At 57.8% G+C, this 56,522-nt stretch carries 53 protein-coding genes and 1 tRNA gene (2 of these 54 only partly in view); 28 read left to right on the top strand and 26 right to left on the bottom strand.

Going from position 1 to position 56,522, the window contains the following annotated elements:
* From ACR0LI_RS11875 to ACR0LI_RS11865, 3 genes are all read left to right on the top strand, one after another.
* Positions 1 to 1,144, top strand: partial view of an AMP nucleosidase gene (locus tag ACR0LI_RS11875; RefSeq protein ID WP_171635253.1) — the 3' portion only. The gene continues 320 nt to the left of window position 1, outside the view; the window shows 1,144 of its 1,464 coding nt (coding positions 321–1,464); its start codon lies beyond the left edge, outside the window; it ends in the stop codon at positions 1,142 to 1,144.
* 130 nt (positions 1,145 to 1,274) lie between these two features.
* Complete coding sequence (locus tag ACR0LI_RS11870; protein WP_117871130.1) at positions 1,275 to 1,562, top strand: HU family DNA-binding protein; 288 nt, start codon at positions 1,275 to 1,277, stop codon at positions 1,560 to 1,562.
* 479 nt (positions 1,563 to 2,041) lie between these two features.
* A complete protein-coding gene (locus tag ACR0LI_RS11865) occupies positions 2,042 to 2,401 on the top strand; it encodes a CHAP domain-containing protein (RefSeq protein WP_348539561.1) in 360 nt (119 codons plus the stop codon).
* Positions 2,402 to 2,602: 201 nt separating this feature from the next.
* Here ACR0LI_RS11865 and ACR0LI_RS11860 read toward each other — a convergent pair whose 3' ends face one another.
* Positions 2,603 to 3,799 (bottom strand): BCCT family transporter, encoded by a 1,197-nt coding sequence (locus ACR0LI_RS11860; protein ID WP_171635777.1) that lies wholly within the window; start codon positions 3,797 to 3,799, stop codon positions 2,603 to 2,605.
* Positions 3,800 to 3,981: 182 nt separating this feature from the next.
* Here ACR0LI_RS11860 and ACR0LI_RS11855 point away from each other — a divergent pair, with 182 nt between their 5' ends.
* A complete protein-coding gene (locus ACR0LI_RS11855; RefSeq protein WP_171635254.1) occupies positions 3,982 to 4,869 on the top strand; it encodes a DMT family transporter in 888 nt (295 codons plus the stop codon).
* Here ACR0LI_RS11855 and ACR0LI_RS11850 read toward each other — a convergent pair.
* The gene (locus tag ACR0LI_RS11850) at positions 4,845 to 5,366 is read right to left on the bottom strand and encodes a glutathione peroxidase (protein ID WP_480718560.1); all 522 of its coding nucleotides are present in this window, start codon (positions 5,364 to 5,366) and stop codon (positions 4,845 to 4,847) included. The two genes, ACR0LI_RS11855 and ACR0LI_RS11850, sit on opposite strands and share 25 nt — an antisense overlap.
* A 145-nt stretch (positions 5,367 to 5,511) precedes the next feature.
* Here ACR0LI_RS11850 and msrB point away from each other — a divergent pair, with 145 nt between their 5' ends.
* Both msrB and msrA read left to right on the top strand, forming a co-directional pair.
* Positions 5,512 to 5,958 (top strand): peptide-methionine (R)-S-oxide reductase MsrB, encoded by a 447-nt coding sequence (gene msrB, locus ACR0LI_RS11845; RefSeq protein WP_480718559.1) that lies wholly within the window; start codon positions 5,512 to 5,514, stop codon positions 5,956 to 5,958.
* On the top strand, positions 5,958 to 6,470 hold the full coding sequence (msrA, locus tag ACR0LI_RS11840) for a peptide-methionine (S)-S-oxide reductase MsrA (RefSeq protein ID WP_171635256.1): 513 nt from the start codon (positions 5,958 to 5,960) through the stop codon (positions 6,468 to 6,470). Before msrB ends, msrA begins: the two co-directional genes overlap by 1 nt.
* Positions 6,471 to 6,509: 39 nt before the next feature.
* On the opposite strand, the gene ACR0LI_RS11835 is transcribed toward msrA, so the two are convergent.
* The 8 genes from ACR0LI_RS11835 to ACR0LI_RS11800 all read right to left on the bottom strand — a co-directional run bounded on the left by ACR0LI_RS11835 (position 6,510) and on the right by ACR0LI_RS11800 (position 18,716).
* Positions 6,510 to 8,513: a hydantoinase/oxoprolinase family protein gene (locus ACR0LI_RS11835; protein ID WP_171635257.1), complete on the bottom strand. Its 2,004-nt coding sequence runs from the start codon at positions 8,511 to 8,513 to the stop codon at positions 6,510 to 6,512.
* A gap of 72 nt (positions 8,514 to 8,585) precedes the next feature.
* A complete protein-coding gene (gene queG, locus ACR0LI_RS11830; RefSeq protein ID WP_171635259.1) occupies positions 8,586 to 9,623 on the bottom strand; it encodes a tRNA epoxyqueuosine(34) reductase QueG in 1,038 nt (345 codons plus the stop codon).
* 75 nt (positions 9,624 to 9,698) lie between these two features.
* Complete coding sequence (gene fzlA, locus ACR0LI_RS11825; protein ID WP_171635778.1) at positions 9,699 to 10,364, bottom strand: FtsZ-binding protein FzlA; 666 nt, start codon at positions 10,362 to 10,364, stop codon at positions 9,699 to 9,701.
* A 58-nt stretch (positions 10,365 to 10,422) separates the two neighbouring features.
* Entirely contained in the window at positions 10,423 to 11,157 is a 735-nt protein-coding gene (gene mtgA / locus ACR0LI_RS11820) for a monofunctional biosynthetic peptidoglycan transglycosylase (protein ID WP_480718558.1), read from the bottom strand.
* Positions 11,158 to 11,196: 39 nt separating this feature from the next.
* Positions 11,197 to 12,111, bottom strand: a complete 915-nt coding sequence (locus tag ACR0LI_RS11815; protein WP_171723967.1) for a Hint domain-containing protein — start codon at positions 12,109 to 12,111, stop codon at positions 11,197 to 11,199.
* A gap of 180 nt (positions 12,112 to 12,291) precedes the next feature.
* Positions 12,292 to 16,824, bottom strand: a complete 4,533-nt coding sequence (gene gltB, locus ACR0LI_RS11810) for a glutamate synthase large subunit (protein WP_480718557.1) — start codon at positions 16,822 to 16,824, stop codon at positions 12,292 to 12,294.
* Positions 16,821 to 17,258, bottom strand: coding sequence for a GFA family protein (locus tag ACR0LI_RS11805; protein ID WP_152459664.1), 438 nt, complete (start codon positions 17,256 to 17,258; stop codon positions 16,821 to 16,823). The genes gltB and ACR0LI_RS11805 overlap by 4 nt, the downstream gene beginning before the upstream one ends.
* Before the next feature lie 24 nt (positions 17,259 to 17,282).
* Positions 17,283 to 18,716 (bottom strand): NAD(P)-dependent oxidoreductase, encoded by a 1,434-nt coding sequence (locus ACR0LI_RS11800; protein ID WP_210093104.1) that lies wholly within the window; start codon positions 18,714 to 18,716, stop codon positions 17,283 to 17,285.
* A gap of 230 nt (positions 18,717 to 18,946) precedes the next feature.
* Between ACR0LI_RS11800 and ACR0LI_RS11795 the strand changes: the two genes are divergently transcribed.
* Positions 18,947 to 19,750, top strand: coding sequence for an undecaprenyl-diphosphate phosphatase (locus ACR0LI_RS11795; protein WP_171723970.1), 804 nt, complete (start codon positions 18,947 to 18,949; stop codon positions 19,748 to 19,750).
* Here the strand turns inward: ACR0LI_RS11795 and ACR0LI_RS11790 are convergent, their stop codons facing one another.
* The gene (locus tag ACR0LI_RS11790) at positions 19,751 to 20,734 is read right to left on the bottom strand and encodes a complex I NDUFA9 subunit family protein (protein ID WP_480718556.1); all 984 of its coding nucleotides are present in this window, start codon (positions 20,732 to 20,734) and stop codon (positions 19,751 to 19,753) included. It lies immediately after the preceding gene.
* Between the two features lie 201 nt (positions 20,735 to 20,935).
* Here ACR0LI_RS11790 and ACR0LI_RS11785 point away from each other — a divergent pair.
* A tRNA-Leu gene (locus ACR0LI_RS11785) sits at positions 20,936 to 21,022 on the top strand.
* A gap of 498 nt (positions 21,023 to 21,520) precedes the next feature.
* Here the strand turns inward: ACR0LI_RS11785 and ACR0LI_RS11780 are convergent.
* Both ACR0LI_RS11780 and ACR0LI_RS11775 read right to left on the bottom strand, forming a co-directional pair.
* Positions 21,521 to 22,423, bottom strand: coding sequence for a class I SAM-dependent methyltransferase (locus tag ACR0LI_RS11780; protein ID WP_480718555.1), 903 nt, complete (start codon positions 22,421 to 22,423; stop codon positions 21,521 to 21,523).
* A 562-nt stretch (positions 22,424 to 22,985) separates the two neighbouring features.
* On the bottom strand, positions 22,986 to 23,960 hold the full coding sequence (locus ACR0LI_RS11775; protein ID WP_480718554.1) for a viperin family antiviral radical SAM protein: 975 nt from the start codon (positions 23,958 to 23,960) through the stop codon (positions 22,986 to 22,988).
* Here ACR0LI_RS11775 and ACR0LI_RS11770 point away from each other — a divergent pair.
* Positions 23,854 to 26,064 carry a hypothetical protein gene (locus ACR0LI_RS11770; RefSeq protein ID WP_480718553.1) on the top strand — a complete coding sequence of 737 codons (2,211 nt, stop codon included), beginning with the start codon at positions 23,854 to 23,856 and terminating at the stop codon, positions 26,062 to 26,064. The two genes, ACR0LI_RS11775 and ACR0LI_RS11770, sit on opposite strands and share 107 nt — an antisense overlap.
* A 201-nt stretch (positions 26,065 to 26,265) precedes the next feature.
* Here ACR0LI_RS11770 and ACR0LI_RS11765 read toward each other — a convergent pair whose 3' ends face one another.
* The 3 genes from ACR0LI_RS11765 to ACR0LI_RS11755 are packed head-to-tail and all read right to left on the bottom strand — an operon-like array spanning position 26,266 to position 29,800.
* Positions 26,266 to 27,759 (bottom strand): heme biosynthesis HemY N-terminal domain-containing protein, encoded by a 1,494-nt coding sequence (locus ACR0LI_RS11765; protein ID WP_480491628.1) that lies wholly within the window; start codon positions 27,757 to 27,759, stop codon positions 26,266 to 26,268.
* A gap of 10 nt (positions 27,760 to 27,769) precedes the next feature.
* Positions 27,770 to 29,020 carry a COG4223 family protein gene (locus ACR0LI_RS11760; RefSeq protein WP_480718552.1) on the bottom strand — a complete coding sequence of 417 codons (1,251 nt, stop codon included), beginning with the start codon at positions 29,018 to 29,020 and terminating at the stop codon, positions 27,770 to 27,772.
* A gap of 54 nt (positions 29,021 to 29,074) precedes the next feature.
* On the bottom strand, positions 29,075 to 29,800 hold the full coding sequence (locus ACR0LI_RS11755) for a uroporphyrinogen-III synthase (protein WP_480491632.1): 726 nt from the start codon (positions 29,798 to 29,800) through the stop codon (positions 29,075 to 29,077).
* A gap of 86 nt (positions 29,801 to 29,886) precedes the next feature.
* Here ACR0LI_RS11755 and tsaD point away from each other — a divergent pair, with 86 nt between their 5' ends.
* The 5 genes from tsaD (at position 29,887) to ACR0LI_RS11730 (ending at position 34,111) form a co-directional block, all read left to right on the top strand.
* Positions 29,887 to 30,984 carry a tRNA (adenosine(37)-N6)-threonylcarbamoyltransferase complex transferase subunit TsaD gene (gene tsaD / locus ACR0LI_RS11750; RefSeq protein ID WP_210093109.1) on the top strand — a complete coding sequence of 366 codons (1,098 nt, stop codon included), beginning with the start codon at positions 29,887 to 29,889 and terminating at the stop codon, positions 30,982 to 30,984.
* Complete coding sequence (locus tag ACR0LI_RS11745; RefSeq protein ID WP_480620647.1) at positions 30,981 to 31,943, top strand: NAD(P)H-dependent glycerol-3-phosphate dehydrogenase; 963 nt, start codon at positions 30,981 to 30,983, stop codon at positions 31,941 to 31,943. Before tsaD ends, ACR0LI_RS11745 begins: the two co-directional genes overlap by 4 nt.
* A gap of 1 nt (position 31,944) precedes the next feature.
* The gene (locus tag ACR0LI_RS11740; RefSeq protein WP_171116638.1) at positions 31,945 to 32,214 is read left to right on the top strand and encodes a YciI family protein; all 270 of its coding nucleotides are present in this window, start codon (positions 31,945 to 31,947) and stop codon (positions 32,212 to 32,214) included.
* Positions 32,214 to 32,636, top strand: a complete 423-nt coding sequence (locus ACR0LI_RS11735) for an EVE domain-containing protein (protein WP_171723979.1) — start codon at positions 32,214 to 32,216, stop codon at positions 32,634 to 32,636. Before ACR0LI_RS11740 ends, ACR0LI_RS11735 begins: the two co-directional genes overlap by 1 nt.
* 161 nt (positions 32,637 to 32,797) lie before the next feature.
* A complete protein-coding gene (locus ACR0LI_RS11730; protein ID WP_480620646.1) occupies positions 32,798 to 34,111 on the top strand; it encodes a hypothetical protein in 1,314 nt (437 codons plus the stop codon).
* Between the two features lie 217 nt (positions 34,112 to 34,328).
* Here the strand turns inward: ACR0LI_RS11730 and ACR0LI_RS11725 are convergent, their stop codons facing one another.
* The 4 genes from ACR0LI_RS11725 to ACR0LI_RS11710 all read right to left on the bottom strand — a co-directional run bounded on the left by ACR0LI_RS11725 (position 34,329) and on the right by ACR0LI_RS11710 (position 37,380).
* Positions 34,329 to 34,670 (bottom strand): DUF2853 family protein, encoded by a 342-nt coding sequence (locus ACR0LI_RS11725; RefSeq protein ID WP_171171577.1) that lies wholly within the window; start codon positions 34,668 to 34,670, stop codon positions 34,329 to 34,331.
* Between the two features lie 140 nt (positions 34,671 to 34,810).
* Positions 34,811 to 35,560, bottom strand: coding sequence for an extensin-like domain-containing protein (locus ACR0LI_RS11720; RefSeq protein ID WP_480486214.1), 750 nt, complete (start codon positions 35,558 to 35,560; stop codon positions 34,811 to 34,813).
* Between the two features lie 13 nt (positions 35,561 to 35,573).
* Entirely contained in the window at positions 35,574 to 36,962 is a 1,389-nt protein-coding gene (ahcY, locus tag ACR0LI_RS11715) for an adenosylhomocysteinase (RefSeq protein WP_171116646.1), read from the bottom strand.
* A 103-nt stretch (positions 36,963 to 37,065) separates the two neighbouring features.
* A complete protein-coding gene (locus ACR0LI_RS11710; RefSeq protein ID WP_171635301.1) occupies positions 37,066 to 37,380 on the bottom strand; it encodes a hypothetical protein in 315 nt (104 codons plus the stop codon).
* 206 nt (positions 37,381 to 37,586) lie between these two features.
* Between ACR0LI_RS11710 and ACR0LI_RS11705 the strand changes: the two genes are divergently transcribed.
* Both ACR0LI_RS11705 and ACR0LI_RS11700 read left to right on the top strand, forming a co-directional pair.
* Positions 37,587 to 38,180 carry an HD domain-containing protein gene (locus ACR0LI_RS11705; protein ID WP_171206515.1) on the top strand — a complete coding sequence of 198 codons (594 nt, stop codon included), beginning with the start codon at positions 37,587 to 37,589 and terminating at the stop codon, positions 38,178 to 38,180.
* A gap of 48 nt (positions 38,181 to 38,228) precedes the next feature.
* The gene (locus ACR0LI_RS11700) at positions 38,229 to 38,945 is read left to right on the top strand and encodes an SGNH/GDSL hydrolase family protein (protein ID WP_480718551.1); all 717 of its coding nucleotides are present in this window, start codon (positions 38,229 to 38,231) and stop codon (positions 38,943 to 38,945) included.
* Positions 38,946 to 39,023: 78 nt separating this feature from the next.
* Here the strand turns inward: ACR0LI_RS11700 and ACR0LI_RS11695 are convergent, their stop codons facing one another.
* From ACR0LI_RS11695 to ACR0LI_RS11685, 3 genes are all read right to left on the bottom strand, one after another.
* Positions 39,024 to 39,395: a VOC family protein gene (locus ACR0LI_RS11695; RefSeq protein ID WP_171635307.1), complete on the bottom strand. Its 372-nt coding sequence runs from the start codon at positions 39,393 to 39,395 to the stop codon at positions 39,024 to 39,026.
* Between the two features lie 101 nt (positions 39,396 to 39,496).
* Entirely contained in the window at positions 39,497 to 40,051 is a 555-nt protein-coding gene (locus tag ACR0LI_RS11690; RefSeq protein WP_480718550.1) for an ActR/PrrA/RegA family redox response regulator transcription factor, read from the bottom strand.
* Between the two features lie 80 nt (positions 40,052 to 40,131).
* Positions 40,132 to 40,758, bottom strand: a complete 627-nt coding sequence (locus ACR0LI_RS11685; protein ID WP_480718549.1) for an SCO family protein — start codon at positions 40,756 to 40,758, stop codon at positions 40,132 to 40,134.
* A 90-nt stretch (positions 40,759 to 40,848) separates the two neighbouring features.
* Here ACR0LI_RS11685 and regB point away from each other — a divergent pair, with 90 nt between their 5' ends.
* From regB to ACR0LI_RS11635, 10 genes are all read left to right on the top strand, one after another.
* Entirely contained in the window at positions 40,849 to 42,246 is a 1,398-nt protein-coding gene (regB, locus tag ACR0LI_RS11680; protein ID WP_171635312.1) for a sensor histidine kinase RegB, read from the top strand.
* Between the two features lie 66 nt (positions 42,247 to 42,312).
* Positions 42,313 to 43,821 carry a PAS-domain containing protein gene (locus ACR0LI_RS11675; RefSeq protein WP_209834398.1) on the top strand — a complete coding sequence of 503 codons (1,509 nt, stop codon included), beginning with the start codon at positions 42,313 to 42,315 and terminating at the stop codon, positions 43,819 to 43,821.
* 41 nt (positions 43,822 to 43,862) lie between these two features.
* Positions 43,863 to 44,336 carry a tRNA (adenosine(37)-N6)-threonylcarbamoyltransferase complex ATPase subunit type 1 TsaE gene (tsaE, locus tag ACR0LI_RS11670; protein ID WP_480718548.1) on the top strand — a complete coding sequence of 158 codons (474 nt, stop codon included), beginning with the start codon at positions 43,863 to 43,865 and terminating at the stop codon, positions 44,334 to 44,336.
* Entirely contained in the window at positions 44,333 to 45,337 is a 1,005-nt protein-coding gene (locus ACR0LI_RS11665) for an aminoglycoside phosphotransferase family protein (RefSeq protein WP_480620637.1), read from the top strand. Before tsaE ends, ACR0LI_RS11665 begins: the two co-directional genes overlap by 4 nt.
* Complete coding sequence (locus ACR0LI_RS11660; protein ID WP_480718547.1) at positions 45,334 to 46,020, top strand: nucleotidyltransferase family protein; 687 nt, start codon at positions 45,334 to 45,336, stop codon at positions 46,018 to 46,020. The genes ACR0LI_RS11665 and ACR0LI_RS11660 overlap by 4 nt, the downstream gene beginning before the upstream one ends.
* Entirely contained in the window at positions 46,013 to 48,937 is a 2,925-nt protein-coding gene (gene addB, locus ACR0LI_RS11655; RefSeq protein WP_480718546.1) for a double-strand break repair protein AddB, read from the top strand. Before ACR0LI_RS11660 ends, addB begins: the two co-directional genes overlap by 8 nt.
* A complete protein-coding gene (addA, locus tag ACR0LI_RS11650) occupies positions 48,934 to 52,290 on the top strand; it encodes a double-strand break repair helicase AddA (RefSeq protein ID WP_480718545.1) in 3,357 nt (1,118 codons plus the stop codon). Before addB ends, addA begins: the two co-directional genes overlap by 4 nt.
* A gap of 9 nt (positions 52,291 to 52,299) precedes the next feature.
* Positions 52,300 to 52,671 (top strand): thioredoxin, encoded by a 372-nt coding sequence (trxA, locus tag ACR0LI_RS11645; RefSeq protein WP_348539528.1) that lies wholly within the window; start codon positions 52,300 to 52,302, stop codon positions 52,669 to 52,671.
* 74 nt (positions 52,672 to 52,745) lie between these two features.
* Complete coding sequence (locus tag ACR0LI_RS11640; RefSeq protein ID WP_210093119.1) at positions 52,746 to 53,096, top strand: Lin0512 family protein; 351 nt, start codon at positions 52,746 to 52,748, stop codon at positions 53,094 to 53,096.
* A complete protein-coding gene (locus ACR0LI_RS11635; protein ID WP_210093120.1) occupies positions 53,093 to 53,455 on the top strand; it encodes a Lin0512 family protein in 363 nt (120 codons plus the stop codon). The genes ACR0LI_RS11640 and ACR0LI_RS11635 overlap by 4 nt, the downstream gene beginning before the upstream one ends.
* A gap of 61 nt (positions 53,456 to 53,516) precedes the next feature.
* Here ACR0LI_RS11635 and ACR0LI_RS11630 read toward each other — a convergent pair whose 3' ends face one another.
* The gene (locus tag ACR0LI_RS11630; RefSeq protein WP_171635335.1) at positions 53,517 to 53,711 is read right to left on the bottom strand and encodes a DUF1127 domain-containing protein; all 195 of its coding nucleotides are present in this window, start codon (positions 53,709 to 53,711) and stop codon (positions 53,517 to 53,519) included.
* 197 nt (positions 53,712 to 53,908) lie between these two features.
* Here ACR0LI_RS11630 and hslV point away from each other — a divergent pair, with 197 nt between their 5' ends.
* The gene (hslV, locus tag ACR0LI_RS11625) at positions 53,909 to 54,466 is read left to right on the top strand and encodes an ATP-dependent protease subunit HslV (protein WP_171635337.1); all 558 of its coding nucleotides are present in this window, start codon (positions 53,909 to 53,911) and stop codon (positions 54,464 to 54,466) included.
* On the opposite strand, the gene ACR0LI_RS11620 is transcribed toward hslV, so the two are convergent.
* A complete protein-coding gene (locus ACR0LI_RS11620; RefSeq protein WP_171635340.1) occupies positions 54,458 to 55,699 on the bottom strand; it encodes an MFS transporter in 1,242 nt (413 codons plus the stop codon). The genes hslV and ACR0LI_RS11620 overlap by 9 nt on opposite strands.
* 106 nt (positions 55,700 to 55,805) lie before the next feature.
* Positions 55,806 to 56,207, bottom strand: a complete 402-nt coding sequence (locus ACR0LI_RS11615; protein ID WP_209834389.1) for a DM13 domain-containing protein — start codon at positions 56,205 to 56,207, stop codon at positions 55,806 to 55,808.
* A gap of 199 nt (positions 56,208 to 56,406) precedes the next feature.
* On the opposite strand from ACR0LI_RS11615, the gene hslU reads away from it, so the two are divergent.
* A protein-coding gene (gene hslU, locus ACR0LI_RS11610) for an ATP-dependent protease ATPase subunit HslU (protein ID WP_171723995.1) crosses the window boundary here: on the top strand, positions 56,407 to 56,522 show its start. It continues 1,192 nt past the right edge of the window; 116 of the gene's 1,308 nt are visible here — the first part of the coding sequence; the start codon lies at positions 56,407 to 56,409; its stop codon lies off the right edge, out of view.

Here is a 56,522-nt window from a genome sequence, read left to right as displayed (position 1 = left end):
CAAGAACCATGGTCAGCCTGTGACAATTGCGGCGTCGGACACACCGATTCCGGTGCATTTTGCCGTGGCAAACAATCCCGATCTGGTCGTGCCTCATCAGGGCGCAGCCGACTTCACCCTGCGCGATGTGTTTGATGTTCCGGACCTGACAACCACCAATGATGACATCGTCAATGGCGTGCATGTCCATGAGGATGCTGTTGGGCCCTTGTCCCTTTTCACCGCCCAGCGCGTGGATTATTCGCTTGCCAGATTGGCGCACTACACCGCCACCGATGCAGGTCACTTTCAGAATCACGTGTTGTTTACGAACTACCAGTTCTATGTCTCGGAATTCGAAAACTACGCTCGAGAACAATTGGCGGACCCTGCCAGCGGCTATACCAGCTTTGTTTCAACCGGCAATGCCGAAATCACGGACCCCAAAGCACCTATCGAACAACCGTTGAAACTGCCGCAAATGCCGACCTATCACCTGAAGCGCAAAGATGGTTCGGGGATTACTTTGGTGAACATCGGTGTTGGCCCATCCAATGCAAAAACCGCCACCGACCATATCGCCGTTCTGCGCCCGCACGCGTGGCTGATGGTTGGCCATTGCGCCGGGTTGCGCAATACGCAGGCATTGGGCGATTTCGTTCTGGCCCACGCCTATCTGCGCGAGGACAAGGTTCTGGATGACGATCTGCCCGTCTGGGTGCCGATCCCGCCTCTGGCAGAAGTTCAGGTGGCGCTGGAACACGCCGTGGCCGAGGTGACGGAACTGGAAGGGTATGAGCTTAAACGGATCATGCGGACGGGCACTGTGGCCTCGGTCGACAACCGAAACTGGGAATTGCGTGATCAGTCCGGCCCGGTCCAGCGACTCAGCCAATCCCGGGCAATCGCGCTGGATATGGAAAGTGCCACCATTGCCGCGAACGGCTATCGGTTCCGCGTTCCGTATGGCACTTTACTGTGCGTGTCGGACAAACCCCTGCACGGAGAATTGAAGCTGCCGGGCATGGCGTCTTCGTTCTATACCACTCAGGTCAGCCGACATCTGGCCATCGGCATCAAAGCGATGGAGCATCTGCGCGGCATGCCGTTGGAGCGTTTGCACAGCCGGAAACTGCGCTCCTTCGACGAAACGGCCTTCCTCTGACGCAAAAAAGCAACGTTTTCCCCATATTTTTAGGGGTTTCAGCGCTACTATTCGTTGTGTTTGGCCACAATATCCCGTTACAGTTACGCGGTGAGGCCCTATAGATCGGGCACGTTAAGGAGACCAAGAAATGGCAAAGCCTATGACAAAGACTCAGCTGGTTGCTGCTCTCGCTGAGGAAATGGGAACCGACAAGAAATCCGCAAACTCTGCGCTGGAGGCCATCACCGGCCTGATTACCCGCGAAGTTTCGGCCGGTGGCGCAGTGACCCTGCCCGGCGTCGGCAAAATCTACTGCCGCGAGCGGCCCGAGCGTCAGGTCCGCAACCCGGCCACTGGTGAAACCTTCACCAAGGAAGCCGACAAGGTTGTGAAAATGACCATCGCCAAGGCACTGAAAGACAGCGTAAACGGCTGATTTCAACTTTTTAGCCAACGATAAAGGGCCGCCTTTGGGGGGCTCTTTTTTCTATCGTCTTGAATATTCTGTGCCTGCGGGTTTTGAACCCGTTTCGCACAACATATTTCGGCCCGGTATTCGCCACCAAGGTGAGAATGCGCCTTCAAGGGCAGCCATTGACCTGAACCTGGGTCAGAGAACTGGCAAAATCTTGCCATGGTGTTTGCGGGCCTCTTTTCAAGACTTGTCTGATCACCTTACAACTTCGTCAGTCTTCGAACCGGCAATGAAATATCTTGCAAAACTGCGTCTGTAAAAAGAAAACAACTTGGCCGTGCTTGTCCGGCAGCGCCCGTTCCGCGATTGCGGTGGGTCTTATCACTCTTGTCTCTGCCTGCGCGCAAAACACCACCAATGCGAATCTCGACCCTGAACGCCAGTTGATGGCGCTGCAAGAGGTCTCGAAAAAGCGGGCCAGAGGTCAAAGAGTATGGTGCGTGCCCTACGCCCGAGACCTCAGCGGTATTGAAATTCGCGGCAATGCGAAAGACTGGTGGGGACGGGCGCAGCAAGTGTTTGAGCGCGGCAAGGAACCGGTTGTTGGTGCGGTTATGTCGTTTCGGGCGACCCGAGGAATGCCCCTGGGCCATGTGGCTGTCGTATCCGATATCGTCACCGACCGGGAAGTCATCGTGAATCATGCCAACTGGCACCGAAACAAGGTGTCGTTGAAGATGGGCGTCAGGGACGTCTCCAAAAACAATGACTGGACGTTGGTTCGGGTTGAAAGCCAACCGGGCCACTACGGCAATCCCTACCCGGTAAACGGGTTCATCTATCCGGCGGTTGACGAATAGCCTTGCCCAACTTCATTTCACGGGCGAGTTGATCGCAGCGCGGGCAACATTCCTTTTGATCGTACCGTAAAGGCAGCCGCCGCCCGGGTTGGGATGTCGCGCGGTTGAAAAGCCCGCAGATTGTCCAAAGCTGCGATATTGTCGGTAAAAATAGAAACGGGCACTAGAGGTGCCCGTTTCTGTTCCGTGTCTCTGGTCCGGTCAGTGGACCGTTTCAACCTTGTGGAAGTCCAGATCACGATCTTCTGGCATCGAGTCGATGCTCAATACCTCTTGGCGTTTGGTGATCAGGATATAGACGACGCAAGCCAGATACAGTCCAACCACGACTGCTCCGATCCACTGGATTTGCAGCCATTGGCTTTGGAACAACAGGGTCAGGACAAACAGCAGTGCGACGTTGCCCGCCACGTAGATCGCCTTTCCGAACCGCTCGACGGTCAGGTTCAGGTTGTCTGTGTACAGACGGATCAGCGAGTCCAATGAGTTGATCACGAACGTCACACCCACGATCACCATCGCAATGTTGGTGATGCCAGCGGTACTGATGTCGTTCAGGTGGTAATAGTAAAGAACGGTGAACCAGATCCCCAGCGGGATCGACGGGAAGATCAACAGCGCCGCCAGCAACTGCCACGTGGTCAGGCCACCCACAAAGCGCGACGTAAACTGTCCGATCATGATCGACCATGCAAACCACCAGAACAGGTAGAACGCGTGATAGTCGGTCAATGGCAGGACGAACTTGTGCAGGTTGGCGAAATAGGCGCCGATATTTCTGCCGGTTTCCACAAACCCGGTCACGCCCATACCTGCGGCTGCCCACATGCCCAGAATCAGGGCAAGGAACAAAAAGGTCGAACCGACGGACAGGATGCGAACGTATTTCAGATCGGTCGAGGAATAGGCCGCCGCCAGAATGACGACAAACACGATGATGTAGAAGGTGGTAACGACGGATTCACCATCGCCGACCTCGGGCAGATAGCCGGGCAGGTAGATCAGGAACAGGCTGGCGGTGAAGGCACAGGTGCCAATGATCACCACGTTGTTGATCAGCTTGACCAGCGGGATCTCAAAGAACTTCACGCGGGGTTCGATCACGCAGAAGTAGAAGGCCGTCAGGAAATAGAAGGCCCAGATCAGAAAACCCCAGAATCCGAACTCGATCGCCAGCGGGTTGGCAAAGGCATAGGCCGGGTCATCGGCGTATCCTCCGAATTCGGTCAGTGGAAACATGATCAGGCCGACATCTAGGCCGGATGTGAACAGAATCGCGATGAACGTGAACAGATGAACCGGTGTCACGCCGACACAGCGCAGGTTCCACCATTTCACGACGAAGAAAGCGACCAGCCCCAATGCCAGCAGGACGCCGAACGATAGAATGTACTCCAGAAGCACCGACAAACCTCCCTTGATATGTCAGGTCCTGCCGCCGATATCTTTAATTGGCTGGTCAATCAATATAAACATGCGCAAGACTTTTCTTGCATCACGCATGTGTCTTTTTTGACGCGCACCGCTTGCGACCGATCCCAAAATCAGAAACAGTCCGCGCAAAGTGACAGGGGGTCTCCATGGATCTGCGCGCCATAACCATGGGGCTGACATTTGCCCTGATCTGGTCATCTGCCTTTACCTCGGCGCGTATTATCGTGGCGGATGCGTCCCCTCTGTTTTCGCTGGCCTTGAGGTTTCTGATCTCTGGTGTTCTGGGGGTCATGATTGCCCGCGCGATGGGGCAAAGCTGGCACCTGACCCGAAACCAGTGGCGCGCAACGATATTGTTCGGGATCTGCCAAAATGCCCTGTATTTGGGTCTAAATTTTTATGCGATGCAAACGGTCGAGGCTTCGGTCGCGGCCATAATCGCATCCACCATGCCCTTGTTGGTGGCGCTGGCGGGGTGGTTGATTTTCGGCGAAAAGCTGCGGCCACTGGGTGTTTTGGGTCTGTTCGCCGGTTTCGCCGGAGTCGCCCTTATCATGAGCAGCCGGATCAGCGCGGGCGTTGATATGTTCGGCGTCGCGCTTTGCGGTGTGGGTGCTCTTGCCTTGACCTTCGCAACGTTGGCCGTTCGCGGTGCAACATCCGGCGGGAATTTCATGATGGTCGTTGGCCTGCAGATGCTGGTTGGTTCTGCCGCGCTGTTTGCGGCTGCTCCGGTCTTTGAAACCATTTACATCCACCCGACGTTGCCACTGGCGCTGGCCTTTACCTACACAACCCTTTTCCCCGGTTTGCTGGCGACATTGATCTGGTTCCTGCTGTTGGACCGGATCGGAGCCGTACGAGCCGCCACCTTCCACTTTTTGAACCCCGTGTTCGGGGTCACCATCGCGGCGATCCTGCTGGGCGAGAAACTCGGCGCCATGGATGCGGTTGGCGTCACCGTTACAACCCTTGGCATTCTTGCGGTTCAGCTTTCACGCCAACCCGTTCAAGGCAGCAAAGCCTCGACCTGAGACAGCAGTTTGCGGGAATCGGGTTTGACATTTGACCCGAAGGTCGCTGCGACCTCACCCTCAGAATTGATCAGGATCTTGTTGAAGTTCCACTTGGGCGTGAACCCGGTCTGCGCGGCAACGGCCTTGTAGAACGGGTGAGCGTCAGCCCCTTTGACCGGAGTGATATCCGTCATCGGCAGGGTCAGCCCATAGTTCATCTCGCAGAACTGTTTCACCTCTTCCGCGGACCCAAGTTCCTGATTGAACGAATCCGACGGAACCGCAAGAACGACCAGCCCTTTGCCGGAATAGTCCTCATGCACCTTTTGCAGAGCCTTGTATTGCCCGGTAAACCCACACTGGGACGCGGTGTTGACCACCAGGATAGGTTGGCCGCGCCACTCTTCGATGGCCAATGTGCCTCCGTCGATCGAGTCGAACTCACCGGTCAGCGGCGCCGCCTGAATGGCGCGGCCCAGCAAGATCAGGGCAGTCAAAAGCAGCAATCTCATCATGTCTTGTCCTCCCTTTTATTCAGATACGCGTGACTTTGTTGTTCAGATCACTTGCACGACTGCGAGAGCGGTTTGAAATATCGCTTTGCTTTCCACCCCGCAGCCCCCAGATAATGGCGCAAACACTATTTCAGCCGGAGGATCCATGACTCGCTATACCAAAGACCCCACGGCCATTGCTGCGCTTTCGCCCGAAGAGTTTCACGTCACCCAGCGCAGCGGTACGGAACGTCCGGGCACCGGGAAATACCTGAACAACAAGGAACCCGGCATTTATGTGGATATCGTATCGGGTGAACCGCTGTTTGCCTCGACCCACAAATACGAATCCGGATGTGGCTGGCCCAGTTTCACCAAGCCGATCGTGCACGAACATGTCGAAGAGTTCCGCGATACCACGCATGGCATGATCCGGACCGAGGTTCGTTCGAAACACGGCGACAGCCATCTGGGGCATGTCTTCCCGGACGGTCCGCGTGAACATGGCGGTTTGCGGTACTGCATCAACTCTGCCTCGCTTCGGTTCATTCATCGGGATGAGATGGCAACCGAAGGTTATGGCGAATACCTGATTCATGTGGAGGATATCTGATGACCGAGCAACGCGCTGTACTGGCCGGGGGCTGCTTCTGGGGGATGCAGGACCTGATCCGCAAACTGCCGGGCGTGTCGCGTACGCGTGTCGGCTATACCGGCGGTGACGTACCCAACGCAACCTATCGCAATCACGGCACCCACGCGGAAGGGATCGAGATCTGGTTCGATCCGTCTCGGATCAGCTATCGCGACCTGCTGGAATTCTTCTTTCAGATCCATGACCCGACCACGGTCAACCGTCAGGGCAACGATATCGGCATGAGCTATCGATCCGCGATCTACTACGTGGATGACACCCAGAAACAGGTGGCCTTGGACACCATCGCCGACGTAAATGCCAGCGGCTTGTGGCCCGGAAAAGTCGTGACCGAGGTCGAACCTGTCGGAGACTTCTGGGAAGCCGAGCCAGAGCATCAGGATTATCTGGAGCGGATTCCGAACGGCTATACCTGCCACTTCCCGCGTCAGGATTGGGTCCTGCCCAAACGCTCAAGCGCAGCAGAATAAAGCACCACCTGCCCGGCCCCTCTGAAGCTTTCAGGGGGGCTAGCCTGCGGCCACCCTCGGGCGCCCGCTTGCCTCGACCGTGATCAGGGCCTCGACAAAAACGTCCTTTGCCTCGACTCGCGCGGTTTTGATGTCACGATCCACGATCACGCGAATGTCTTCTGCGCCGGCTTCTCGTACTGCGCCCTCTGCTTCGGACATCAAAACCTTTTCCAACAGGGCCAAGGCGTCCTCTGACGCGGCGAAGTCCTTCGGGCCATCCTCCAGATGCACACGATATCGCCCTTCCGCCGGGGATGTGACCGTGCCCGAGCGACGCAGGGTCAGCCGCCCCACGACAGCACCAATCGCATTGGCCACGCCCGCATGTTCCGGCAAGATCATTCGGCAGTGCAGCCGTTCACCCACCGCAGGGTAATAGCTGGGGGCCGACGCCCCAAGGCCAACCACATCCACATTCAAAGCAGCGCTCAGCGACAGCAACCCACGGTGTTGTGCCAACCCGCGCTGTGTCAGCACATGACACGCCAAGTCTTGCGAAGGCAGACCAAAACCAACCTGCTCTTCGTCAAAAGCAGCCTCTAACAAGGTCAAACTGGTCTGTTCCGTCAATTGATCCACGATCATCTGTGCCAACGCTTCGGGAGAGTTTGCCAACATATCCCCTGACCCGACCCGTTTGCGTGCCATCAGTTCCAATGCCTTGCGCGCCGCATCGACATCCCAGGCACGAACCCGCCCCAACACGTGGCTGGCATCAGATGGCGTAACCCCAGACACCTGGATGATTCCGCGATCGACCAGGCGCATCAGCGCCCCGTTCTCCATCCGCGACCGCAGCAAGGCGCTCAGGGGCAGAACGCGATCTCCCAGCCTCTCCAGCAGGCTTTCTTCCCGCGCACCGACTCCTTCGGCATGGATTCCGGGCACGCGGCGGGCAAAACGCGTATCATGCTCGCCCACAGTCGTGGCCCGCAATTGTTCATCCAATACTGAATGCACAACGTCGGGCGCTTCTGACGCGATCAGCGAAACGGGCAACACGCGACGCGGGCCCAGGAACACACCGCCCCGCAACCCTTCGGCCACAACATGCACTTGGCTGTCACCGCCCAGACCGTGGGTTCGCATCGCCACGGCTTCGACCATGGTGCGAAACCCACCCACCTGCGCCCCGGCCGGATCGATCGCGGGCTTTCCGTCCCGGATAAGCGCCACATCAGTGGTCGTTCCCCCGATGTCCGAGACCAGCGCATTGTCCGCTCCGGTAAGCCATCGCGCCCCGACGATAGAAGCCGCAGGCCCGCTCAGAATAGTCTCGATCGGCCGTTCCCGGGCCTGTTCCGCGCTCATCAGGGCGCCATCGCCGCGCACCACCATCATCGGCGCCGAAATTCCCAGCGCATGCAGTTGATCCTGTGCACGCCCGATCAATCGGTCGATCATCCCGATCAGCCGCGCATTCAGCACAGCCGTCACCGCGCGTTTCGGACCATTGAGCTTGGCGGACAAGTGATGCGAACAGGTCACCGGCGCCCCGGTCCTTTCCGAGATTATGCGCGCCGCTTCCAACTCATGCACCGGGTTGCGGGTGGCGAACTGAGCAGCAACCGCGAATCCGGAAATTCCCTTATGCGAATCCAAAAAGGCCTCAAGCGCTGCGACATCCAAAGCGGCAGCTTGCCCACCGGAATGGGTATGCCCACCGGCAATCACCAGGGCCGGATCGCCCTTCAGCGCCTCTTTCAGCCCGTGTTTTTCAAGATCACTGTCCTTGAACCCGATATAGATCAACGCGACACGGCCACCCTGCCCCTCGACCAGAGCATTCGTGGCCAGCGTCGTCGACAATGACGCCATCGAGATCTGATCCGGTGTGACCTGCGCCTCTGCCAACACAGACGAGATCGCCTTGCCCACACCAATCGCCAGATCCGCCCGGGTGGTCAGCGACTTGGCCGAGGCGATGACCTCTTTCTCATCCCTGATCAACACCGCGTCGGTATAGGTCCCGCCCGTATCTACCCCCAAAGACAACGTCATCGGGTCCTCCTGTCTGTTCGCTGTGGATGGGTTTAGCGGTTATGCACGACACGTCCAGCCTGTTTGCGGCAATTATGACAGTTGTTCCACCGCCCAGCGCGCCGCCTCTGCCACGGTCTCATCCGGGTCCTCCAACAGACGCTGAGCCACTGTTTTCAGTTTTGGCTGTCCCGAGTTTCCAATGGCATACAGAACATTGCGCACGAACCGGTCCCGGCCGATACGTTTGATCGGCGAGCCCGAAAACTTTGCGCGAAAAGCGGCATCGTCCAGCGCCGCCAGTTCTTCCAAGCCGGGCGCTTTCAGATCGTCACGGGCGGCATAGCGCATATCGCTCGCTGCGACGGCAAACTTGTTCCATGGACAGGCCGCCAGACAATCGTCGCAGCCATAGATCCGATTGCCCAACTTACCGCGCAGCTCATGGTCCACCGGGCCCTTATGTTCAATGGTCAGATATGAAATGCACCGCCGTGCATCCAGTTGATACGGGGCCGGAAACGCATCGGTCGGGCAGCTGTCCAGACAGGCGCGGCACGACCCGCAATGATCGATCTCTGAATTGTCTGTCGGCAGGTCCAGAGTAGTGAAAACAGACCCTATAAAGGCCCAATTTCCCCATTCGCGGCTTACAAGATTGGTGTGCTTGCCCTGCCACCCCAATCCGGCGGCATATCCCAGCGCCTTCTCGGGAACTGGCGCGGTATCGACAAATACTTTCACCTCGCCTCCGGCTTCGGCAATCAGCCATCGCGCCAACCGCTTCAGCCGCTTCTTGACAAGATCATGATAGTCCTTGTTCTGCGCATAGACGGAAATTGCACCACGATCCGGGTGATTCAAGATCTCCGTCGGGTCATGTTCCGGCGTATAGCTTTCGGCCAACATGACCACCGATTGCGCCGCGGGCCAAAGGGCGGCAGGATCGCCACGCCAATGCGTGCGCTCGGCCATCCATCCCATTTGCCCGTGGTACCCGGCGTCCAGATAGGCCCGCAATCGTTTCGGCACCTGTGGAACATCCCAAGGGCGGCACACGCGACAGGCAACAAACCCCTCTGCCTGGGCTTGTTGCACCAGTTTTTCCTTAAGATCCGATCCGCTCTTCATCTGGCCAAAAATATCCTCGGGGGGAATCGCGCCCATGGCGCGATGGGGGGCAGACAGCCCCCCTTGCGCACCCTATCAGAAATCCAGATCAGCGTAATGGGGCGGCGGTCGGAACCCTGGCACCTGATCCGCCAGTATTGACCGAAATGCCGGCCGAGACTTGATCTTGGCATACCAGTCCTTGACCACCTGGCTGCGGTTCCAGTCCACGTCCGAGATGTAATCCAGCGAAGACAGATGTGCCGCGGCCGCAAAATCCGCCAATGTCATCTGATCCCCCGCCAACCAACGGCGGTGATCCAGCAGCCACGCCATGTAATCCAGATGGTATTTGATCGCCTTGGCACCCTGTTTGACATTCTTGCTGTCCGGATACCCCTGTCCTGTCACCTTTTTGTTCACTCGCTCATACAACAGCTTCGATGTCACCTCGTGGTGAAATTTGTCGTCGAACCACCCGACAAGGCGTCTTACTTCGAATCTGGCTTCGGGGGTTTTCGGCATCAAAGGTGGCTCTGGGCGGGTTTCTTCGATGTATTCGCAGATAGCCGCGCTTTCCGACATGATCTGCCCGTCCAGACGCAATACGGGCACTTTTCCCGCCGGGTTGCGCCGCAGAAAATCAGGATCTTGTTCCCAGTATCGCTCTTCTACCAGCTCAACCTCGATCTTCTTCTCCGCCAGCGACAGACGGACCTTACGACAATACGGAGAGAGGGGAACGTGAAACAGACGCGCCATGAACTTCCATTCGAACCAGTGAATACCCGACAGATTTAGCCTTGGCAGATAGCGGGTTTCAATCCTCGAAACAATCTGCGCGACCATCTGCGCGGATGGTGGCCGCCCCATCGAGGATCGAAGCCGCCCGTCTGCGGGTGCGCGCAGTCGGATCCGTGACCGATCGGTTGCGCGGGGACGGCAGGATTGCCGCAATCCGCGCCGCTTGAACCGAAGTCAGCTTTGCCGCGCTGGTGTTGAAATAGCGTTGCGCCGCAGCTTCGACCCCGAATACGCCATTTCCGGTTTCGGCGACATTCAGATACACCTCAAGAATACGCTGTTTGCTCCAGAATATTTCAACCACCGGCGTGATCGAGGTTTCCAAAGCCTTGCGCACCCAGCTGCGACCCTGCCAGAGGAACACATTCTTCACCACCTGTTGCGTGATGGTCGAGGCACCACGATTGCCGCCATCCTCAAGCGCATCGCGGATGGCTTCGACGTCAAAGCCCCAATGCAGGCAGAAATTTGCGTCCTCGGCTGCAACAACTGATCTTGCCATGATCGGTGCCATGTCTTCGATCGGAACCCATTCGCGTTCAACCTTTCCCAGCCGGCGCCATTCCGACCAGATGGTGTGGGTGACAGGAGGGTTCACCACCGAATAAATCAGGACCAGAGCAACCACGAGGCCCAGAACCGCCATGATCGCTCGCGTTGCCCAGCGGCGAATCTGCCGCGCCACTGGTTCCTTCTTTCTGGATGCCTTGCGTTTTTTTCCGCCGGATTTGCGGGCTGCTTTCTTCGCCATGTCTCAGCTATACGACGCAAGGTTCCGGTTTGAAACGGCCTAAATCGCGAAAGCGCGCGCCTCGCGCGGATGAACGATCGGGCGCGCGGTTTTCAGCGACATCGGATCAAGCCCGGTCAACTCGGGAAACAAGTGCAGCACTTCGCTTTGTGTTTCGCGATCCGAAGCCGACAACGCGTGCCCGGGATAATAGCTTTCGCTTTTCGCTCCGTTGGCGAAAACGATCTCATGCTGTTTGAACAACAGATGGAAATATTCAACCTCACCGCCCTCGACCCGTGTCACGGTGTCATCGTTGACCAAAGTATGCGCCGGAACCAGCGCTTCGGTATGGCCGAACAGATAGGACGCCTGCCAGTCTTCGATCAGCATCCGGTGCTGCGGTGAAACCAGCAAGGGGCGATCCAGACCGAACACCCCGGCATCGAAACGGATTGGAGCCAGTTTGCCTTCGGCTGCGACGGTTGTACACCCAACCCAGATCAAGGGTTGTGGTCCGTGATCCACCGTGATGACCAGATCACCAACCTTCAAATCCTCAACCGCGCGCTCACCTTCCGGTGTGGCGATCATGGTCCCGGCCGTAAAGCACGGCGGCCCAAGGTTACCGACATTCAGCGGGCCTGACGTGTTAACAAAAGTGGTCGACACCAGCGTTCCGGGCTGCAGCACCTGGCCGTCTGTGGGGGTGAAAGCCCGAGACCCATCGGCCAGGTAGAAAGTGGTTCCTGTATAGGTCACGTTCCCAACGCCTGACACGTTGATCGTTACAGTATCGCCTGGCCAGGAATTTGTAACGTCTTGCCCGTTGACCGTGTCACCACTGGGTGCGTCAATAAGATTGTCATCATTCGCATCAGTCAGGGTGAAATTGCTGACCGCGACGGCCGTCCCCGCTGGTGGCGGGCTTGCAGGATCAAAGGTGAAGAACTGATCGCGATATGTCGTTGGCATCCTGTTGCCCCTACTCTGTCACCATTAGAAACCGAAACAGGCCATGGCTAACACTACAAGGTGAAAAAAGCATGGCGAGATTCGGGAGAGCAGGCAAGAATTCCACTGAAACCTCACAATAATCAGGGCCCCGCGTGCTGTAAATGGCACGCGGGGCCAGTATTTTGATGGAATTTAGGCTTACTCGGCCGGAACTGCCGTGACTTCTTCGCTCAGCGGGTGGCTGAGTTTGTTGAGCATTTCTTTGGGACAAACCTGTAGGAAGTTGCCCTTTTCCACGTCCCAATGCTGGAGAATATCCGCGGCCTTGCGGCTGTAGGTCTCCTCGGCGTGACGCGTGATCAGGGCTTTCAATTGATCCACCCAATGGTCCACGGTGACCGGGCAGGTCACAAGCGTTTCCTTGTTCATCAACGCTTCGGCCTTGCCTTCGGGATCATACAGATATGCCATGCCACCGGTCATCCCGGCACCGAAATTGGCCCCGATGTCACCAAGTATCACGGCCACGCCGCCGGTCATGTACTCACACCCGTTCGAGCCACATCCTTCAACCACAACTTTGGCACCCGAGTTGCGCACGGCAAATCGTTCACCCGCGCGGCCAGCCGCGAACAGATGGCCGTCAGTTGCACCGTAGAGAACCGTGTTGCCGATGATCGTGTTGTCGTCCGCCTTCAGCGGGCTGACCTGCGGCGGGCGCACAACGATCGTGCCGCCAGACAGGCCCTTGCCAACATAGTCATTGGCATCCCCCGACACTTCCAGCTTCAGACCCGGAGCCGCGAAAGCCCCCAAGGACTGACCGGCCGAACCCTGAAGTTTCACGTGCAGGTGGTCATCCTGGAACGTGTTCCGCATGCCAAAATTCTGCACAATGTGGCTGGAAATGCGGGTTCCGACGGTGCGGTGCGTGTTCTGGATGGCATATGACAACTGCATTTTCTCGCCATCCTTCAGGAACCGCGCCGCATCGCGCACGATCTCGGCATCCAGCGTGTCGGGCACGGCGTTCCGATCCTTGTCGCGATTGTACACGATGTTATGCGCACCATCGACGGTGATCAGCAGCGGGTTGAGATCCAGATCGTCCAAATGCGCTGAACCCCGGCTAACCTGCGCCAGCAGATCGGCCCGACCGATGATTTCATCCACGGAACGCGCGCCAAGGCTGGCCAGCAGCTCGCGCACTTCCTGCGCGTAGAAGGTGATCAGGTTCACCACCTTGTCGGCGTTGCCGGTGAACTTGGCGCGCAGGGATTCGTCCTGCGTACAGACACCAACCGGGCAGGTGTTCGACTGGCACTGACGCACCATGATACAGCCCATCGCGATCAGGGCGGCGGTGCCGATGCCGTATTCCTCGGCCCCCATCATCGCCGCCATGACGATGTCGCGCCCGGTACGCAGGCCGCCATCAGTGCGCAGAGTCACCCGGTCGCGCAGGTTGTTCATCGCCAGAACCTGATGCGCCTCGGTCAGGCCCATCTCCCATGGCAGACCGGCATATTTGATGCTGGTCGCGGGTGAGGCACCCGTACCGCCATTGTGCCCCGAGATCAGGATGATATCGGCCTTCGCCTTGGCCACACCGGCAGCGATCGTGCCAACGCCGGAAGACGCCACCAGTTTCACCGTCACCTTGCAGCGCGGGTTGATCTGTTTCAGGTCATAGATCAGCTGAGCCAGATCCTCGATCGAGTAGATGTCATGATGCGGCGGCGGCGAGATCAGCGTAACGCCCTTGGTCGAGTGCCGCAGACGCGCGATCAGGTCAGTGACCTTCATGCCCGGCAGCTGACCGCCCTCGCCCGGTTTCGCCCCTTGGGCAACCTTGATTTCCAGCTCTTCGCACTGGTTCAGATATTCGGCGGTCACACCAAACCGGCCCGAGGCCACCTGCTTGATCTTGGCCGAGGGGTTGTCACCATTCGGCTCCGGCACGAAATGCGCCGGGTCTTCACCCCCTTCACCACTGTCGGATTTCGCACCGATCCGGTTCATCGCCACGTTCAGCGTCTTGTGCGCCTCAGGCGACAGCGCGCCCAGCGACATGCCCGGCGTGACAAAGCGCTTGCGGATCGAGGTGATCGATTCAACCTCTTCGATCGGCACCGGTTTACCCAATGGTTTGAAATCCATCAGGTCGCGCAGATGGATCGGCGGGTTCGATTGCATCTTGGCAGAATACTGTTTCCACAGCTCATAGGACGCCTTGTTGCACGCCATCTGCATCATATGCATCGAGGTCGCTTCCCACGCGTGGGTTTCACCCGATTTCCGTGCCTTGTAGAAACCACCGATCGGCAACACGTCCAGACCACTGTTCCAGCCCTTGGCGTGGATTTCTTCGGCCTTTGCCTGGATACCCTTGACGCCGATGCCGGAAATACGGCTGGTCATACCCGGGAAATACTCGGCCACCATCGCGCGGCTCAGGCCAACAGCCTCGAAATTCAGACCGCCGCGATAGGACGAGATCACCGAGATCCCCATCTTGGCCATGATCTTCAACAGGCCCTGGTCGATGGCTTCGCGATAGCGCGCGACATTTTCGGTCAGGGTACCGTCCAGCAGCCCACGATCGATACGATCGGCCAGCGAGTCTTCGGCCAGATAGGCGTTCACAACGGTCGCGCCACAGCCGATCAGAACCGCAAAGTAATGCGGATCGACACATTCAGCCGAGCGTACGTTCAAGGAACAGAACGTCCGCAGGCCCTGACGGGTCAGGTGTGAGTGCACTGCGCTGGTGGCAAGGATCATCGGCATTGCCACCCGATCTTCACCCGAGTTCATGTCGGTCAGCACCAGATGCCCGGCGCCAGACCGTACCGCCTCTTCAGCTTCGGCTCTGACACGGGCCAAAGCAGCGCTCAGCGCACCTTGACCGGGCTCAAAGCTGCAATCGATCTCGGCCAGCGGAGCGTTGAGGTGCCCAACCAGTTCATTCCATTGTGCGTTTCCGACAAAGGGGCTTTCCAGAACGATGATCTCGGTCTGGCTGCTGTCCTCATCCAGCACGTTCTTCAGGTTTCCGAACCGGGTTTTCAAGGACATGACGCGGTATTCGCGCAAACTGTCGATCGGCGGGTTTGTGACCTGACTGAAGTTCTGCCGGAAGAAATGGCTGAGCGGGCGGTATTGCTTGGACAGAACCGCCGAGGGCGTATCGTCACCCATGGACGCCAGCGCCTCTTTGCCGTCTTCGGCCATGGGCGCAAGAATCTGCTCCAGCTCTTCGACCGAATAGCCTGCCGCGATCTGGCGTTTGCGCAGATCTTCGCCCGAGAATATCGGCTTTTCGGTCACACCTGCCAGCGCCTCGTCCAGATCGTTGATCTTGCCGACCCACTCGCCAAACGGCAATGCGCTCGCCAGCTTGTTCTTGATCTGGGTGTCGCGATACAGCTTGCCCTTTTTCATGTCGACAGCCAGCATCTGACCGGGGCCCAGCGCGCCTTTTTCGGTCACTGTGGACTCATCAATCGGCACCATACCGGCCTCGGATCCCGCAATGACAAGACCATCGCCAGTCACGACGTAACGCATCGGACGCAGGCCGTTGCGGTCCAGTCCAGCACAGACCCAGCGGCCATCCGTCATGGCCAGCGCGGCGGGGCCGTCCCACGGCTCCATCACCGAGTTGCAGTAGGAATACATGTCGCGCCAGGCCTGCGGCAGTTCCACCGCCTGTTTCGACCAGCTTTCCGGAACCAGCATGGTTTTCGCCATGGGCGCCGAGCGGCCCGCGCGCACCAGAACTTCGAAAACCGAGTCCAATGCGGCCGAATCCGACGATCCTCCGGCGATGATCGGCTTGATATCCTCGGCATAATCCCCAAACGTCGAGGACGCCATGCGGATCTCGTGGCTTTTCATCCAGTTGATGTTGCCTTTCAGCGTGTTGATCTCGCCGTTATGGGCCAACATGCGGAACGGCTGCGCCAGCCACCATTGCGGGAAAGTGTTGGTGGAATAGCGCTGGTGGTAGATTGCGAAGGCGGATTCAAACCGTTCGTCCATCAGGTCGGGATAGAAGACGGCAACCTGCTCGGCCAACATCATGCCCTTGTAGATGATCGAACGGCACGACAGCGACGCCAGGTACAGCCCGGAAATACCCGCAGCCGAGGCGGCCTTTTCAATACGGCGACGAATGACATAGAGCTCGCGCTCGAAGGTCTCTTCGTCCACACCTTTGGAATTCGAGATCAGGATCTGCTCGATCTCGGGCCGGGTGGCGTTGGCTTTTTCACCCAGACAGGTGACATCGACCGGCACGTGACGCCAGCCATAGATGTAATAGCCCATGCGCAGAACTTCGCTTTCCACGATGGTCCGGCACTGTTCCTGTGCGCCAAAGTCGGTGCGCGGCAGGAAAACCTGACCAACAGCGATCAGTTCGTCCAATTTGGGCTCGTGGCCTGTGCGCCTGATCTGATCATAGAAAAACGAGACCGGAATCTGCACGTGAATGCCCGCGCCATCACCGGTCTTGCCGTCAGCATCAACCGCGCCGCGGTGCCAGATCGCCTTGAGCGCGTCGATACCGGCGTCCACAACCTTGCGCGACGCTTTCCCATCCACGGACACAACGAGACCCACACCGCAGGAAGAATGCTCTTCTTCCTTGGAATAGAGACCATTTTCAGCCATCCATTTGCGCTTGGCTTCTTCGGCCCGCACCCAATCGGCATCATATTTGGTCATTGGCTGTCTCCTTCGTCAGAGGGGGCGTACATGGCTTCGACCTCGGCTTTGGTCATCTGCCGGCGTTCGCCTGCGAACGCGTAGCCCTGGGGCTTTTTGTCGATGTAAAGTTCAAGTTTCAGCGGGTTGCCTGCGGCGTTGTCAAACAGACCTGCCGCCATTTGCGTCTGGCCGTGCATCTCGCCCGGGAGCGTGATCCGATACCAAAGTGCCGAGCCGCAATCGGCGCAAAAGGCGCGCTCGGCCCAGTCAGAGGAAGTGAAAGTTTTGACCGGTCCAAGCGCGGCATAGCCTTCTTCGGCCTGAAACGTCACCAGCATGGAACTGGTCCAGCGCCGGCACTGGTCGCAATGGCAGGCCCCCAGCGCATCCCGCGCCGGAGTTGCCGTCACCGTAACTGCGCCACACATGCATTGGCCTTGCAATTCAGGCATTTCGAAGCCTCCTGATCGCCGGGATTATTCGGCCGCAACGGCAGATTTAGCATTGAAGCGTTCGATGATCGCATCAGCGCAGTCACGACCGTCCCGGATCGCCCAGACCACCAGCGAGGCACCGCGCACGATGTCACCGATTGCATAGACTCCGTCCATTTCGGTCTCGCCGGTTTGGAACGCCGCCTTGATCGTACCCCAGCGGGTGACTGGCAGATCAGGTTGTCCGAACAGCGTCGGCAGGTCTTCAGGTTCGAATCCAAGCGCCTTGATCACAAGATCGGCGTCTTCGACATAGTCCGCGCCTTCAATCACTTCGGGGGCCTGACGACCGGATGCGTCTGGCTGTCCCAAGCGCATCTTCTGAACGATAACACCTTTGACCGTGTCTTCACCCGTGAACCCTTTGGGTGCGCTGAGCCATTCGAAGATCACGCCTTCTTCTTCGGCATTCTGCGTTTCACGCTGTGACCCCGGCATGTTGGCCCGGTCCCGGCGATACAGACATTTGACAGAAGTCGCGCCCTGACGGATCGAAGTACGCACGCAATCCATCGCAGTGTCGCCGCCGCCAATCACGACGACTTTTTTGCCGTCGGCGTTCAAGCGACCGTTGTCGAATTCTTCGACCTCGTCGCCAAAGCTTTTCCGGTTCGAGGCTGTCAGGAAGTCGATCGCCTTTTCGATCCCGGCCAGACCGCTGCCCGGCATTGCCAGGTCGCGCGACTTGTAGACACCGGTCGCAATGATAACGGCATCATGCCTGGCCCGGATTTCTTCGAACTTGGCCGCATCCACGTCGCAATTCAGAACAAACTCGACCCCACCATCAGCCAACAGGTCATTGCGGCGCTGAACAACGTCTTTTTCCAGTTTGAACCCCGGAATGCCATACATCAGCAGGCCACCGGCCCGGTCATAGCGGTCGTATACCGTGACCTGGATACCAGCCTGGCGCAGCATATCCGCAGCGGCCAATCCACCAGGGCCTGCACCAATGATACCCACGCTTTCAGCGCGTTCGGCCGATGGAGCAACCGGCTGGACCCAGCCTTTTTCCCATGCGGTATCCGTTATGTATTTCTCGATCGAACCAATCGTGACCGTTCCATGGCCCGACTGTTCGATCACGCAGTTGCCCTCGCACAGGCGGTCCTGCGGACAGATGCGCCCGCAGATCTCAGGGAAAGTATTGGTGGCCTGACTTACCTGATAGGCTTCTTCCAGGCGTCCGGTCGCAGTCAGGCGCAACCAGTCGGGAATATTGTTGTGCAACGGGCAATGCGACTGGCAGTAAGGAACACCGCATTGGCTGCACCGACTCGCCTGCTCGGCTGCTTTTTCAGCGGCGAACTCGGAATAGATCTCGTCAAAGTCGTCCTTGCGGTCATTGGCAGCACGCTTTTCCGGCATGACGCGGTCGATCTGCACAAATTTCAGCATCGGTTGCTTGGCCACGGGTCAGACTCCATGAATTGGCTAGGTTCCGTTTCTTTACGGGATGCGCTTTTGGATGAAAAGTCAATTATACTGACCTAAATTGAAAAAATGCAGCGTGCCTTCAAGAAAAGTGAAAAATAATTGGAAATTTTAGATCCGATTCGGACCTATATGCGCGCTTTCCTTTTTTTCATCGCCCTTATACCCATAACCCACAAAGAACACGTGGCAGCAGCACGGCAGGGCAGATGAGTTTGTTTCACCTGATTCTCGTAGCAATCATTCAGGGAATCACTGAGTTTTTGCCCATATCCTCATCTGGTCACCTGATCCTGCTGCCCAACCTGTCGGGCTTGCAAGATCAGGGACAAGCCATTGATGTCGCGGTGCATGTGGGAACCCTGGGCGCCGTGGTGCTGTATTTCTGGTCGGATGTAAAACAGGCCCTTGCCGGGTTGCCGCGCGCGTTGACCGGGCGGGGCGACACACCGCAGGCCCGGCTTGCTCTGGGCCTGATCGTTGCAACTGTTCCTACCGTGATCGCGGGCCTCATTCTGCATGCCACCGGGTTGAGCCAGGCCATGCGCTCGATCACGGTCATCGGATGGACAATGCTGGGTTTCGGTCTGCTGCTGTATTGGGTGGATCAGAGGGCTCCTGAAACCAAAGGGGCCGAAAACTGGGGAATACGCGACGCGCTCATCATGGGTCTGTGGCAGGTTCTTGCCCTGATCCCAGGCACGTCCCGTTCCGGGATAACCATAACCGGCGCGCGGCAATTGGGATATACCCGTGAAGACGGCGCGCGGATCGCGATGTTGATGTCGATCCCGACAATCCTGGCGTCGGGCACACTGCTGGCACTGGATGTGGTGCGCGACGCCGATATGCAACTGGCCCGGGATGGGGCCGTTGCAGCGCTGTTTGCCTTTCTTTCGGCCCTGCTGGCGCTCAGCCTGATGATGCGGCTTCTGCGCAGCGTCAGTTTCACACCCTACGTCATCTACCGCGTCATTCTTGGCGTGATACTTTTGATCATGGCCTACAGCTGATCAGATACGCAGGTTTTTGGCCGAGTTCTGAATGTCGTCATACTGACCCGAGGGGCGGAATTTCCACAGGTATTCCGGCAACACCGATTCCAGCGTGGTCGGCACGATCCCAAGGTCTGCAAAAGACCTTGCGCCCTCGGCGACAACATTGTCGTGACGCAGGTTCTCAAGCTGATCGCGCGTCAGAATGTTGTTGGGGAACAGCTGGAAGCTGACAAATTTAACGATATCCAGCACACCCGCCATAATCCGCGCGGCAAAGAACGGCAGGCCGATGATGACGCGGCGACGGTGAATCACTTCAAGCATCTGCTGCATCAAGGCACGAAAGGTCTTAACCTCGGGGCCACCAAGCTCGTAAATACCCGGCTCTGCCTGCCCCAGAACGCCTTTGACGGCAGCTTGCGCCACATCGTCTACGTAAACCGGCTGGAATTTTGTGTCGGCCCCGACCAGAGGCAGGAACGGTCCCATGCGGGTCATTCCGGCGAAACGGTTGAAGAACTGGTCTTCGGTGCCAATGATCACCGAAGGACGCAGGATCACGGCGTCTGGCATATGTTTCAACACGCTCGCTTCACCATGTGCTTTGGTCCGGGAATACGCGCTGGCTGAATTCGCATCCGCACCGATGGCCGAGATATGAACCATCCGCTTGATGCCCTGCTCGGCCGCTAAACGCGCGATGCGTTCAGCTCCTTCGGCCTGCACGGTATCAAACCCGTTCTTGCCAAGTTCGTTCAGCACACCCACGCAGTTCACAACCGCATCGGCGCTCTGCATCGCCAGCGCCACCGAGGCGTCATCCCGAATATTGCACAGCACCGGTTCGACCTGACCCACGGCACCATAGGGTTTGACGAACATGGCCTCGTTCGGACGACGTACAGCCACCCGGACACGCCACCCCTCTTTCGCCATGCGCCGCGCGATGTAGCGACCGACAAATCCCGATCCGCCAAAAATCGTCACCAGTTTCGACATGAGAGGGCTCCTGCTGAGAAATTGCGCCCTAGAACTAGCGCCCGCAGGCCAGTCAAACAAGGCGCTAATTCGCCGCGACAGTGTTGAAAACCATGCGCGAAAAACACCGGCCGGGAACCGAACTCAAAAAACTTTAAAAAATCTCACCGAATCTGGTTGACGCCCCCCGCGACTAGGCTTAAACGCCCCTCCACGACACCTGCCCAGGTGGCGGAATTGGTAGACGCGCTAGCTTCAGGTGCTAGTGTCCGTATGGACGTGGAGGTTCGAGTCCTCTCCTGGGCACCATCTCTTCCGAACATAGATGGCCGTAAACGCTCAATTTCATTGAGTGTTTTACCGATTCTCGGTTATCGCCCGGAACGTGGTGGAACGCTCGATACCCGCAGAAAACACGACATGTGAGGGTTTGGTTGGGGCTTTACCTCAAAAACACGAGCTTGATGCCCCCAATGGCACTTTCCGATCTTTTGATTCGAACGGCATGGCGAAGTCCAAAGCCATTCAAATTGGCTGATGCTGGCGGCTTGTTCGCATTGGCGAAACCAAGTGGCTCAGGACTATGGGAATGGAATTATCGTCATCTAGGGATTTGTCGAACGCATGGCAACGTCCTGCCGCACCAGCAGCCGGTTTACCGGTCAGGAGGCCTGGGCGAATGCCTGCAACGCGGGACAAGGCCGAAGATTGTTTTCTCGGCAATTGCTTTTGCGCACGCGTTGAACGCTGCAACCCGGGATCTGAGTGCTTTGTCCGGATCGAAAACCTGTGTAAATTGCTTGGCGTTCAAATCCGTTTGAGCGTGATGACCGATTGAGCAAACCTGGATTTGTCATCTATGACGTCAACAACTTTGAAGTCCGGGGCCCAGTTCTCCTCGATATAGGAAACGGGCACGATCGCATCGCCGTAAGTCTTGTTGCCATCGGTACCTTCCATGAAGACCAGTTCGCCGCTGTCATAACGCGCGGCAAACTCGGGCACCCTGTCTGCGGACTCTGCGAGTAGCTTGTGCCAAGCGTTCGAACCTCTTCGTTTTCCAAGTTGGAAGTGACGAAGCAAACCTATTCTGTTTCCAAGTATTCTCGGGCCCAATATCTCGCGTCCGCGATTTTCAATGTATCTCAGGAACCGCCTCGGTTGGACAGTGATCACCAGTACAGCGCCGGGTTTGGTAACGCGCGCCAGCTCGTTACGCCAATGCAAATGAACATCCTCTGGCAGATGCGTGAAAACTGAATACGCCATTGCAGACGAAATCTTGCCGCCGGGCAGCGAAAACGCGCCCAATGGCGAAATTTGCATGAACTCGCCTGGCAGATCTCTTTTCCGGCACTCATCAATGATGTTGGCATTTACATCCGCCGCGAATACTGATCGACTTGGATAATCTTTAGAAAACAGGCGAATATACCGTCCCCAACCACATCCGAAATCCAAAAAGCAATCGTTCTTGCTCGGGTTTTCGCCGTGCGTTGAAAACATCTGCTTTGCGTGCACGTAAAAACCATACGCTTCTCTGATTGCACTGGAAAGCGCGCTTCCGACATATTCGACTTGAATATCATTTGGAGGAAAATCGGGCAGAGCGCTTGCAAGCTCGCCTCCTTTGTTTTCAGCTTTAGCCAGCCATAGCTGAAGCCAATCGGCATCGGTCAGTTCGTTGAAGCTTTCATGCAAGTCTCTCATACCGGCTGCCCCGCATCTGGAATGATGCCCTTTGAATACGATACGAAATGCGCGATTACAATTGATTGAGTTTCTGGCCTTCAGTCGACGGGCCAGGTCTTGCCAAGGCTCTTGGCGCGAGCAGGTGCACGTTGAATGCCTGAGCCGAAAGATCAACCGCTTTGTGGTCAGCACGACGGTGCGGGACTTCAGTGGATAGAGTTCTGTGTTGGCCAAAAGTGGCGCCACAGCACCTCCGTCATGGGCTCGAAGCATTCATCTGACGGTTTTGGCAGGTTGATCCGGTTCGAAAAACGGTGAAACCGGACAAACCCACCTTTGCTGAGGCGTCAATGCCAGCCCATCATTTGCGCGCAGATTCAGCAGCTTGGTCGCCGCTGACGGACTGAGAAGATAAGGAACGCATCACATCTGCCGTTATCTGTCGGGTTAATTGCTCAAGCAGAACGCGCATATTGCCGCCCATGAACCCGGCCGCGTTTGACGGTCCTGTCAGCCTCCGGAAGCTTCCCGATCACCTTGTTTACATCCTTAACGCTGCAATACTTCTGCATCGAAAAGCTCATCGATAACGGTTGGCGAAACCGAACGCCGAGAATCCGGCGGACTCCAAGGCCGCACCCGGCCCAACATCCAGTATGGGTCTGCTGTATCGGTACCCTTCCTTCAGGGCATCATTGTGGTTCTGAAAAAAACGGCCCTTGGGATCAATCATCAGGTACGACTTCAGCATGTCTGCGTTGTCTTCAACGCGTATGATGTCCGTCAACGAGCGGTGCCTGTGCACAAAGGCCCGGAACTGCTCATCCGTCACCATGCCGGCCGTGGTTGTCATTGGCAGCGCCCGGAGGATCTTCCACTTGTGGGGTGACAGTCGCGCAATGACTCGAGTCAAGTCCGCCTCGTGATTCTGAGAACTCACAACCGTATTGATCTTCAGCTTCAGGTCAGGGTTGTTTGAGCGTGCCGTTGCGACGCTGTCCCTCAAAGCCTCTGGATCCAACTGCCGAAAGCGACGATCTTCGCGGCCGATCGCCTTGTTCGTGCGCATGTCAGCTGCATCCAGGCTTACTCCAAGCCAATCGAGATGCGGCGCCAGGGCAGACATGGTTTCTGAATCAAGCCTGCTGCCGTTGGTAATGATCGAAACATCAAACCCGATCTGGGCGGCCAGCTCAACGGCACGGATCAAGTCAGCGCGACACAACAATGGCTCACCCCCTGCAAAATTGAGACGGACACGCCGCCAAGTCAAAGTGTCCTTCAAAGGGTTCTTCAAATTTGCAGGATCAAAAAATGCCCAGAGCGATTTCAGCAAATTGGCTGTGTTTTCCGGTTGGCGGATCACGTCGCGCACTGAAGGCGGTCGTTCCCACTTGGCATAGCAATACACGCACCGGTAGTTGCAAGTTTCGTTGACGTGCCAATTGATGACCATTTGGTCGATGCTGTGTTTCAGGGAAGTTTCCACGTTAGGTTCTCCATGTTCATTACATGATTCGAACCTGCCATCGGCGCGCTTCAAAATATCTGACATGAAGCGTGCAAACCAATTTTCCGGAATTGCACTACTAAATAATAACATTTATTGCCAAATATTTACGCTGATTACGAGGGTTCTCTTGGCACTTGTACCTCCACCAGAAGCCATCTTTGTCGAACTGTCCCGGTCTTTCTTTGGCTCAGTAATGGGCAAGCGCGAAAAGACGCGCCTTCTTCGGCGAGAGCTTTCGATGAAGCAGATCGAAAAAGAGCATCGTAGAAGTTGTAGGGAGCTCTTTGTTGCTCTTGAGTTTGATGAGAGCGCGGTCCGGGATGCCGAACAAAATATCTGGGAAGTGGTAATGTTCTTTTGGCGGATCGAGCAGGAGCTTTGGGCATTCGATGCGCCGATCCAACATATAGTCTGGGAGCTTTTGATTCACCTGTACGTGCCGGGCGCTGCCCGACGGGCCGCATTCTGGATGATCGACGACCGTTCGGATGACGGTTTGCCGGACGGGCGGTTTTGGTTTTTGCCGGAACCGGATCCCGCAGACCCATCAAGGCTTCGGCTTCCGGTTCAACAGGTTCTGGATTGGGCCTTCGATTTGATCGGTCTGTCAGTTGAGGGCTACGCTGTTCGTTTGGCGGAAGATCATATCGAAAATGGAATCTGCAACCCGGACAAAGACCCCAAAGCAAAAATCGCGCGGGCCCTTTATCGCTGGCAACAAGGCATGGCTCTTCCTGACCAGGACAGTATCACACGCACATTTCCCGACAGGTTGACTAAGTCCGGGGATACAGGACCAAACCCGGGATCCCGACTACCGTTTTCCGGATGCTGGGAATACGACACGGGCCAAGATCTGGAATACAACTACCAGTCGGCCCGGAATTTCATTCAGGCCCGGAATCTTACCATCCCACGGTTGCGTTTTGACCTGGACATTTCAGAAGACGCCCTGAGCCGCGCCCTGAATGGGCATCCGCCGGAGGACGAAAAGGCAAGATTTACCTTTCTTGTAAGTCGGCGCTTCGCGCGGCGCAGCATGAAGACCATTCGCCAAATGTTGTTGTTCGCGCGCGCGATGCAGGACGGTTACCTGCGCCTTCTCAAACTGCTTTGCCCGGATGTTCAGCCCACATGCGCCGATCCCCGTGAAAACCGCATTCTGGAACTGACCCACATCTTCAAGCTGGTCTACAACCTGACGCTGGAAGCCCATCGCAACACGGCTGGGGAGGGAATATGGGCTCAGGACCAACATTTCGAGGCCAAACTGAAGGCTTGCGTTCCTTGGATGGTGAGTGCGCTTGCGACAATCTTGCCCTCGAATTTCCAGTATCCGGATGCAACACGCGCAGGTATCTGTGAACGCCTGAGCCGACGCTTTTCCGAGATACAAGACGGTGATCGACTACAGGCTTACATCCCCGGTTCCGGGGATCGCGACGCGTTCAGAAAAATCTTTGAACGCGAAAACCAGTCATTAAAAAACGTCGTGGCCGAATTTCAGGATCACCAGTGGCATTGTGAAAGACTGGATCGTCAGGCTGCCGTGGAGGAAATAGAAAAGGAAACGCGCCTTTGGTTTCTGAACAATCTTGCGCAGGATGCGAACGTTCCTGACGTGATCCGGGCCACCTCGACGAACCGACTCGCGGCAATCGCAAAGGGAACTGCGCTGGAGGGCGTTTGGTTCCGGGACGCGCTTGAAGCGACTCGTCAGAAGGGCGACAAGGCACGCGTCGACAAACTGCTGAGTGAGACGAAAGAGCTTGACCCTTCGGACCGCTGGCGTCCGGTTTGGCTTCACCAAAAAGCGCGGCACCACATTAATCTCAATGAATGGAACCAGGCAAAAACATGCTTGAAGGAAGCAATCGAACTGACGCGGATACAAAGCTTCGGCCCGACACGCGGCCTTCTCTCACTTGACCTGCTTGGGCTGGAATTGACGAAGTCAGCATACAATCAGCGAAATCACGGCGGGTTGGTAAGAGATGTGATCATGTTCGGAGTCGTGGACGTCCCGCCAACGGACAAGTGGGTGGTTGTCACGGCGGAAACCCATTTTTGGGAAGAGCTGTATCAACCCTACGCAGGGACGACGCGGCGAAAGAGGGCGCGCAATCAGCGCAGCCAGAGGCGCTGACTACGAACAAATGCACGTACCGTCAGGATCTGGGCCGAAAACCGCGAAAGACCGGCGAAGAGGCACCAACACTGTCAATGGCACCGCTGTGGCGGATCATGTGTTTTGCCCAGAAATGCCTGACGGCCCGACGCCGTCACCAACATCCTGCCCCTTGGAATGCGGAGGATCAGGCCGGCTGCAAAAAAGGCGTTGCAGGGCTCAGGCCTGCTTTTGAACCTCGCCTTCGTCTGCCACCTCTGCCGACTCTGGTGTCACTTCGACCACATCATCCTCGTCCGCGGGCTCCATGACTTCTGGCTCTTCGGATTGATCTTCGAGCGCACCAACGATCAAAGGCAACATATGTACGCCGGTCGCGCTTGCGATTTCGGGTGTTCGTGGTGTCTGCCAGCTGAGCGTGTCGAAGCTGCCACAGTTCTGGCAGACCGGTCCCCATTCAGGTTGGATATCATGGCAATTGGTGCACACCCATTGCGGACCACGCGGCGCATTCAGCGCTTTGGCCAACCAGCCTTGCACAATGGCGTCCGAGGCCCCCTCGCCCCGTTCGATAGCGGCCATCAACGTATAGGCGCGCGCATCTCCCTGCGTTTCGACCACATCGCCCAGCGCACGGCGGGCTTCTGGGAAGTCTTCGGCCACGATGTTCAGTTCGGCCAATATCAGACGCGTTTCCATGTTTTCGGGGTGAATCCGGGTCAACGCGGTGAACCGCTTGATCCGTTGATCAGGGGTTTCATCCGGCACGATGTCGGCAAAGGCATGGGCCAGATCCGGATGCGGCTGAGCCTCCCATGCTTTTTTCAGAATCTTGGTTGCGGCCCGGGGTTTGCCTTTGGCGATATACGCGCGGGCCGCCATGGCAGCGGCTGGCACCAGATCAGGCGACAGGCGATTGGCTTCAATCGCGCGCTCCTGCTGTTCGACCGTCGCACCTTCGTCCAGAATTCCCTTGGCTTCGGACAAGGCCAAAACCGCGTCACGCCGTTTGAAGACATCGCGCGGCAAGTACCCGGCCTTCAACTTGGCCGTCAGAGTCGAACGTGCACCGGCCCAATCCTGCGCCTTGGTTTGCAGGTTCAGCAGCACGTCCTGCGTTTCTTCATGACGTGGTTTGATCGCCAGGGCCTTCTCGGCCAGTTTGCGGGCCGTTTCATCATCACCTTCGGCCAGCTTCTGCTTCATGATCCCGCGCACGCCGACGAAACGGGTGGCGCTGTTGGTCACCAGTTTTTTATAAGTATCCGATGCCTTTTTCGTATCCCCGGTCATCTCGGCGGCCTGTGCCACCAGCAGGTCGGTAAGCTGGGGCTTGTTCAGCAGTTTTTCGGCCTTGCTGGCTTTGGTCATCGCCACGCGCCCTTCGCCCGAGGCCAGCGCCAATAGACCATCAGCCAGCGCCTGGTATCCCTTTTGCTGGCGATTGCGGTCAAAATACCGGGACAAGGCAGTTTCGTCACCGTTCAGGAATTTCAGCGTTGCGATCAGCAGGCTGAGCAACTTGAAAAACAGCCAGACCGCAAAAACCAACACAGCCAGCGCGATCACTGACTGAAGCGGCCCCAGCGTGAATTCCGTGCCCGCGACGGTGATCTGAACCCCGCCACTGGTTTGCATCAGGAAGTGACCGCCCAACGCCAGCAGGCCGATAATCGCAACAAAAACGAGGATCTTAAACAGTGACCACAGCATGGCAGGTCCTTCAGTTCGAGTTCAGGCTGGAAGCCAGTGTATTCGCCGCATCGACGGCGGCGACCCGTGTTTTGGCCGCCTGTTCCCAATCGGACATTGCAGCCTGTGCCGCTTCGGGAAGTGATTTCAGTTCGCTCAAGGCTTTGGCCAGGTCTCCGTCCGCAAGCGCAGCCTGTGCCCGTGACAGGATGGCATCTGGTCCATCCCCTTCCTGTGGCGTGACCGAGCGTGCACCCGTTTGACGTTGCAGGAATGCGATCAGGCCGGTGCCCTTGCCGGCTTCACGGGCTTGGGCCAGCGCGGTTCGGGCCGCAGGCGCGAAACTATCGCGCAGAGAAGAGAGTGTTTCAACACCCTTCTCAGCCGGCCCGGACAGGGCATCCGGTACATCCACACCGCCTGCTTTCAGTTCTGCAACCAGATCGGAATAGGGTTGACCCGCATCCAGTTGCCCATGCAAGCGGGACAGAACAGCGGCATTGGCCGCAGCCTGCGCATCGGCTGTTGCTTTCGCCTCCAGCGCCTGAGCGTCGGAAACCATTTTTTCAACCTCGGCCCGTTGCGAGGCCAGCGAGTCCTGAAGCTTCTTCAGCTCAGCTTCGAAGGCGGCCATGGATTCGGGCGACACGCTGGATTCGATCGGGGTTTTCTCAAGCGTCGCAATGCGCTCTGACAATGGTCCGATTTGGCCTGACAGCGTATCCACTGTGGATTTGATCGCGCTCAGGTCACTTTCCACGGGTGTCAATTTGTCGGACAGCGCTTTGACCTGATCCGTCAAACCAGCAACATCCGGACTGTTTGCAAGCGCCTGAGACAGCTTGGCAATCTGGTCGGACTGGTCTGCCAGTTTGGATTCCAACGCTGCCAAGGTATCCGAGCTGTCCGAGCCAGTTGACAACAACCCGCCATTGCCCAGCGCAAACCCGACGGCGGCAGCGATGGCACCGCCCAGCAAAGCGGGAACAAATCCGCCACGCTTTTCAACGACACGCTCGACCACTTTTTCTTCGACCAGGGCAGTATCTTCAGTCGACGCTTCGGCTTCGGCTTCGGCTTCGGCTTCGGCTTCGGCTTCGGCTTCGGCTTCGGCTTCGGCTTCGGCTTCGGCTTCGGCTTCGGCTTCGGCTTCGGAAAGTTCTTCTTCTACGGCCTCAGTCGGGTCAACAGGTGTATCTTCCTGTTGCAGTTCGGGTTCGACGACGTCATCTGCCTTGGGGGTTTCCACCGGCTTTTCTTCGGACTTTTTCTTACCAGCCACCGCAATATTCCCCTTATCGAATCCAAATTCAGATGAATAACAGCCCCACTCAAGTTAATCGGGGACCGCGCCGCCCTCAACCCGCAACGCATGTTTCACAAGCTTTTTGACAGCCTTACGCATTTTCTTTGGTGTCGGCTTCTTTGCGATCTTCAGGCGCGCATAGTCCAATGAATAAAGGGGATCCGCCGTGGCCTGACTGATTGCGGCCAACCACAAAGGCGCGGATCCGGTCCAAATATCGGCAAAATGTCGCGCCGTTCTTGGTGAAAAAAGCGGTGCGATTACCGGCGAATCCAGAGCTGCCACCCGGGTCGCTTCGGATGTTAGCGGCAACAGCAATTGCTGGTAGACTGGCAGTTCCCCCACGGTCAAGCCGGATTCGGTCAGTCGACCGGCAACATTGCCGCGCGTGTTCTCACCCCTCAAATGCAACAGCGGGCTTTTGGGCCTCCGCTTCAGCAGATGTCCCACCAGTTCTTCCGCCGTGGCCCCGACCATTTCGGCCTGCCAGCCGCAACCCTTCGCTGTGCTGGTCGTTGTCGGTCCGACGCAGAAGGCGGGCAGGTTGCGGTCCACACCTTTCAGGGCCGCCGCGTTCACCGCATTGGCCGACGTGAAAATCAATCCCTGCACACCCTCGGTCTCAACCTCGACCGGCAGCGGCCGGATTTCCATGATCGGAGAATAGATGACCTGAACCCGGGATTTGGTGCGGGTCGGCAGCTGCGCGACGAACCGTTCAGAGGCAGCGCGCGGGCGGGTCATCAACAAATACAACGTGCGGCCCCTTGGCCCTTCAGGATTGTTTGCATCCGCGCAGGGTGATACCCCGCCGTTAGATCATGATGCAACGGATCAGGGTGATGGTGCAAACACTTACCGTACTGGGATTGGAAAGCAGCTGCGACGATACCGCCGCGGCCATCGTGCGCCAAACGACGGGCGCCAAGGCCGAAATCCTGTCATCCGTGGTGCATGGCCAAACCGAACTGCACAGTCCTTTTGGTGGCGTCGTGCCCGAGATCGCGGCCCGGGCGCATGCGGAAAAGCTGGATGTCTGCGTTCTGCAAGCGCTGGACACCGCTGGTCTTTCCCTGAAGGACGTGGACGCCGTTGCGGTCACCGCCGGGCCGGGTCTGATCGGAGGGGTCATGTCAGGCGTCATGTGCGCCAAGGGGATCAGTGCGGCAACCGGTCTGCCGCTGGTGGGTGTCAATCACCTTGCCGGTCACGCGTTGACACCACGACTGACGGACAACATTGCCTTCCCCTACCTGATGCTTCTGGTGTCTGGCGGCCACTGCCAATTCCTGATCGCCCACGAGCCCGAACATTTTACCCGCCTTGGCGGCACCATCGACGATGCACCAGGCGAGGCCTTCGACAAAACCGCCCGCCTTCTGGGCCTGCCGCAACCTGGTGGCCCTTCCGTCGAAGCCGAGGCGCGCGCCGGTGATCCCAAACGCTTTCGATTTCCCAGGCCGCTTCTGGACCGACCCGGTTGCGATCTGTCCTTTTCGGGATTGAAAACGGCCTTGATGCGGATGCGCGACCAGATCGTGAACGAAAAGGGTGGCTTGACGCGCCAGGACCGCGCAGATCTGTGCGCTGGATTCCAGCAGGCGATTGTGGACACGTTGGCCGAAAAGACCCGGCGAGCGATTGATCTGTATCTGGAAACCTCTCCGTCTGAACCCGTGATTGCCGTTGCCGGAGGGGTTGCCGCGAATTCGGCCATTCGGTCTGCATTAGAGTCTGTTTGTGCTGAAAAGAACACCAGATTCACCGCCCCCCCGTTGGCGTTGTGCACGGACAACGCGGCGATGATAGCCTATGCTGGCCTGGAACGCTTTCGTACCGGCGCGCGGGACGGGCTGGACCTGACCGCCCGCCCTCGCTGGCCTCTGGATCAGCACAGCCCGGCCATGCTGGGCGGCGGCAAGAAAGGGGCCAAGGCATGAGTGTATCCATTCTGGGCTCCGGTGCGTTTGGCACTGCTCTGGCTATCTCACTGGCAGGCAACGGGCCAGTGACACTGTGGTCAAGAAACGCCGATCAGGCGCAGCAGATACGCGAGACGCGCGAAAATGCAACCCGGCTGCCCAACATAACCTTGCCCAAGGGCATCACCGTGACCGCGGATATCGCCGAGGCGCTCAGGGCTGACACGCTTTTGTTAGCCGTCCCAATGCAGAAATTGCGCAGCGCTTTGCAGGATCACGCCCCGGCCCTGCGCGGCAAGACTCTGGTGGCCTGCTGCAAGGGAATTGAACTGACCTCGGGGCTTGGACCTGTCGCGGTCATCAAAGAGGGCGTGCCGGACGCCCGCGTCGCGCTGCTGACCGGGCCCAGTTTTGCAGATGACATTGCACATGGCCTGCCCACCGCTTTGACGCTGGCTTGCGAGGATACGGAACTAGGCCAGGCGCTTCAGGCCGAACTGACGACAGCGAACCTGCGCCTCTATCGCACCACAGACACGATCGGCGCTGAACTTGGCGGCGCACTGAAGAATGTCATGGCCATTGGCTGCGGTGCCGCCATCGGCGCAGGTCTGGGAGACAGCGCCCGGGCGGCCTTGATGACCCGCGGGTTTGCTGAGATGCAGCGCTTTGCCGCGATGCGCGGCGCGCGCCCAGACACCCTGATGGGTTTGTCCGGACTGGGGGATCTTGTGCTGACCTGCTCTTCCGAACTGTCCCGAAACTATCGTTTTGGCCTTAGTTTGGGTCTGAATCGACCCTTTGACAGCCAAACAACGGTTGAAGGCGTCGCCACCGCTCGTGCCATGTCGGACATTGCCGCCAGGGAGGGGCTGGATATGCCCATCAGCGCCACGGTGGCGGACCTGAGCCATGGCGCCTACAGTGTCACCGAAGCCATTCAAAACCTGCTAAATCGACCCCTCAAGGAGGAATAACATGCTGATCGCCCTCATCGCTCGTGACAAACCAGACGCGTTGCAAACCCGATTGGACAACCGCTCGGCCCACCTGGCCTATATCGAAGAAACCGGCGTCGTGTCACAGGCCGGACCGTTGCTGAACGGTGACGCCATGATCGGTTCATTGATAATCCTCGATGTGGAGGACCTGGCCGCAGCACAATCATGGGCCGACGGCGACCCTTACGCAAAGGCAGGATTGTTCCAATCGGTTGAGCTGATCCCGTGGAAAAAGGTGATCGGTTGATGGCCTATTGGTTGTTCAAGTCAGAACCGTCGACCTGGAGTTGGGATCAGCAAGTCGCAAAGGGCGACGCGGGCGAGGAATGGGACGGAGTGCGCAATTATCAGGCGCGCAATTTCATGCGTCAGATGAAAGTTGGGGACCGGGGGTTCTTCTACCATTCGCAAAAGGACAAGTCCGTTGTTGGCATTGTCGAAGTCTGTGCCGAGGCCCATCCCGACAGCACCACCGATGATGAACGGTGGGAGTGTGTCGACATCAAAGCCGTGCGGCCCTTTTCCAAACCCGTAACGCTGGACCAGATCAAGGCGGACGAGCGTCTGGCCAACATGGTGCTGGTGAAGAATTCTCGCTTGTCGGTGCAACCCGTGACCGAGGATGACTGGCGGGTGATTTGCATGCTGGGTGAAACCCAGCCTGATTGAACGGGAAAATGGCGCCGGGCGCAGAACTTCTCAAACCCCTGGCAAGATGCTATCTTTCCTTGGGCTTTGCCGGGTGAGATCATGTCGGTCGCGGTTTTGTGCGATCGAAATTGCCGGGTGGTGTTCGAATAAAGATCGGTCTTTCTTGAAAGCAAAAACCCATGTCTGACGACGAAGGCGGCAATGGGATATTCGAAGACGCCGTTGCTGCGAAGAATTCAAAAAACTGGGAAGCGCGCCTGAAAGAGGCGCGTGAAAAGCGTGCCAGACTGCTCAGCGGGGCGCAGGGTGAAGCGCAGGAAAAGCCCACCCTGAAACCTTCCGAGACAGAGCACCTGCCCCGGCCAGACGAAACCAAAATCGAAGAGATCGTATCAGACCGGGTCCGTTCCCTGCATTTGGAAGAACCAAAAACCAGGAAAAAACCCTTGGTCAGAGCAGGTATTATTCTGGCCGCCTTGGTTTGCGGCGCGATCCTGCAATGGGCGGTCACACATATTGCCGGAACTTGGCGCTCCACCGGTGGAAGGCCACCAGCCAGCCTGGATGCGGCGACTGAAACTCTTCCTGAAATCGAGGAGCTGCTTTCAGACAGAGCGCCCACCGTCAGAATCGCTGAGTCACCGGCCCCACGAGACACACAAGCAGCCGAGGACCTCGCCGATTCAGCGTCTTCCGAAGTCGCGCCCGTTTCCACCCCCGCAACCATCGAAGAGGCCGAGGGTGCGATCACAGGCGCATCTCTCGACCAGAGCGTCTCGGTTGAGGCGCTCGTGACGCCACCCGTTCCTGCCGAAGGCATTTCGGCTGCGGATGACCAAGACAGGGTGGAACCAAGACCCCCAACCCCAGAAGCGGAACCGGTCGTGTCTTTGTCCCCGCCAGCCATATTCATTCCGCCACAGCTCGAACCCATCTTGGCCACCGCTTCTTCTGCGGATTTTCAAACCCTGTTTCCAGCTTCTGCCGAACCTCCGTGGCGCCACACCAACCGGTCGAACAAAGACAGCTTTTCGCAGACGTCCTTGATGGTTTTGGACCCTGTCCAGCAAGAGATCACTTTTTCTGCAGCCCCGTCTTATGCAGAGGTTAAACCGCTTTCGCCCGCACAATCCCCCATTGATCTGGAAGTCTCGCTTTTTGTTCCCTTGAGAGTGTCACAAGACGCCAGCAGCCGGGCTTTGGAACTGCTTACACAGGGCCGCGCGACGGTTGTGTCAACAGACCGCGTGGGTTTTCGGGTCAGAGAAACACAGGTTCGTTTCTACCATCCAAGCGACGCTGAAAACGCGGCGCTGGCAGCTGATGCTCTTGGCGGAATATTGAGGGACTTCACGAATTCGGGCAGCAAGACCCGTCCGGGGCGGATAGAAGTCTACTTGGCAGGCAGCGGTGGCGCGTCATCCAGGAATTCGGACCCAAGGCCCACGGCATTCGACAATTTCATTGCGCGTATTCTTGGCGAACTCAGATAAGAAACGAGGGAAGGCTCTGACGATACAGAACCTTCCCTACCCCCGCGTGCTCCCTACTCACCACACGCGTATGGAAATATCTGGTTCTGACCGTCCTGGTCACAGGTTGAACTTAGCGCAACCGCACCCTTGGTTTCAAATGCCAAGTCTTTAAATTGAAACTCAAATTAAGTACGCCCGCCAGAATCTCGGCGGGCGCTTGGCAGAATCGACCGGGTCAGCTGTAAACGGATTCTTTTCCGAAATGCTTGGTCAAAATATAATAGACAACGGCACGGTACTTGTTGCGCTCGGACATGCCATAGGTTTCCATGGCTTTGTTGATCCCTTCCATCAGCTCGGGGCCATCTGCCAGACCCAGCTTTTTGATCAGGAAGTTGTTCTTGACGGTTTCCAGTTCCGAGTCCTGGCTGGCCGCGACAGTTGCCGCATCTGCGTCATAGATCGCCGGACCACAACCGATGGTGACCTTGGTCAGCAGGTCCATATCGGGGTCCATCCCGCATTTGGTTTTCAGGTCTTCTGCGTATTTGGCGATCAGCTCGTCGCGCTTGCCCATATCCTAGTCTCCTTGATCCGTTTACCCGGCACCTTTTACCGATGATCGAAAGACTAGCCGCGTCGCAGGCTTTTCCAAAAGGAAAAAAATTTGCGATTTCTCCCCCTTGGTCGCAGCCTGCACGTTTCTTGCTGAAAAGCCTAGCGGCAATAGCCCCACCCCGGGCCTTGCAAGTGGAAATGATCCGCGTGCAAACGATTGAAATCGGGTCCAAGAACCACGCGAAACCAACCGCAGGCCCCGCGCCAGATCCGTCGAAAAAAGGCGCCTTCCGGTCCGGAGCCCTGCCAGTTTGACAACAAGGTCAGCGTCCGACCGTCAACGGTATCCACACCGACGATATCTATCGAATCCGCGCGGGCATGGCTGCTCCACCCACCGTTTTCACCCTGCGCGGTGCGCATGGGGCGGCAATTGTAACTGCCGATGTGGCGCAATCGGGAAACGTTGGACCCAAGCAGATCGCGTGCGGCGGGCTGCACGACGTGGTATTCCCACATGGTCAGGCGCAAAGCCGTGGCGCAACTGGTTTCAACATCCTCGATCCCTGATGTCACCAATTTGGTCAGACGACCCCGACCAGCGATGCCGCAATTCTGATCGACAACCAGGTCCGCCATCGCCTCAAACCGAACACCTGCGTCTTCCAGAGCGGCCCGGCACTGTGCTTCGCTCGCCAATGCGCGGTTCAGTTGGAGCTTGGTGACGGGTGTGATCGGGGCGGTTACCTTCAGATCACGCAACGGGTTCCAATGTGACGGTATCGGCGTTTCGGGATGCGCCAACACCCACCAGACACCACCGCCCAAAAGGATCACAACAACCGCCAGCCTGAAAAAGAAAGACGCCGCCAGGTACAAATACCGGCGGCGCCCAGATTTCTGCGTCATACCCAAACTGCGATCAGTAGCGGTAGTGTTCCGGCTTGTACGGACCTTCCGGTTTGACACCGATGTACGCGGCCTGATCCGCATCCATCTGCGTCAGCTTCACGCCGATGCGATCCAGATGCAGGCGGGCCACTTTCTCATCCAGATGCTTGGGCAGGATGTAGACCTTGTTCTCGTACTGGTCACCCTTGGTGAACAGCTCGATCTGGGCCAGAACCTGGTTGGTGAACGAGGCCGACATCACGAAGGACGGGTGCCCGGTGGCATTGCCCAGGTTCAGCAGACGGCCTTCGGACAAAAGGATGATGCGGTTGCCCGAGGGCATCTCGATCATGTCCACCTGTTCCTTGATGTTGGTCCATTTGTGGTTTTTCAGGCTGGCCACCTGAATTTCGTTGTCGAAGTGGCCGATGTTGCCGACGATGGCCATGTCCTTCATCTCGCGCATATGCTCGATGCGGATCACGTCTTTGTTGCCGGTGGTTGTGATGAAGATATCCGCGGTGGCAACTTCGTCTTCCAGCAGGGTCACTTCGAACCCGTCCATCGCGGCTTGCAGGGCGCAGATCGGGTCGACTTCGGTGACTTTCACACGGGCACCAGCACCGCGCAACGACGCGGCCGAGCCTTTGCCCACATCACCGTAACCGCAGACCACTGCAACCTTGCCGGCCATCATCGTGTCGGTGGCGCGGCGGATACCGTCGACCAGCGATTCCTTGCAGCCGTATTTGTTGTCGAATTTCGACTTGGTGACGCTGTCATTCACGTTAATCGCCGGGAACGGCAGATGCCCTTCCTTGACCAGCTGATACAGGCGGTTCACACCAGTGGTGGTTTCCTCGGAAACACCCTTGATCTGATCCCGCATCTTTGTGAACCAGCCCGGGCTTGCCGCCATACGCTTGGCGATCTGCTTCTTGATCACCTCTTCCTCTTCCGAACCCGGAACAGGGATGATGTCCTCACCCGCTTCGGCACGGGCACCCAGCAGGATGTACAGCGTCGCGTCGCCGCCATCATCCAGGATCATGTTCGGGCCTTCCTCGAACAGGAAGGATTTGTCCAGATAATCCCAGTGCTCTTCCAGTGTCTGGCCCTTGACGGCGAAGACGGGAATACCCGCCTCGGCAATCGCGGCGGCGGCGTGGTCCTGGGTCGAGAAGATGTTGCACGACGCCCAGCGCACATCCGCACCCAGCGCCACCAGCGTTTCTATCAGAACGCCCGTCTGGATGGTCATGTGCAACGACCCGACGATACGCGCCCCTTTCAACGGCTTGCTGTCGCCGTATTCCGCGCGCAGGGACATCAGGCCCGGCATCTCGGTTTCGGCTATGTCCAGCTCTTTGCGGCCAAAGCCAGCCAATGAAATGTCTTTAACGATATAGTCCCCGGCCATCAGGTGCTCCATTTTCCGGTAAATCACAGTCCCGGCTGCCCCTAGCATTCCTTGGGGCAGGTGGCAACTTTGAAGACTGTGATCGGAAACGATATGGCCAATATCAGCTTGGTGTGCCTTCAATTTCGATCTTTGGTATCGCTTCAAAAAAATCGGTGCCAACGGCAACAATACAGCTGATACCGTTCGCATTGGTTACCAAAACGGTATAACTTCCCGTTTCTTTCGAGGTCCAAACCTCCATCACCGATTGCGCGCCGCGTGTTTTTTGCAGGCCGCCAAAGGCCAATTCCTCGGCATAATTCTCCTGCAATCTGGATATGATGTGATCCCGTGCCGCACAATTCTGGGCAAAGGCAGGCGGCGCGGTGGCGGCCATTCCGAAGGTCAGCGCGATTGCGAATAAACGTTTGAACATAGGGTGCTCCTTTCGATACGTGTTTCAGTTCGAGAGGGGCACACTGGGAGGAGAATGCACCCCCCTCAGTCTTTAATGTCGGGATCATACCGCGCCGTTTCAAAGCACGAACGCTCAAGAAAATGTTGGCAGCGTGTGATCCAGACAGGTACATCATACCATAAAAACGCGAATTGAACGTGTCCAACTTCACAAGGCATAGCAGAATGGCAACACAACCCAGAGCGTGGCAAAGGATGCTGTCGGGTCGCAGGCTGGACCTGCTGGACCCGACACCGGTGGATATCGAGATTGAAGACATCGCACACGGCCTTGCCTTTGTCGCTCGTTGGAACGGTCAGACAAACGGCGATTTCGCTTATTCCGTGGCCGAACATTCCCTGCTGGTTGAAGAGATTTTTGGCCGTATTGCCCCAAAAACACCCATGAAATGGCGTTTGGCGGCCCTGTTACATGACGCGCCCGAATATGTGATCGGCGATATGATCTCGCCCGTGAAATCCGCCGTCGGCCCAGATTATGGCGCGTTGGACGACCGGCTGGCGGCAGCAATCCATATACGGTTTGGACTTCCGGCTGAGGTGCCGAAAACGGTGAAACGCCAGATCAAGAAGGCCGACAAGATCAGCGCCTGGATGGAGGCGACACAGATTGCCGGGTTTTCCGAGGCCGAAGCCACGAAATTCTTTGGTCGCCCGGACAGGGGGATCATGGCGGGTTTACAGATCAGGCTGCGCCCCCCGGTCGAGGTGCGGCACGCCTTTACGGCGCGGCACGCAGAATTGATCGCTCAGATCTGAGAGGCGCTTTCCGAATGCGGTGAGTGGTACGGGGGAACTGGTGGAAGAATGATGAAAACAAAGACCGGAACCCGAGTTTTGCTTGTCGTCAACGTCGTGCTGACTTTTGGTCTTGCGGCGGCGTTGGTCGAAACCGGGTATGTCTCGAAGGCGCTCAGAAAAATCTCGGGCACATATGTCCCGGTCACGGAAACCGATCACTACAAGCTCATGGTCTGGCTGCACGAGCGGCCGATTTCTCAGGCGCTCGCCTCACCGGATATTCAGATCGCTTTCATCGGCGATTCCATAATCGAAGGGTGGTTGACCAGCAACGTCCTGCCCAACGCGCTGAACCTTGGGATCAGCCGCGACACCACCCCGGGCCTGATCGCAAGAGCAAAACCGGAACTGATTGCCCATGTCCCGACATGGTATCTGGGAATCGGGGTCAATGACGCTCTGACGGCCACACCGCCAGAGAAGATTGCAGGCTATGTCGCACAGTTGAAGGCCCTGTTCATACCTGCTGACAGGTTGATCTGGCGTGCTGTGTTGCCCGTCACCGGTGCTAACTGGACCGCGGAACAAGAGGCGTTTCGAACGGCCTTCAATTCGGCTGCACAACAGGCCTGTCAGGATATGGCGAACTGCACGTTTCTGACCCCGCCGGACGGGTTCGCCGAAAAAACCGCCGACTGGACATCGGACGGGTTGCATCCCAACGCAACCGGATATCGTCAGCTGGCGCGGCAGCTCTGCGCAGAAATCTCCTGCTCACCCTGAAGCTACTGAATGGGTACGGTCAGCTCCGCTGCCCGCAGACCTGTCTGAAACTTAGGCAGGGTTTGTGTTCGCCCTGTTTCAGCCAAAGACGTAGAAGCACAGTTTGTTGCCATCCGGGTCACGCACATAGGCACCATAGAACCTGTCGGGGACGCGTTGACCAGGTTCGCCTTCGTCCACCGCACCCAGGCTGATTGCCTTGTCATAAAGTTCCTTGACCTCATCCTTGGAGTCGGCTGCAAAGGCGACCATGTTGCCATTTCCGGCGGCGCAGACATTGCCGTCGTAGGGCTCGCACACCGCCAGCATCGGCGCGTCGGGTTTGTTGCCGATGAACGCGATCCGGCCTGCGTCTATAACCACTTTCGCGCCCTTGTCCGCGAAAAGCTTGGTATAGAAGTCCTTGGCGCGCGCCATGTCCGAAACGCCAACGGTTACATATCCGATCATAAAGTGGTCCTGTTCTGACAAAAGATTCCAGATGTGCCAAACAGTCCTCGACAGGGTCCAAGGTTACAAGTCACTAAACCGTCATCGAGCGGCCGGCAGACCTAACGCGGGCTGCGTTTCGCCAGTATCCGCTGCAACGTCCGCCGATGCATATTCAACCGTCGCGCGGTTTCGGAAACATTCCGGTCACACAGCTCATAAACGCGCTGGATATGTTCCCAGCGCACACGGTCCGCGCTCATGGGGTTTTCCGGCGGCGGGGGCATCTCGTCACCCTTTGCCAGCAATGCGTTCGTGATGTCGGTGGCATCCGCAGGCTTTGACAAATAGTCGGTCGCGCCGATCTTGACTGCCGCGACGGCGGTCGCGATCGCACCATATCCGGTCAGAACAACAACTCGGCTGTCGGGGCGTTTTTCCCGCAATACCTCGACAACGTCCAATCCGTTGCCATCCTCCAACCGCAGATCGACGACGGCATAAGCCGGGGGCCGGGCGGTGGATATCGCGCGCCCTGCCGCGACGGATCCTGCTGTCTCAACCTCGAAGCCACGCTTTTCCATGGCCTTGGCCAAACGTCTCAGAAACGGCTCGTTATCATCAACCAAAAGCAGGGATTTGTCAGGGCCGATGTCAAGCTGAGAAGTGTCTGCCATATGTTAGGTCTTTCGCTATTTCATGCCTTTGGCTCGAACATGAGTAATAGCAGCGCGGGAACAAAGGTCAAACAACCTTGTTACGACGCGGCCTGTTCCAGGAAGCATGCAACCTTGTCCGCCATCTGTTCGGCCGTGTCTTCGCGCTTGAAGAACTCCAGAAATCCATTTTCGGGTGTAACCAGATACGTAAAGGTGGAATGGTCAACCAGATAGAATTCGTCGCCTTTGTCATGCGCTTTGTAATAGGTCTTGTAGGCCTTGCTGGCCGCCTTGACCTGTTCGGGCGAGCCGGTCAGGGCGATCGTCTTGCCCCCGAGATTGAAAGCATAGTCGGCCATGACTTCGGGCGTATCGCGATCCGGGTCAATCGAGATGAACAAAGGTGTCACCGACAGCCCGCGTTCAGCCAGAATATCGACAGCCTCGGCGTTGCGGGACATGTCGAACGGGCAAACGTCCGGGCAGAACGTGTATCCGAAGTAAACCAGCGTCGGTTCGGTAATCACATCTTTTTCCGTAACCGTCTCGCCTTTACCGTTCACCAGTTCAAATGGTCCACCAATTGCGGCGGCACCCCCGGCGATCTGGCTGGACCGACATTGTGCGAACTTGTCATCGGACCCGCCACCCCGTGTCAGAATCCACATGGCCCCAAGTCCGATAGCCAGAACAAGAGTTGCGAGAATTGCGAGAAGGCGGGTCATTTCGATTATCCGGTCTCAGGGGGTTGTTGATCGTTCCGGCCGGGACACCTATCAAGATGACCAGCCGATGCAACAGGACATAAGCGACCGATGGCAGAATCCAATCAGACTTTTTGGCGCGGCCAGGAACGCAGCAGCTGGATTCGCCTGCGAACCCTGATCCTTTTGCGATGGGTGGCCATCATCGGCCAGCTCACCGCAATCACGGTGGCCCAGCGATATTATGACGTGCAGCTGGAACTGGGCCTGTGTTACCTGGCCATCGGAATCTCGGTCATGGGTAACCTGACTGCCATATTGCTGTTTCCGCAAAACAAGCGCCTGACCGAGTTTGAAAACTTCCTGATGGTTCTGTTCGACCTGCTGCAATTGTCAATTCTGCTGTACTTGACCGGCGGGCTGAACAATCCGTTTGCGCTGCTTCTGCTGGGCCCGGTCACGATTTCAGCCAATGTCATGAGCACACGATCAACCCTGATTGTCGGCGCCGTCGCAATCGTTCTGACAACTGTGCTGGCGGAATTTCACCTTCCGTTGCGGACAAGTCTGGGGCTTGTTCTGGATATCCCCGATATCCTTCTGTTTGGAAACTGGGCCGCGATCATCATCGCCATCGTCTTCATCGGCGCCTATTCCCACCGCGTCAGTTCCGAAGTCCAATCCATGTCCGAAGCGCTGGCCGCCACGCATATGGCGCTGGCGCGCGAACAGAAGCTGACCGATCTGGGCGGCGTCGTCGCCGCTGCCGCGCATGAACTGGGCACGCCTCTGGCGACGATAAAACTGACCAGCGCGGAACTGATCGAAGAACTGGACGACCGTCCGGACCTGAAAGATGACGCCGCTTTGATCCGCGAGCAGGCAGACCGTTGCCGTGACATTCTGCGCGACATGGGGCGGGCGGGCAAAGATGATCTGCACCTGCGGCAGGCACCGCTTTCGACAGTGGTGAACGAAGCGGCCGAACCACATGTCGGTCGCGGCAAAGAGGTTCATTTCTCTGAAGGCCCCGCGCAGGACGGGGATGTTCAGCAGCCCTCGATCCTGCGCAAACCCGAGATCATTCACGGTTTGCGCAACCTGATTCAGAATGCCGTGGATTTCGCCCGCGCAAATGTCTGGGTCGAGGCCGAATGGACCGACAGCAGGATCACCGTCAGCATCATGGATGACGGGCGGGGATATCCGCCCCACATGATCGGACGCATCGGGGATCCGTTTATGCGCCGAAGACGGGCAGAATCCGATCAGAGAGCACGCCCGGAATACGAAGGGATGGGCCTGGGATTGTTCATCGCCAAAACCCTGCTGGAACGCAGCGGCGCCGAACTGGAATTCGCCAATGGTTCGGACCCCTACCAGCATCTGACCGACAATCCTGAACGGCGCGGGGCAATCGTCAAGGTGACCTGGCCACGCAAACTGATCGATGCACAGAAGGGTGACACCCCGGTCCCGTCGGGATCCAACACGCGCATCCAGGTGTGAATTAAGAGACCGTTAACCAATCCCACGCATAGTCTGTCCTTGTATCGTTCAGGCTTGGGGAATTTGATGGCCGATTGGATTATTCTGGCCGCGATCAGTCTTGTTTCGTGCTGTTTCGCCGTTCTGTGGCTGTTGCCACGCCGGGCTCAGCGCGACAAGGCTTTTGGTTTGTTTTCGAACACCTCGCTGTTTGATGCCGTATTCCTTTTCGATGGCAACCAACTGATCAGCCATTCTGATTTCGCACTGGCCGGGTTTGAGCATATTGAAAACTGGCTGGACCTGCGGCGCTTGTTGCAAAGGGATTTCCCCACCTTTCCCGAAACTTCCGACAAAGTGCGCGATCAGGGCAAAATCTTGGTATCGGCCATTGACTGCACGGTTGAACGAGAAGTCGTGTGTGAGTGGATCGACGGTATCGTCCGCGTTCGACTTTGCGAATGCGCCAGGACCTCCTCGGCCGGATCGGTTTCCCCAGGCGAACCGACTCGTCTGGCAATGGATCTGGCCCCTTACCCTGTATGGTTGGCGGATAACGACAATCGGGTGCAATGGTGCAATGCCGCCTATGTCGCACTTGTTCAAAAGGCGCGTGATCAGGACGCCGATCTGACTGCGCCGCTTTTTGAAAGCCCGGAGGATGCCACAAGACCTACCGGAAAAACCCGCGTGTCGGTGGATGTTGCAGATACTGATCGCAAGCTTTGGTTCGATTTGACTCGGATCGAACACGAGAACGGTCATCTATGCTATGCCGTTGACGTCAACGCGATTGTCGAGGCGGAAACCGCCCAGCGCAAATTCGTGCAGACCATGACCAAGACCTTTGCCCAATTGTCCATTGGTCTCGCCATTTTTGACCGCAATCGGCAACTGGCCCTGTTCAACCCGGCCCTGATCGATCTGACCACGTTGCCGCCCGATTTCCTCAGTTGCCGCCCCAGCCTGAGCAGTTTCTTCGACCGCTTGCGGGATCAACACATGATGCCCGAACCGAAGAATTACCGCAGCTGGCGGCGTCAGATGAACGACCTTCTCGAAGCGGCTGAAGATGGAAACTACCACGAGACGTGGTCGCTGCCATCCGGATCGGTCTATTCCGTCAGCGGCCGCCCTCACCCGGACGGCGCAGTGGCGTTTCTATTCGAGGATATCACCGCCGAAATCACCCTGACGCGGCGCTTTCGATCAGAAATGGATCTGATGCAGTCCATCCTGGACAAACTGGCGGACGCGATTGCCGTCTTTGCAGATGACGGTACGCTGGCCTTCACCAACTATGCGTATCAAAAGCTGTGGGGAGACGCGCACGAGGTCGGGTTCCAAAGCGAAACGGTCACCGATGTCACGCGACGCTGGCAAGACCTTTGTATTGCGACGCCGGTTTTGGGTGAGGTGCGGGATTTTGTCGAAATGCGGGAAAACCGCGCCGAATGGACAGCTGAAATCCAGATGAGAACCGGCATAACCGTGGATTGCACCGTCACACCGGTTCATAACGGCGCGACAATCGTGCGGTTTACGCAATCCGAGTTTCCCTCGAAATCCACCGCGATGGAACAGATCAGCGCCTGAACCGGGTTGCAGCCGGTCAGGCGCAAGGCCATTGTGGCGGCATGACACAGACCGCCCGATCTCTGACTTTCAAATCGCCCGAAGAAACCGCAGTTTTCGCACGCCAACTGGGAACATCACTGCGCCCGGGCGATGTTGTTCTGCTGCAGGGCCCGATCGGCAGCGGCAAGACGCATTTCGCGCGCAACCTCATTCAGTCATTGATGGCAGAACCCGAAGATGTGCCCTCGCCAACTTTCACTTTGGTCCAGGCTTACGACACGCCATCAGGGGAAATATGGCATTGCGACCTGTATCGTCTGAGCGCGGCCGAAGAAGTTGACGAACTGGGCCTGACGGACGCTTTCGATACGGCAATCTGCCTTGTGGAATGGCCGGACAAGCTGGGCCCGTTGGCGCCCCAAGGTGCGTTGACGTTGACCTTTGAAATAGACCCTAACAATATCGATTTCCGCTGTGTGACCCTGTCTTGGACTGCTCCGAAATGGGCGGAAAAACTGGAGAGAACTGCATGACCAACAGGACGGTCCTGGCCGAGGCCCTGATTGCACAAACACCCTGGGCCGGAGCAACACGTACGCCACTGGCAGGCGATGCCTCGAACCGCCGATACGAACGGTTGATTGATCCAACCGACGGGCGCACTGCGGTTTTGATGGACGCGCCACCTGAAAAAAGTGATAATGTTGAACCCTTTGTGCGGGTCGCCGAATACCTCCGATCGGTTGGTCTGAGCGCGCCGGAAATCTACGCCGAAGATGCCCAGTACGGTTTTCTGTTGCTGGAAGATCTGGGTGATGACCTTTTTGCGCGCGTCCTGAAAAAAGACCCGGGCAAAGAGCGCGAATTGTACCGCGCCGCCACCGACGTGCTGCTCCACCTGCATCGGGCGCCTTCTCTTGCCTTGCCGTCTTATGATCCGTCCCTGATGACCGAACTGGCGGCATTGGCTTTCACCAAGTATGCGGCCGGTATCCTGGGAATATGTGATGAAGACGCCCTGTCCCGATTCGAGCACCGGTTCGCGGATATCCTGCATCGTGAAACATCCGGTTCGAAAGTGGTCATTCTCAGGGATTATCACGCAGAAAACCTGTTGTGGCTGCCGCAGCGCGAAGGCGTGAAGCGCGTCGGGTTGCTGGACTTTCAGTTGGCCATGCTGGGGCACCCGGCCTACGATCTGGTGTCTCTGCTACAGGATGTACGCCGAGATGTTTCGGCCGGGATCGAAATGCAGATGATCAACCACTATATCTCTGCGTCAGGTATGGACGACCATGAATTCCGCACGGCCTACAGTGTTTTGGGGGCCCAGAGAAACCTGCGTATCCTTGGCGTCTTCGCACGTCTGGCGACGGAATATGGCAAGCCTCACTATGTGGACATGATCCCGGCCGTCTGGGCACATCTGATGCGCGATCTGGATCACCCTGCCCTGGTTTCGGTGGCGTCCCTGCTGCACGAAGCTTTGCCCAGACCCACACCGGAAAACCTGGCCAAGTTGAGAACGCAATGACCGGATCGCCATTTGCCGTAATGCTGTTCGCAGCCGGGTTCGGCACCCGAATGGGCGCGCTGACCAAAGACCGGCCCAAGCCATTGATCGAAGTGGCGGGGCGACCACTGATTGATCATGCGCTGGGTCTTGTCGAAGATCTTGATCCCGTCCGTACCGTTGCCAACCTGCATTATCACGCTGATCAACTCGCGGCGCATCTCGGCCCCAAGGGCGTTCTGCTGTCTCGGGAAGACCCTGAAATTCTGGAAACAGGTGGCGGATTGCGGGCAGCTTTGCCGATGCTGGGCACCGACCCCGTATTCACGTTGAACACGGACGCGATCTGGTCCGGACCAAACCCTTTGACCCTGTTGCAGCACGCCTGGGACCCGGGTCGTATGGATGCGCTGCTGATGTGTGTTCCAGTTGCGCGAACCGTTGGTCATATTGGATCGGGTGATTTCACCGCTGGAAAAGATGGACGGATCACGCGCGGTCCTGGTCTGGTTTACGGCGGGGCCCAGATCCTCAGGGCCCAGGGTTTGCATTCGTTCTCGCAAACTGCGTTTTCACTCAACCTGCTCTGGAACCAGATGCTTGATCAAGGTCGGCTTTTTTCGGTCGAATACCCGGGACGCTGGTGCGATGTAGGTCGTCCGGAAGGCATCGCGCTGGCCGAGGGTTTGCTGGCTGATGTTTGAATCCGGCACCTTACCCCGTGTATTTGCCGTGCCTCCCGGCACGGATTTCCCCAAGGCATTGGTCGATGGCCTGCGGCAGCGCTGTTCGGGCCCGCCCGACGCTTTGGCGCGGGTAGAGTTGGTGCTGAACACACGACGCATGGAACGGCGCGTCCGCGATCTGTTCAATCAGGGGCCACCTTGCCTTCTGCCCCGTCTCTCGTTGGTGACGGACTTGGGTGAAAGGGTTGATCTGGCGCGGATCCCGCCTGCTATCCCGCCTCTGCGGCGGCGTCTTGAGTTGACTCAGCTTGTGTCCAAACTGCTGGAGCAACAGCCGGACCTTGCCGCCCGGTCATCGATCTTTGACCTGTCCGACAGTCTGGCCGCGCTGATTGACGAAATGCAGGGCGAAGGCGTATCGCCCGAAGCGATCCGGCAGCTGGACGTCAGCGACATGTCCGGACACTGGTCGCGGGCACAAGCCTTTATCGGCATCGCTGATAAATTCATCGACACCGGCAGGCAGACGATGGATGCACAGGCCCGCCAGCGCCGCGTGGTCGAAAACCTGATCACGCGATGGCAGATTGCCCCCCCGCAACACCCGGTCATTCTGGCGGGCTCTACCGGGTCCCGTGGCACCACCCTGATGTTGATGGAAGCCATCGCGCGCCTGCCGCAAGGGGCATTGGTGCTGCCCGGATTTGATTTCGACCAGCCGGATCACATTTGGCAGGGGTTGGATGATGCGTTGACGTCTGAAGATCACCCACAATACCGTTTCCGCAAGTTGATGCGCGCGCTGGAACTTGCACCGGGTCAGATCACCCCATGGACGGACTTATCGGCCCCCTCACCCTCGCGTAACCGCTTGATATCACTATCTTTACGTCCGGCGCCCGTCACTGACGCCTGGATGACCGAAGGCCCCGGACTGTCCGATATAAAAGGCGCAACCGACGGCCTGACGCTGGTCGAGGCTCAATCGCCTCGCGCCGAGGCATTGGCCATCGCCCTGCGCCTGCGGCAAGCGGCGGAAACAGAACAGACCGCCGCTCTGATCACGCCGGATCGCATGTTGACCCGCCAGGTCAGCGCCGCGCTGGATCGGTGGAACATCGTGCCGGACGACAGTGCGGGCCTGCCGCTACAACTTTCCCCGCCGGGACGTTTTCTGCGCCATGTGGCCAACCTGTTCACACGCCGTCTGGAAGGCGAGGCGCTGCTGACCCTTTTGAAGCATCCGCTATGTCATGACGGCGGTGACCGCGGAATTCATTTGTTACACACGCGTGACCTGGAACTTGACCTGCGCCGTCACGGCCCGCCCTTTCCTGACAGTGCAAGCCTTGCGGCTTTTGCGGTGCGTAAAGAGGCCCAGGAAAGCTGGGTGAAATGGGTCGTGCAGCATTTCTGCGACCAGCAGATCACCAGTGAGCTACACCTCGCAGACTGGGTGGAGCGTTTGATGACACTGGCCGAGGCGATCTCGGCCGGCAGCACGGGTGAAACAGGTACTCTGTGGGACAAAAACGCAGGCCAAAAGGCGCTGGAGGTGCTGAATTCTCTCAGGGCCGAGGCGCAGCATGGCGGCCTGATGACGGCCCATGACTTTGCCGATCTGCTGGGTGCTCTCCTTGCGGGTGAAGAGGTTCGTGACCGGGATGCGCCGCATCCGCATATCATGATCTGGGGCACGCTCGAGGCACGGGTGCAGGGCGCCGACCTGCTGATCCTTGGCGGGTTGAATGAAGGAAGTTGGCCAGAGGCGCCAACGCCCGATCCCTGGTTGAACCGGCAGATGCGTGACAAAGCCGGCTTGTTGCTTCCCGAACGCCGGATCGGCCTGTCTGCGCATGACTTCCAGCAGGCCATCGGCGCACCCGAAGTATGGTTGACCCGCGCGATCCGCTCGGATGATGCCGAGACGGTTCCGTCGCGCTGGCTGAACCGACTGACCAACCTTTTGCAGGGTTTGCCGGGTCAGGGTGGCCCCGAAGCTCTGGCCAAAATGCGCGCTCACGGCGAAAAATGGTTGAACTGGTCCGAGGCACTGGAAGATGCGCCGCCGATCGACCCCGCACCGCGTCCTTCTCCGCGCCCACCGGCCGCCGCACGTCCGCGCCGTCTGTCTGTGACCGAGATAAAGAGGCTGATCCGCGATCCATACGCGATATACGCCAAACATGTGCTTCGGCTGAAACCGCTAGATCCGCTTGTACAGGCCCCCGATGCCTTGCTGAGAGGCATTGTGATTCACGAAATCCTCGAGCATTTCATCAAGGACAGCGTCCTCGACAGCGCTTTGCTGACGCGGGACAATTTCCTGAAACGGGCGCATGCTCTGTTGGATCAACACGTCGCCTGGCCGACGGCCCGTAAACTGTGGTTGGCCCGGCTTGAGCGGATCGCGGATGATTTCCTCGGGGCAGAGCTCGCGCGCCGGAAGGATGGTGGCCCCGTGGCGTTTGAGGCGGTGATGAAACTGGCGCTGCGCGCCCTGGATTTCACCATTGTCGGGCGCGCGGACAGAATCGATTGCAACAGCCGGGGCGCGTTGCGCATCATCGACTATAAAACCGGCGCACCACCGACGGAAAGCCAGCAATCCAAATTTGACAAGCAGTTGCTGATCGAGGCGGCCATGGCCGAGCAGGGCGGGATTGAGGGTCTTGACCCGACAAGCGTGGCCGAAGCCATCTTCATCGGTATGGGTGGCAGCTATAAGGAGGTTGCGGCGCCCCTGGCGAAAGAACCGACCGACAAGGTTCTTGCCGAACTGAAAGAGTTGATTTCCGCCTATTTAGAGCCTGATCAGGGGTTTTCGTCCCGGCGCATGCTGCACAAGGATACGGATATGGGTGATTATGATCACCTGGCGCGGTTCGGCGAATGGGACCGGACATCGGAAACATACCCCGAGGATCTGACATGAGCCCGCGCAACGACGCAACCGAACGGCAGGTACAGGCCGCGCGCCCCGATGCCTCGACCTGGCTGGCGGCCAACGCCGGGTCCGGCAAAACCCGGGTTCTGACCGACCGTGTGGCGCGTCTGCTGCTGGGCGGGGTCCAGCCTCAGCACATTCTGTGCCTGACCTACACCAAGGCCGCCGCCAGCGAGATGCAGAACAGGTTGTTCAAGCGCCTTGGCAAATGGGCCATGCTGGATGATACCCCCTTGTTGGAGGAGCTGACCGACCTTGGTGTACCCGGCGAAATCGGCTCGGACCGGTTGGCGCAAGCACGCACCCTGTTTGCCCGCGCCATCGAAACGCCGGGTGGTCTGAAAATCCAGACCATCCACTCGTTCTGCGCGTCATTGTTGCGACGCTTTCCGCTGGAGGCTGGCGTTAGCCCGCAGTTCACCGAAATGGAAGACCGCGCAGCAGCCTTGCTGCAAGAGGAAATTGTCGAGGATTTAGCCGCAGGCCCGCAGGCCGGGTTGATTGAAGATGTGGCCCGGTTCGTCACGGACACGGGGTTTGATAAACTGACCGCTGCGATCACGCAAAAACGCAGTCTTTTTGCGCAGCCGCTCGAATGGTCCGATCTGCTGCAACGCTTCGGTCTGCCCGCCGGTTTTGACGAAACAGCGCTGCTTGCCCGTGTTTTTCTTGGTGGCGAAGTCGAACTCATCCAGTCCATACTGCCCGCTTTGACCGAAAGCGGAGGCAACAATGCCAAGGCCGCTGCAAAACTGGCCGCATTCAACGAAGCCAGATTGATACATCTACCCATGTTGGAAAGCGTGTTTCTGACAGGGAAGGGCGCAAAGGAACCCTTCACGGCCAAACTCAACGCTTTTCCCACCAAACCCCTGCGCGAAGGTGTGTTGGCCGACCGGATGCCGCAGATCGAGGCCTTCATGCAGCGGATCGAAACCGCGCGTGAACAACGTCTGGCGCTGGTCGCGGCGCAGAAAACCGCGGTTCTGCACCGCTTTGCCGCAGCCTTCCTGCCGGAATACGAACGGCGCAAGCAATTGCGCGGCTGGCTGGATTTCGACGACCTGATCCTGCGCGCGCGGCAGGTGTTGAACGATCCGGCAGTGGCCGAATGGGTGCTGTACCGACTGGACGGTGGCATCGATCATATTCTTGTGGACGAAGCGCAGGACACCAGCCCCGATCAATGGGACGTGATCGAGAAACTGGCACAGGAATTCACCAGCGGGGAAGGGGCCCGATCCGGGGTCGAGCGCACGATCTTCGTCGTCGGCGACAAGAAACAATCGATCTATTCCTTTCAGGGCGCCGATCCACAGGCCTTTGACAGAATGCAGGAAGAGTTTGGCCGGAAACTGGCTGAATCAGGCTCTAAACTGTGGGATTCGACGTTGGAATACTCGTTCCGATCCTCCAGCGCGATCCTGACCGTGGTCGATATCCTGTTTGATAACCGCTCTGATGCGGGGTTTCACAAGGACAGTCAGCACCGTGCTTTCAAGGCCGATCTGCCGGGTCGTGTTGATCTTTGGCCCGTTGTCGAAAAAGTTGCGGATGCCGAAGACGGGGATTGGACCGATCCGGTCGATCGTCCGGGCGCACGGCATCACACCGTCATTCTGGCCGAGAAAGTTGCACAGTCGATCAAAGACATGATCGAACGGGACGAGACGATCCCGGAAGATGGCAAATCCGGCCGATTCGTTCGTCGAAAAGTGCAGCCGGGGGATTTTCTGATCCTCGTGCAACGCCGCTCGGACCTGTTTGCCGAGATCATCCGTGCCTGCAAGGCGCTGCACCTGCCCATCGCCGGAGCAGATCGGCTGAAAGTGGGCGCTGAACTGGCAGTCAAGGATCTTGCGGCCCTGCTCAGCTTTCTGGCCACGCCCGAAGACAGCCTGTCTCTGGCGACGGTTCTCAAATCCCCCTTGTTCGGATGGTCCGAACAGCAGCTTTTCGATCTGGCGCACCGTCGAAAGGAACAGTTCCTTTGGGCCGCACTGCGCAACCGCGCGGAAGAGTTTCCGGAAACACTGTCTGTGCTGAATGATCTGCGCAGCCAGATCGACTTTCTGCGCCCCTATGATCTGATCGAACGTATCCTGACCCGCCATGACGGACGGCGCAAGCTGTTGGGGCGGTTGGGGGCGGAAGCCGAAGACGGTATCAACGCGCTGTTGTCGCAGGCGCTGGCCTATGAGCGAACGGATATCCCCAGCCTAACGGGATTTCTGGTCTGGATGCAGACCGACGATCTGGAGATCAAACGACAGATGAGCGGCGTCGGCAACAGAATCCGGGTGATGACCGTTCATGGTTCAAAAGGGTTGGAGGCGCCGATCGTCATCCTGCCGGATACCGGCAAGCGCCAGCCTCCGCGTGACGCAGAGATCATGCTGGCCGGCGGAACACCCCTGTGGAAAGTGTCGGCGGACGCATCACCAAACCTGATCTCGCAGGCGCGGGAAGAGGCGCGCAGCCGTGAGGAAAACGAACGGCTTCGGCTGCTATATGTGGCTCTGACACGGGCGGAAAAGTGGCTGATCGTGGCGGCGGCAGGTGATTTGGGGAAAGACGGAAACAGCTGGTATCAGATGGTCGAGGCGGCGATGGATCGGGCCGGGGCCGCTCAGGTGCCGGGTACCGATATCTGCCGCCTGTCCCACGGGGATTGGGACGCGCTGCCCTTGATCGATCAACCGAACACTGCCGTTCGGCAAGTCGAATTGCCGGACATGTTCCAACACCCTGCACCGGATCCGGTTGCGCCTGCCGGCACGCTCAGCCCTTCGGATCTGGGCGGCCCAAAGGCGTTGCCCGGCGATGCCGGCCTGGATGAAGATGCGGCCAAACTGCGCGGAACCCGCCTGCACCTGTTGCTGGAACACCTTCCCGTCGCCGAGAAAGGCCTTTGGCCAGAGCTTTGCACGCGGTTGCTGCCCGATATGCACGAAACGGACCGGCAAGAGATATTGAGCGAAGCCGTAACTGTGCTGAAAGCGGAAGGTTTGCAGCCGGTCTTCGCGCCTGACACGTTGGCCGAAGTGCCCATTACAGCCGCTCTGAACGGGCAGCGGATGCATGGGGTTGTTGACCGTCTAATCCTATCGGAATCGGAAGTGCATGTGATTGATTTCAAATCAAATGCCACCGTTCCAGACCGCGCGGAAGACTGCCCCGAAGGCCTGTTGCGACAGATGGGGGCATACGCGCAGGCGCTGGCGCAGATCTATCCGGATCGCAGCATTCGTACCGCCATTCTGTGGACCCGCACGGCGCGGCTGATGTGGTTGCCACACGATCTTGTGACAGATGCTTTGGCCCGCACCCGGATATCTTGACCTTACCCGATGCGGCACATACGTTCTGTTCCCAAGTTTACCCCATTCAGGAGACAGAATATGTCGACCGTAGCCGTAACCGACGACACCTTTGACGCCGAAGTCAAGAATTCGACCGTTCCCGTGGTCGTGGATTTCTGGGCCGAATGGTGCGGCCCCTGCAAGCAAATCGGCCCCGCGCTGGAAGAGCTGGCGGCCGAGTATGGCGACAAGGTCAAAATCGCCAAGGTCGATGTGGACAGCAACCCGAACTCTGCCGCCGCCATGGGTGTGCGTGGCATCCCCGCGCTGTTCATCTTCAAGGACGGTCAGGTCGTTTCCAACCGCGCGGGCGCGGCGCCCAAAGCCGCCCTGCAAAGCTGGATCGACGAATCCATCTGATCTGGTCCTAACAGATTATCTCGAAGGCGCCTCTGATCGGGGCGCCTTTTCTATTGAAGACATCGGAGACACCAATGGCAAAAACGCGGGTCCTTGTGGAATTCGGGATGGGCACATCCCTGCGCCGGATGGACTATACCCAGGCGTCACTGCGGGCGATCAAGGATGCGCTTTGGCACAACTCGGTCAACATGGCGGAACTGTTCGGGTTTCCGAAAGAGGCGATGATCATTGATGCCGAAATTGGGGTTCAGCAGCCGGATCAGGTGGACACCGAAGCGTTGAAAGCTGTCTTTCCCTATGGTCATCCGAATATCACTGTCACCAAAGGCGGGCTGGACATCGCAAAACCCCACAGTGACGGGCACACGGTCATCGCCAACGCTGCCCTGATCGTTTCCTTCGACATGGAGCCCACACAATGAGTGAAAAACGCATCATTCTGGAGATGGGAACAGGTAACGACCTGTATGGCCGGGACTATACCAAAGCAGCCCGCCGCGCGGTGCAGGACGCTTTGCACCATTCATCTATTACGTTGTTTTCAAAACTGGGGATCGACCATTCCGAAATGCGCGTCAGCGTCACGATCGGCGTGCAGGATCCTGAACAGGTGGATTGCGATCTGGTTGCCTCGGATCTGCCGCGGGGCAGGGCCGAGGTTCGTGCAGTCAAAGGTGGGCTTGACGTTGTCGACGAAGAAGCGGGAACGCGGCACGTGGTTGCAACTGCGGCGATCGAGGCTTTTCTGCCTGATCTTTCCGGAAAATACGTTCAGGGCTAAAAAAAGAAAAAGCCGCTCGGAAATCCGTGCGGCTGTCATGAATTGGCGATCTGCGGGAACATCAGAAATCGGCGATGTCTGCGCGGCTCAGGCCGATATCGTCAAGCTGGGCGTCGCTGAGTTCCGACAGGAGTTTGCGGGTTTTACGGGATTCTTTCCATTCGACAACGGTGTTGACGACATTGGTGAACGCGTCCACTACGTGCAGGATGGTAGCTGCTCCGAGCGGCGCATGAATGTTAGCTGTGGTTGCCATGTGCGCGGTCCTTTGTGAAGAAACAGCCGACCCGTTGTCGGTTGCGAGCCTCATGTAGTCCTGCATGCCCGGACTCACAATTGCTGGTCCGGTAACCCCGGAATGCGTTTTTTGCATATCTTTTAAGCAACTGAAGAACGGGTTGCGCCAACCTGCGACCCAGCCCATATATACCGCCAGCGAAAACGGAGACGATCATGGCAGACAACGACTTTCCCGGTTGGCACGGCACAACGATCATTGGCGTCAAGAAAGACGGTCAGATCGTCATAGCCGGTGATGGGCAGGTCAGCCTTGGTCAAACCGTGATCAAGGGCACGGCCCGCAAGGTGCGTCGCCTGTCTCCCGGAGGGTCCGAAGTTGTCGCCGGCTTTGCCGGGTCGACGGCCGACGCCTTCACGTTGCTGGAACGGCTGGAGGCCAAGCTCGAGGCGACACCGGGCCAACTTGCCCGTGCTTCTGTGGAATTGGCCAAAGACTGGCGCACCGACAAATACCTGCAAAAGCTCGAAGCGATGCTGATCGTCACGGACGGCAAGGACATGTTCGTGATCACCGGGGCGGGTGACGTACTGGAACCTGAACACAACGTGGCTGCCATCGGATCCGGGGGCAATTTTGCCCTGGCCGCTGCCCGCGCGATGATGGACAGTGACAAGTCGGCGGAAGAGGTCGCGCGTCAGGCAATGGCCATCGCGGCCGATATCTGTGTCTATACCAATGGCAAGCTGACGGTTGAGACGATCTCAGGCTAACAGCGCCGAGATCTCCTTGCCTTTCCAGCGGCGATGCATGCCGATCAGGCCAATGATCGCTGCGATGATGACGATGTAATAGGGCACGCGGATATCGATGCTCATCAATCCGCCCCCGATCAGCGACATGATCCCGCCCGCAAGGCAGAACACGGCAGTGGTCACACCCATGACCCAGCCCTGATCCGCTTCGCTGACGCTGGAAGAGAACAGCCCAAGCATGGTGGGGTAGGCGATTCCGAACAGGAAATAGAAGAAAAAGACCGGCACATAACTGAACACGCCGCTTGGGCTGAAGGCGAACGCGAAGCCGCAAATCACCATGACGATGAGCGATGTGCGGATTATCGCATGTTTGCTGAATTTCTCCTGCGCGGGTTTCACCAAAAACGTGCTGGAGAAGGCCAGCGCCACACCGATGACGACCATCGCCACGCTGCCGCCGATGACTCCGTATCCGAAGGCGCTGGTCAGGAAATTGTCGACAAAGACGTAGAAGGTGACATTGGCGATCATGAAGAACGAATAGACCGGCAGGATCTTCAACACCATCGGATGACCACGCACCGCCATCAGGCTGTCTGTTATGTCACGGGGACGGAAAACAAAGGGCGCGCGATCCGTTCGGGTATCCTGGAAGAAAAACAGGACCAGAAAAATTGCAATCAGCACAAGGACAAATGCGCCGTAAAAGGGCGTTCTCAGCGTGGCGAAGCCGCCCAGCAGGGCGGCGTCAGACAAGACCGCGCCGATGATCGGCCCGCCCACAAGACCAAAGCTGACGCCCGTCACGATATAGCCCATGTTCCGGTCCCGGTCTGTCGCGTCAGTACTGCCGTCGATCATCGCCGCTTGCGCAATGGGTTGGTTGCCCGCAGTGAATCCGGTGATCGAACGCCCGACGATCAGCAGAAGAAGGTTGTTGAGATAAAGCGCGGCAATGGTCAGGGCATAACCGGCCAGAGCACCGCCCAGGCACACCAGCAAAGCGTTCTTGCGCCCGATCGAATCCGATACTTTCGAGACATAGACAACGCCCAAAAACCACGACAGGAAAAAGCACCCGATCACGAGGCCGTAATAGAAATGCCTGCGCCCCTCGGGCGTGTTTTCGGGCAGAAACCCGGATTTCGTTTCCATGATCAGCGAGTTGATGATGGGAAAGACCAGCCCCTGTCCGATCAGATCCACAAACACCACAAACAGAAGGGTAATCTTGGCAATTTTCGTCATTAAATTCGTCCCCGGCTCCAATGCCTTGGGACAAGTGTAACAGACGACGACTTTGTTACCTAACGGTGCGTCAGCAACCGGAGGACCCGGCCGCTGACCGAAAGAATTACTTCAGCGACGCAACACCCAGCGGCACACCCGCGACCTCGCACCAGATGTACACCTCATTGTAGCCAGAAACATCCATGGTCGGCGGAACAGCATAGGATTGGCTGCCGGTCAAGTTCAACAGCGCGCCCAGCTTGGTGTCGGGCGCATAGGTCCCATCTTTCCCGAAGGCCACCCGTGGGTCAGGGCCGCCGTCCAGCGAGAAATCATCGCCCAACTCGACGATGTAACGCTCGCCGTCCTTGACCAGCTTCACCGATCCGCTGGTGATGTGGTTCGACCTGCCTTCAAACGTGCCTTTCTTTTTGGCACCTCCGGCCAAAGCAGCCCGGGTGCCAACCAAAGCAAGAGCAGCGCCCGTGGCGGCAGCTTTCGCAAAAAGCGAACGACGAGTCATCATGATAAGGTATCTCCATATGAATGTCGCGGGCGACCTGCCCGTCACGCAAGACTATGGGGCACACACCGTCCCGTGACGATTCACATCGCCGCCAATTTCCGTGTGCTACGTGTGAGTTGGTGTGAGTTTTCCGTGATCAGCTTGTGTTTTTGTGTCTTATGATTAGGTTCCGTTGCGAAACAAACGGATAGAATTTAACATGACCGACCTGACCCCGCGCGAGATTGTCTCGGAACTGGATCGCTTCATCATCGGGCAGAAGGACGCCAAGCGTGCCGTTGCCGTCGCCCTGCGCAATCGCTGGCGCCGCAAGCA

The organism is Ruegeria sp. CL7, from assembly GCF_056536445.1.
This window is presented reverse-complemented; position numbering and strand designations above follow the sequence as displayed.

What these genes read in the sequence shown, in the direction of transcription:
- ACR0LI_RS11870 (WP_117871130.1), top strand. Translation starts at nt 1,275, where the DNA reads ATGGCAAAGCCTATGACAAAGACTCAGCTGGTTGCTGCTCTCGCTGAG.
- ACR0LI_RS11855 (WP_171635254.1), top strand. Translation starts at nt 3,982, where the DNA reads ATGGATCTGCGCGCCATAACCATGGGGCTGACATTTGCCCTGATCTGG.
- ACR0LI_RS11850 (WP_480718560.1), bottom strand. Translation starts at nt 5,366, where the DNA reads ATGATGAGATTGCTGCTTTTGACTGCCCTGATCTTGCTGGGCCGCGCC.
- msrB (WP_480718559.1), top strand. Translation starts at nt 5,512, where the DNA reads ATGACTCGCTATACCAAAGACCCCACGGCCATTGCTGCGCTTTCGCCC.
- msrA (WP_171635256.1), top strand. Translation starts at nt 5,958, where the DNA reads ATGACCGAGCAACGCGCTGTACTGGCCGGGGGCTGCTTCTGGGGGATG.
- ACR0LI_RS11835 (WP_171635257.1), bottom strand. Translation starts at nt 8,513, where the DNA reads ATGACGTTGTCTTTGGGGGTAGATACGGGCGGGACCTATACCGACGCG.
- queG (WP_171635259.1), bottom strand. Translation starts at nt 9,623, where the DNA reads ATGAAGAGCGGATCGGATCTTAAGGAAAAACTGGTGCAACAAGCCCAG.
- fzlA (WP_171635778.1), bottom strand. Translation starts at nt 10,364, where the DNA reads ATGGCGCGTCTGTTTCACGTTCCCCTCTCTCCGTATTGTCGTAAGGTC.
- mtgA (WP_480718558.1), bottom strand. Translation starts at nt 11,157, where the DNA reads ATGGCGAAGAAAGCAGCCCGCAAATCCGGCGGAAAAAAACGCAAGGCA.
- ACR0LI_RS11815 (WP_171723967.1), bottom strand. Translation starts at nt 12,111, where the DNA reads ATGCCAACGACATATCGCGATCAGTTCTTCACCTTTGATCCTGCAAGC.
- gltB (WP_480718557.1), bottom strand. Translation starts at nt 16,824, where the DNA reads ATGACCAAATATGATGCCGATTGGGTGCGGGCCGAAGAAGCCAAGCGC.
- ACR0LI_RS11805 (WP_152459664.1), bottom strand. Translation starts at nt 17,258, where the DNA reads ATGCCTGAATTGCAAGGCCAATGCATGTGTGGCGCAGTTACGGTGACG.
- ACR0LI_RS11795 (WP_171723970.1), top strand. Translation starts at nt 18,947, where the DNA reads ATGAGTTTGTTTCACCTGATTCTCGTAGCAATCATTCAGGGAATCACT.
- ACR0LI_RS11790 (WP_480718556.1), bottom strand. Translation starts at nt 20,734, where the DNA reads ATGTCGAAACTGGTGACGATTTTTGGCGGATCGGGATTTGTCGGTCGC.
- ACR0LI_RS11780 (WP_480718555.1), bottom strand. Translation starts at nt 22,423, where the DNA reads ATGAGAGACTTGCATGAAAGCTTCAACGAACTGACCGATGCCGATTGG.
- ACR0LI_RS11770 (WP_480718553.1), top strand. Translation starts at nt 23,854, where the DNA reads ATGACCATTTGGTCGATGCTGTGTTTCAGGGAAGTTTCCACGTTAGGT.
- ACR0LI_RS11775 (WP_480718554.1), bottom strand. Translation starts at nt 23,960, where the DNA reads ATGTCAGATATTTTGAAGCGCGCCGATGGCAGGTTCGAATCATGTAAT.
- ACR0LI_RS11765 (WP_480491628.1), bottom strand. Translation starts at nt 27,759, where the DNA reads ATGCTGTGGTCACTGTTTAAGATCCTCGTTTTTGTTGCGATTATCGGC.
- tsaD (WP_210093109.1), top strand. Translation starts at nt 29,887, where the DNA reads ATGGTGCAAACACTTACCGTACTGGGATTGGAAAGCAGCTGCGACGAT.
- ACR0LI_RS11745 (WP_480620647.1), top strand. Translation starts at nt 30,981, where the DNA reads ATGAGTGTATCCATTCTGGGCTCCGGTGCGTTTGGCACTGCTCTGGCT.
- ACR0LI_RS11740 (WP_171116638.1), top strand. Translation starts at nt 31,945, where the DNA reads ATGCTGATCGCCCTCATCGCTCGTGACAAACCAGACGCGTTGCAAACC.
- ACR0LI_RS11735 (WP_171723979.1), top strand. Translation starts at nt 32,214, where the DNA reads ATGGCCTATTGGTTGTTCAAGTCAGAACCGTCGACCTGGAGTTGGGAT.
- ACR0LI_RS11730 (WP_480620646.1), top strand. Translation starts at nt 32,798, where the DNA reads ATGTCTGACGACGAAGGCGGCAATGGGATATTCGAAGACGCCGTTGCT.
- ACR0LI_RS11725 (WP_171171577.1), bottom strand. Translation starts at nt 34,670, where the DNA reads ATGGGCAAGCGCGACGAGCTGATCGCCAAATACGCAGAAGACCTGAAA.
- ACR0LI_RS11720 (WP_480486214.1), bottom strand. Translation starts at nt 35,560, where the DNA reads ATGACGCAGAAATCTGGGCGCCGCCGGTATTTGTACCTGGCGGCGTCT.
- ahcY (WP_171116646.1), bottom strand. Translation starts at nt 36,962, where the DNA reads ATGGCCGGGGACTATATCGTTAAAGACATTTCATTGGCTGGCTTTGGC.
- ACR0LI_RS11710 (WP_171635301.1), bottom strand. Translation starts at nt 37,380, where the DNA reads ATGTTCAAACGTTTATTCGCAATCGCGCTGACCTTCGGAATGGCCGCC.
- ACR0LI_RS11705 (WP_171206515.1), top strand. Translation starts at nt 37,587, where the DNA reads ATGGCAACACAACCCAGAGCGTGGCAAAGGATGCTGTCGGGTCGCAGG.
- ACR0LI_RS11700 (WP_480718551.1), top strand. Translation starts at nt 38,229, where the DNA reads ATGATGAAAACAAAGACCGGAACCCGAGTTTTGCTTGTCGTCAACGTC.
- ACR0LI_RS11695 (WP_171635307.1), bottom strand. Translation starts at nt 39,395, where the DNA reads ATGATCGGATATGTAACCGTTGGCGTTTCGGACATGGCGCGCGCCAAG.
- ACR0LI_RS11690 (WP_480718550.1), bottom strand. Translation starts at nt 40,051, where the DNA reads ATGGCAGACACTTCTCAGCTTGACATCGGCCCTGACAAATCCCTGCTT.
- ACR0LI_RS11685 (WP_480718549.1), bottom strand. Translation starts at nt 40,758, where the DNA reads ATGACCCGCCTTCTCGCAATTCTCGCAACTCTTGTTCTGGCTATCGGA.
- regB (WP_171635312.1), top strand. Translation starts at nt 40,849, where the DNA reads ATGGCAGAATCCAATCAGACTTTTTGGCGCGGCCAGGAACGCAGCAGC.
- ACR0LI_RS11675 (WP_209834398.1), top strand. Translation starts at nt 42,313, where the DNA reads ATGGCCGATTGGATTATTCTGGCCGCGATCAGTCTTGTTTCGTGCTGT.
- tsaE (WP_480718548.1), top strand. Translation starts at nt 43,863, where the DNA reads ATGACACAGACCGCCCGATCTCTGACTTTCAAATCGCCCGAAGAAACC.
- ACR0LI_RS11665 (WP_480620637.1), top strand. Translation starts at nt 44,333, where the DNA reads ATGACCAACAGGACGGTCCTGGCCGAGGCCCTGATTGCACAAACACCC.
- ACR0LI_RS11660 (WP_480718547.1), top strand. Translation starts at nt 45,334, where the DNA reads ATGACCGGATCGCCATTTGCCGTAATGCTGTTCGCAGCCGGGTTCGGC.
- addB (WP_480718546.1), top strand. Translation starts at nt 46,013, where the DNA reads ATGTTTGAATCCGGCACCTTACCCCGTGTATTTGCCGTGCCTCCCGGC.
- addA (WP_480718545.1), top strand. Translation starts at nt 48,934, where the DNA reads ATGAGCCCGCGCAACGACGCAACCGAACGGCAGGTACAGGCCGCGCGC.
- trxA (WP_348539528.1), top strand. Translation starts at nt 52,300, where the DNA reads ATGCGGCACATACGTTCTGTTCCCAAGTTTACCCCATTCAGGAGACAG.
- ACR0LI_RS11640 (WP_210093119.1), top strand. Translation starts at nt 52,746, where the DNA reads ATGGCAAAAACGCGGGTCCTTGTGGAATTCGGGATGGGCACATCCCTG.
- ACR0LI_RS11635 (WP_210093120.1), top strand. Translation starts at nt 53,093, where the DNA reads ATGAGTGAAAAACGCATCATTCTGGAGATGGGAACAGGTAACGACCTG.
- ACR0LI_RS11630 (WP_171635335.1), bottom strand. Translation starts at nt 53,711, where the DNA reads ATGGCAACCACAGCTAACATTCATGCGCCGCTCGGAGCAGCTACCATC.
- hslV (WP_171635337.1), top strand. Translation starts at nt 53,909, where the DNA reads ATGGCAGACAACGACTTTCCCGGTTGGCACGGCACAACGATCATTGGC.
- ACR0LI_RS11620 (WP_171635340.1), bottom strand. Translation starts at nt 55,699, where the DNA reads ATGACGAAAATTGCCAAGATTACCCTTCTGTTTGTGGTGTTTGTGGAT.
- ACR0LI_RS11615 (WP_209834389.1), bottom strand. Translation starts at nt 56,207, where the DNA reads ATGATGACTCGTCGTTCGCTTTTTGCGAAAGCTGCCGCCACGGGCGCT.